This is a genomic window from Streptomyces sp. NBC_00647 (genome assembly GCF_045207245.1).
In the GTDB taxonomy this organism is placed as follows: Bacteria; Actinomycetota; Actinomycetes; order Streptomycetales; family Streptomycetaceae; genus Streptomyces.
The window spans coordinates 4,356,999-4,414,669 of record NZ_CP109040.1 but is presented as its reverse complement, the minus strand read 5'-3'; the positions used below and the strand labels follow the sequence as shown (position 1 = coordinate 4,414,669).

General features: G+C 70.4%; 43 protein-coding genes and 1 other RNA gene (1 of these 44 only partly in view). 25 read left to right on the top strand and 19 right to left on the bottom strand.

The window, feature by feature from the left end:
• Nucleotides 1–323, bottom strand: the 5' portion of a protein-coding gene (locus OG788_RS19275) for a glycosyltransferase 87 family protein (protein WP_406372313.1). 952 nt of this gene lie to the left of the window's left edge; only the first 323 of its 1,275 coding nucleotides appear in the window; its start codon is at nucleotides 321–323; its stop codon lies beyond the left edge, outside the window.
• A 93-nt stretch (nucleotides 324–416) separates the two neighbouring features.
• On the opposite strand from OG788_RS19275, the gene OG788_RS19270 reads away from it, so the two are divergent.
• Nucleotides 417–2,015, top strand: coding sequence for a glycosyltransferase family 39 protein (locus OG788_RS19270; protein WP_406372311.1), 1,599 nt, complete (start codon nucleotides 417–419; stop codon nucleotides 2,013–2,015).
• Here the strand turns inward: OG788_RS19270 and OG788_RS19265 are convergent.
• Entirely contained in the window at nucleotides 1,909–2,406 is a 498-nt protein-coding gene (locus OG788_RS19265) for a MarR family transcriptional regulator (RefSeq protein WP_351549936.1), read from the bottom strand. The genes OG788_RS19270 and OG788_RS19265 overlap by 107 nt on opposite strands.
• 123 nt (nucleotides 2,407–2,529) lie before the next feature.
• Here OG788_RS19265 and OG788_RS19260 point away from each other — a divergent pair, with 123 nt between their 5' ends.
• Nucleotides 2,530–2,943: an organic hydroperoxide resistance protein gene (locus OG788_RS19260; protein ID WP_328451845.1), complete on the top strand. Its 414-nt coding sequence runs from the start codon at nucleotides 2,530–2,532 to the stop codon at nucleotides 2,941–2,943.
• Here OG788_RS19260 and OG788_RS19255 read toward each other — a convergent pair.
• From OG788_RS19255 to OG788_RS19215, 9 genes are all read right to left on the bottom strand, one after another.
• Nucleotides 2,933–4,561 (bottom strand): hypothetical protein, encoded by a 1,629-nt coding sequence (locus OG788_RS19255; protein WP_406372310.1) that lies wholly within the window; start codon nucleotides 4,559–4,561, stop codon nucleotides 2,933–2,935. The genes OG788_RS19260 and OG788_RS19255 overlap by 11 nt on opposite strands.
• Nucleotides 4,562–4,645: 84 nt before the next feature.
• Nucleotides 4,646–5,902 (bottom strand): hypothetical protein, encoded by a 1,257-nt coding sequence (locus tag OG788_RS19250; protein WP_351549972.1) that lies wholly within the window; start codon nucleotides 5,900–5,902, stop codon nucleotides 4,646–4,648.
• A 74-nt stretch (nucleotides 5,903–5,976) separates the two neighbouring features.
• Complete coding sequence (locus OG788_RS19245; protein WP_406372308.1) at nucleotides 5,977–8,193, bottom strand: CDP-glycerol glycerophosphotransferase family protein; 2,217 nt, start codon at nucleotides 8,191–8,193, stop codon at nucleotides 5,977–5,979.
• A 1-nt stretch (nucleotide 8,194) separates the two neighbouring features.
• Nucleotides 8,195–10,354: a CDP-glycerol glycerophosphotransferase family protein gene (locus OG788_RS19240; protein ID WP_406372307.1), complete on the bottom strand. Its 2,160-nt coding sequence runs from the start codon at nucleotides 10,352–10,354 to the stop codon at nucleotides 8,195–8,197.
• 123 nt (nucleotides 10,355–10,477) lie between these two features.
• Nucleotides 10,478–12,784: a CDP-glycerol glycerophosphotransferase family protein gene (locus OG788_RS19235; protein ID WP_406372305.1), complete on the bottom strand. Its 2,307-nt coding sequence runs from the start codon at nucleotides 12,782–12,784 to the stop codon at nucleotides 10,478–10,480.
• Nucleotides 12,785–12,935: 151 nt separating this feature from the next.
• Nucleotides 12,936–13,847, bottom strand: a complete 912-nt coding sequence (locus tag OG788_RS19230; RefSeq protein WP_406372304.1) for a carbohydrate ABC transporter permease — start codon at nucleotides 13,845–13,847, stop codon at nucleotides 12,936–12,938.
• Entirely contained in the window at nucleotides 13,844–15,184 is a 1,341-nt protein-coding gene (locus OG788_RS19225) for a carbohydrate ABC transporter permease (protein ID WP_406372303.1), read from the bottom strand. The genes OG788_RS19230 and OG788_RS19225 overlap by 4 nt, the downstream gene beginning before the upstream one ends.
• A gap of 7 nt (nucleotides 15,185–15,191) precedes the next feature.
• Nucleotides 15,192–16,604 (bottom strand): ABC transporter substrate-binding protein, encoded by a 1,413-nt coding sequence (locus tag OG788_RS19220; protein ID WP_351549907.1) that lies wholly within the window; start codon nucleotides 16,602–16,604, stop codon nucleotides 15,192–15,194.
• A gap of 417 nt (nucleotides 16,605–17,021) precedes the next feature.
• The gene (locus OG788_RS19215; protein ID WP_406372300.1) at nucleotides 17,022–20,909 is read right to left on the bottom strand and encodes an FHA domain-containing protein; all 3,888 of its coding nucleotides are present in this window, start codon (nucleotides 20,907–20,909) and stop codon (nucleotides 17,022–17,024) included.
• A 502-nt stretch (nucleotides 20,910–21,411) separates the two neighbouring features.
• Between OG788_RS19215 and OG788_RS19210 the strand changes: the two genes are divergently transcribed.
• The 4 genes from OG788_RS19210 (at nucleotide 21,412) to OG788_RS19195 (ending at nucleotide 26,616) form a co-directional block, all read left to right on the top strand.
• Nucleotides 21,412–23,103, top strand: coding sequence for a serine/threonine-protein kinase (locus OG788_RS19210; protein ID WP_351549902.1), 1,692 nt, complete (start codon nucleotides 21,412–21,414; stop codon nucleotides 23,101–23,103).
• 105 nt (nucleotides 23,104–23,208) lie between these two features.
• Nucleotides 23,209–24,453: a serine/threonine-protein kinase gene (locus OG788_RS19205; RefSeq protein ID WP_351549899.1), complete on the top strand. Its 1,245-nt coding sequence runs from the start codon at nucleotides 23,209–23,211 to the stop codon at nucleotides 24,451–24,453.
• 114 nt (nucleotides 24,454–24,567) lie between these two features.
• The gene (prfB, locus tag OG788_RS19200; protein ID WP_266759369.1) at nucleotides 24,568–25,674 is read left to right on the top strand and encodes a peptide chain release factor 2; all 1,107 of its coding nucleotides are present in this window, start codon (nucleotides 24,568–24,570) and stop codon (nucleotides 25,672–25,674) included.
• A gap of 336 nt (nucleotides 25,675–26,010) precedes the next feature.
• Entirely contained in the window at nucleotides 26,011–26,616 is a 606-nt protein-coding gene (locus OG788_RS19195) for a hypothetical protein (RefSeq protein WP_406372298.1), read from the top strand.
• A gap of 95 nt (nucleotides 26,617–26,711) precedes the next feature.
• Here the strand turns inward: OG788_RS19195 and OG788_RS19190 are convergent, their stop codons facing one another.
• Nucleotides 26,712–26,903 (bottom strand): hypothetical protein, encoded by a 192-nt coding sequence (locus OG788_RS19190; protein WP_266759365.1) that lies wholly within the window; start codon nucleotides 26,901–26,903, stop codon nucleotides 26,712–26,714.
• Between the two features lie 301 nt (nucleotides 26,904–27,204).
• Between OG788_RS19190 and ftsE the strand changes: the two genes are divergently transcribed.
• The 5 genes from ftsE (at nucleotide 27,205) to ssrA (ending at nucleotide 31,242) form a co-directional block, all read left to right on the top strand.
• Nucleotides 27,205–27,894 (top strand): cell division ATP-binding protein FtsE, encoded by a 690-nt coding sequence (gene ftsE / locus OG788_RS19185; protein WP_266759363.1) that lies wholly within the window; start codon nucleotides 27,205–27,207, stop codon nucleotides 27,892–27,894.
• Nucleotides 27,895–27,927: 33 nt separating this feature from the next.
• Nucleotides 27,928–28,848 carry a permease-like cell division protein FtsX gene (ftsX, locus tag OG788_RS19180; protein ID WP_351549889.1) on the top strand — a complete coding sequence of 307 codons (921 nt, stop codon included), beginning with the start codon at nucleotides 27,928–27,930 and terminating at the stop codon, nucleotides 28,846–28,848.
• Nucleotides 28,849–28,915: 67 nt separating this feature from the next.
• Nucleotides 28,916–30,082, top strand: coding sequence for a S41 family peptidase (locus OG788_RS19175; RefSeq protein ID WP_406372296.1), 1,167 nt, complete (start codon nucleotides 28,916–28,918; stop codon nucleotides 30,080–30,082).
• 81 nt (nucleotides 30,083–30,163) lie between these two features.
• Nucleotides 30,164–30,697, top strand: coding sequence for an SsrA-binding protein SmpB (gene smpB / locus OG788_RS19170; RefSeq protein ID WP_351549969.1), 534 nt, complete (start codon nucleotides 30,164–30,166; stop codon nucleotides 30,695–30,697).
• Between the two features lie 156 nt (nucleotides 30,698–30,853).
• Nucleotides 30,854–31,242, top strand: a transfer-messenger RNA (tmRNA) gene (ssrA, locus tag OG788_RS19165).
• A gap of 87 nt (nucleotides 31,243–31,329) precedes the next feature.
• On the opposite strand, the gene OG788_RS19160 is transcribed toward ssrA, so the two are convergent.
• From OG788_RS19160 to OG788_RS19130, 7 genes are all read right to left on the bottom strand, one after another.
• The gene (locus tag OG788_RS19160) at nucleotides 31,330–34,260 is read right to left on the bottom strand and encodes a glycoside hydrolase family 3 C-terminal domain-containing protein (protein WP_406372294.1); all 2,931 of its coding nucleotides are present in this window, start codon (nucleotides 34,258–34,260) and stop codon (nucleotides 31,330–31,332) included.
• An 11-nt stretch (nucleotides 34,261–34,271) separates the two neighbouring features.
• Nucleotides 34,272–35,285: a LacI family DNA-binding transcriptional regulator gene (locus OG788_RS19155; protein ID WP_351549880.1), complete on the bottom strand. Its 1,014-nt coding sequence runs from the start codon at nucleotides 35,283–35,285 to the stop codon at nucleotides 34,272–34,274.
• Nucleotides 35,285–37,540: an alpha-xylosidase gene (yicI, locus tag OG788_RS19150; protein WP_406372292.1), complete on the bottom strand. Its 2,256-nt coding sequence runs from the start codon at nucleotides 37,538–37,540 to the stop codon at nucleotides 35,285–35,287. The genes OG788_RS19155 and yicI overlap by 1 nt, the downstream gene beginning before the upstream one ends.
• A 12-nt stretch (nucleotides 37,541–37,552) precedes the next feature.
• Nucleotides 37,553–38,374 (bottom strand): carbohydrate ABC transporter permease, encoded by an 822-nt coding sequence (locus OG788_RS19145; RefSeq protein WP_406372291.1) that lies wholly within the window; start codon nucleotides 38,372–38,374, stop codon nucleotides 37,553–37,555.
• Complete coding sequence (locus OG788_RS19140; protein WP_406372289.1) at nucleotides 38,371–39,339, bottom strand: carbohydrate ABC transporter permease; 969 nt, start codon at nucleotides 39,337–39,339, stop codon at nucleotides 38,371–38,373. The genes OG788_RS19145 and OG788_RS19140 overlap by 4 nt, the downstream gene beginning before the upstream one ends.
• Nucleotides 39,336–40,631: an extracellular solute-binding protein gene (locus tag OG788_RS19135; protein ID WP_406372287.1), complete on the bottom strand. Its 1,296-nt coding sequence runs from the start codon at nucleotides 40,629–40,631 to the stop codon at nucleotides 39,336–39,338. Before OG788_RS19135 ends, OG788_RS19140 begins: the two co-directional genes overlap by 4 nt.
• 548 nt (nucleotides 40,632–41,179) lie before the next feature.
• Entirely contained in the window at nucleotides 41,180–42,529 is a 1,350-nt protein-coding gene (locus OG788_RS19130; protein WP_406372285.1) for an MFS transporter, read from the bottom strand.
• 83 nt (nucleotides 42,530–42,612) lie between these two features.
• Between OG788_RS19130 and OG788_RS19125 the strand changes: the two genes are divergently transcribed.
• The 14 genes from OG788_RS19125 to OG788_RS19060 all read left to right on the top strand — a co-directional run bounded on the left by OG788_RS19125 (nucleotide 42,613) and on the right by OG788_RS19060 (nucleotide 57,671).
• Nucleotides 42,613–43,605 (top strand): LysR family transcriptional regulator, encoded by a 993-nt coding sequence (locus OG788_RS19125; protein WP_406372283.1) that lies wholly within the window; start codon nucleotides 42,613–42,615, stop codon nucleotides 43,603–43,605.
• 312 nt (nucleotides 43,606–43,917) lie between these two features.
• Complete coding sequence (locus OG788_RS19120) at nucleotides 43,918–45,033, top strand: hypothetical protein (RefSeq protein WP_406372281.1); 1,116 nt, start codon at nucleotides 43,918–43,920, stop codon at nucleotides 45,031–45,033.
• Nucleotides 45,030–47,264 carry a glycosyltransferase gene (locus OG788_RS19115; RefSeq protein ID WP_406376787.1) on the top strand — a complete coding sequence of 745 codons (2,235 nt, stop codon included), beginning with the start codon at nucleotides 45,030–45,032 and terminating at the stop codon, nucleotides 47,262–47,264. Before OG788_RS19120 ends, OG788_RS19115 begins: the two co-directional genes overlap by 4 nt.
• A complete protein-coding gene (locus OG788_RS19110) occupies nucleotides 47,261–48,622 on the top strand; it encodes an acyltransferase family protein (protein WP_406372279.1) in 1,362 nt (453 codons plus the stop codon). The genes OG788_RS19115 and OG788_RS19110 overlap by 4 nt, the downstream gene beginning before the upstream one ends.
• A 462-nt stretch (nucleotides 48,623–49,084) precedes the next feature.
• Nucleotides 49,085–49,741 carry a hypothetical protein gene (locus OG788_RS19105; RefSeq protein ID WP_406372278.1) on the top strand — a complete coding sequence of 219 codons (657 nt, stop codon included), beginning with the start codon at nucleotides 49,085–49,087 and terminating at the stop codon, nucleotides 49,739–49,741.
• A complete protein-coding gene (locus OG788_RS19100) occupies nucleotides 49,729–50,775 on the top strand; it encodes a hypothetical protein (RefSeq protein WP_406372277.1) in 1,047 nt (348 codons plus the stop codon). Before OG788_RS19105 ends, OG788_RS19100 begins: the two co-directional genes overlap by 13 nt.
• A 42-nt stretch (nucleotides 50,776–50,817) precedes the next feature.
• On the top strand, nucleotides 50,818–51,141 hold the full coding sequence (locus OG788_RS19095) for a hypothetical protein (RefSeq protein ID WP_351541923.1): 324 nt from the start codon (nucleotides 50,818–50,820) through the stop codon (nucleotides 51,139–51,141).
• On the top strand, nucleotides 51,138–52,478 hold the full coding sequence (locus OG788_RS19090) for a hypothetical protein (RefSeq protein ID WP_406372275.1): 1,341 nt from the start codon (nucleotides 51,138–51,140) through the stop codon (nucleotides 52,476–52,478). Before OG788_RS19095 ends, OG788_RS19090 begins: the two co-directional genes overlap by 4 nt.
• A gap of 91 nt (nucleotides 52,479–52,569) precedes the next feature.
• Complete coding sequence (locus OG788_RS19085; protein WP_406372274.1) at nucleotides 52,570–53,193, top strand: hypothetical protein; 624 nt, start codon at nucleotides 52,570–52,572, stop codon at nucleotides 53,191–53,193.
• Between the two features lie 20 nt (nucleotides 53,194–53,213).
• Nucleotides 53,214–53,900 (top strand): hypothetical protein, encoded by a 687-nt coding sequence (locus OG788_RS19080; RefSeq protein WP_406372272.1) that lies wholly within the window; start codon nucleotides 53,214–53,216, stop codon nucleotides 53,898–53,900.
• Between the two features lie 283 nt (nucleotides 53,901–54,183).
• Complete coding sequence (locus OG788_RS19075; protein ID WP_406372271.1) at nucleotides 54,184–54,840, top strand: hypothetical protein; 657 nt, start codon at nucleotides 54,184–54,186, stop codon at nucleotides 54,838–54,840.
• On the top strand, nucleotides 54,828–55,877 hold the full coding sequence (locus OG788_RS19070) for a hypothetical protein (protein ID WP_406372270.1): 1,050 nt from the start codon (nucleotides 54,828–54,830) through the stop codon (nucleotides 55,875–55,877). Before OG788_RS19075 ends, OG788_RS19070 begins: the two co-directional genes overlap by 13 nt.
• Nucleotides 55,878–55,916: 39 nt before the next feature.
• Nucleotides 55,917–56,225: a hypothetical protein gene (locus OG788_RS19065; protein WP_351541918.1), complete on the top strand. Its 309-nt coding sequence runs from the start codon at nucleotides 55,917–55,919 to the stop codon at nucleotides 56,223–56,225.
• Between the two features lie 15 nt (nucleotides 56,226–56,240).
• Nucleotides 56,241–57,671, top strand: a complete 1,431-nt coding sequence (locus OG788_RS19060; RefSeq protein WP_406372268.1) for a hypothetical protein — start codon at nucleotides 56,241–56,243, stop codon at nucleotides 57,669–57,671.

The window sequence follows — 57,671 nt, the reverse complement described above, 5'->3', positions numbered from 1 at the left end:
GTGAGGGCGACGGCGATCACCGCGTCGGCGGCGAGCGTGAGCGTCACGAACGCCGTGACGTACGTCAGCGACGGCAGCAGGGCGGGCGCCAGCAGCACCGGGCCGGCGCCCGGCGGGTACTGCCACAGCCGGTCGCCCACCGGGAAGGTGCCCTGGGAGAGCACGCCGTACCAGCGGAAGTACAGCTGACCCACCTCGCGCGACACCCCGCCCCGGCCGAGCGGAGCCAGATGGTCGTGGGCCAGGAGCCAGAGCATCAGGGCGCGGGTGGCGAGCCAGGCGGCGGCGAGGGCGAGCGGGCAGTGGTTCCTGAGGGTGCTCATCAAGCCCGGATCGTAAGCCGCATGGATGGGTCATAACGTCAGATACGCCGTCAATACCGATCAAAGGTTGTTTAATAGCAAAAAATCACGCTCATGACGCATGCATGGGTGAGACGGTCGGCGGCTCGGCGCGCGGAGGCGGTGGCCGTTCTCCTGCCCGTGCTCGTCATGCTCGTGATCGGGCTCTGGGGGCTCGACCGCGGCGGCATGTGGCGCGACGAGGCGGTGACCTTCCAGGTCGCCCGGCGCTCGGTGCCCCAGATCTGGCACCTGCTGCACTCCGTGGACGTCGTGCACGGCCTGTACTACCTCCTCATGCACGCGGTCCTCGCCCCGCACCCGGGCGAGGTCGCCCTGCGTCTGCCCTCCGTCTGCGGCGCCGCCGCGGCCGCCGGGTTCGTGGCCGCCCTCGGTGCCCGCCTGCGCCGCCCGCGCGTCGGCCTGTGGGCGGGACTGCTGTACGCCGTCACGCCGATGACCGGCCACTTCGCCCAGGAGGGCCGGTCCTACGCGCTCGTCGCGGCCGGAGCGGCGGGCGCGACCCTGCTGCTGGTGCGGGCCGCCCGGTCCACCCGGCCGGGACCCTGGTGCGCGTACGGGGTGACGGTCGCCGTCACCTGCCTGCTGCACGAAATGGCGCTGCTCCTGCTCCTCGCCCACGCCGGGACGCTGGTGCTCGCCCGTGTGCCGGCGCGGGTGTGGCGGGCCTGGATCGCGGCCGCCGTGGCCGTGGCCCTGGTGCTGCTGCCCCTCGTCCTGGTCTCGCGGGGGCAGTCCGCGCAGGTCGCCTGGCTGTCACGGACCGGCCTCGGGAGCGTGAAGCGCCTGCTCGGGCTGTTCACCGGCCCGGCACGGCTCGTGACCGTGCCGTACCTCGCCCTCGCGGTCCTCGCCGTCCTCGCGGTCCGGCCGGCCCGGACCCGGCCCGGCACGTTCTCGCTCCAGGCCGTCGCCCTGCCCCTGGTGACCGTGCCGCCGGCGGTGCTGCTGGCGGTGTCGCGCTGGTGGCCGCTCTACGACGAGCGCTACGTCCTGTACGCCCTCGCCGGGGCCCCGCTGCTCGCGGCGGCCGGGGCCGACCGCCTCGCGGCGAGGCTGCCGCGGCTGCTGCCCCACGCGGCCCTCAGCGGCGTCCTCGCCGTGACTCTCGTCTTCGCCGTCCAGCTCCCGCTCCTGCGCCGGGACCGCGTTCCCGACCGCCGTCCCGACAACCTGGCCGCCGTCTCCGCCGTCGCCCACCGCGCACTGCGTCCCGGCGACCCGGTGCTGTTCCTGCCGTCGATCGCGAGGCGCTCGGCCCTGGCGTACCCGAAGGCCTTCCGCGGGATCCGCGACATCGCGCTGAGTGTCCCGGCGCCCGCCTCCGGCACGCTGTACGGCCGGGAGGCGGACCCCGGTGAACTGCGCCGGAGGCTGGACCGGCTCGACCATGTGTGGCTGGTCGCCGCACCCTTCGCGACGGCCCCGGCCTGGTACCCGGCCAGTGCGATCGAGCGCGCCAAGATCGCCGTGGTCGACGAGCAGTTCGTGCCCCGGGAAGAGGTCGTACGCAGGGGCGTGACGCTGCGCCTCTACGTGCGCAGGCCTACATACACCCCGGTGACTCCGACAGCGCGGCCTCGTCCAGAGCGGCCGTCAGCCGGTCGAGCCGGGCCCGGAGCTCTCGGATCTCCTCCAGGTCCGCGCCGGTAGCGGCCGCGATCCGGCGCGGTACGGACAGCGCGCGCTCCCGGAGCGCGGTCCCCTCCTCGGTGAGCCGCACCTGCACGGACCGCTCGTCCCGCGCGCTGCGCTCCCGCAGGACGAGCCCTGCCGCCTCCAGTCGCTTCAGCAGCGGCGACAGCGTGCCGGAGTCGAGCCGCAGATGCTCGCCGACCTTCTTCACGGGCAGCTCGCCGTGCTCCCACAGCACCAGCATCACCAGGTACTGCGGGTAGGTGAGCCCGAGGTCCTTGAGGAGCACCCGGTAGACACCGCCGAAGGCGCGCGAGGCGGCGTTCAGCGAGAAGCAGATCTGCTCGTCGAGGCGGAGGAAGTCCCCGTCCGTGGGGGCGTGGGGGCTCGGCGCGGGTGTTGCGGTCATGACCCCAGGATAGCTCTTGCGACCAATTAAGTTGTGCGCAATTGAATTGCGTGCTCTAATTCTGGTCGTGGGTCGCCGGACCGGTGGCCCCGCCAGGTTTCCGACTTGAGAGGGATGGTCCCCATGGACGCGATCTACACCGCTGTCGCCACCGCCACCCACGGCCGCGAGGGCCGTGCCGTCAGCTCCGACGGCACGCTCGACCTCCAGCTGGGCATTCCGGTGGAGATGGGCGGCAGCGGCCAGGGGACCAACCCCGAGCAGCTGTTCGCCGCCGGTTACGCCGCCTGTTTCGCGAGCGCCCTCGGCCTGGTCGGCCGCGCCGCGAAGGTCGACGTCACCCAGGCCGCCGTGACCGGCGAGGTCGGCATCGGCAAGCAGGGCGAGGGCTTCGGCCTGGCCGTCACGCTCCGCGTCGAGCTGCCCGACACCGTGGACGAGGCCACCGGCCGCAAGCTGGTCGAGCAGGCCCACCAGGTCTGCCCGTACTCGAACGCCACCCGCGGCAACATCCCCGTCGAGCTCGTCATCGAGTAGTACGGACCACGGCACCGGCCGCCGTGCCGGCGTCCCTGACGGGGCCGGCATCGGCGCCGACCCGGGCCAGCACCTCCCCGGTCTCCCGGCTCCACGCCACCACCGTCGCCTCCTCGGGCACCTGCCGCCAGCGCGTCAGCAGCAGCCAGCGGACGTGGTACCGGCGGGCGACGGCGGTGCGCTCGGCCCGGGTCGAGGACGGGGAGAGGTAGGCACGGACCGCCGCGAGCCGGCGCAGCCGCTCGCCCTCGTCGAGGGCGGGGTCGGGCCAGGCGGGCGCGGCCAGGTCCGGGCCGTACCCCGCGATCAGATGGACGGAGTAGTACCCGTCCGTGATGACCGCCTCGCCGGGCCGGATGTGCCGGGCCGCCCAGTCGTACGTCGGCCAGCGTGGCGGCTGGTCGAAGCCGACCGGCACCACCGCCCCGGCGTGCACCGTCAGGAAGCCGGTCAGGGCGCAGGCGGCCGCGGTCCCGCCCAGCAGCCGCCGCCCCGGTCCCCACGGCCGCGGCGCCGCCAGCTCCACCCCGAGCGCGAACTGCAGCGGCACCAGCGTGAGCCCGAGGATCCTGCCGTACGTGTAGTGCCCGCTCGCCCAGCCGTACGCCACCACCGCGCACTCCAGCGCGAACATCAGCACCAGGGGATCGCGCCACCCGTGCCCCTCGCCCCGCCGGGCGCGCCGGGCCCGCAGCCACAGCGCGGGCACCCCGGTCAGCGCCAGCCAGAAGTGTCCGGGCATTCCGTCGTACAGCCGCTCGTGCATGGCGTCCACGCTGCGGTCCCCGGTCAGCCCGAAGACGTCGAAGTACGGCCAGCAGGCCGCGACGAGGAGTGCCACCGCGCCCGTGAGCAGCCATCGGCCCGCCACGGCCGGACGCCATCCGCGCTGCCCGCCCGCCACGAACGCCACCGCCCCGAGCACCGCCGCGATCGACGTGATCGGGTGCACGAGCAGGATCAGTCCGTACAGGGCGCCGAGGGCCGCGTACCCCCACCAGCTCCTGAGGCCGCTCGGGCCCACGTACCGGACGGGGCCGCCGGTGCCCGCCGCGCGCGCGGCCGTGAACGCCCAGGCCCAGAAGGCCAGTCCGATGGCGAACGTCGAGGGGTAGCCGAGGTTGCCGGTCATCGACATCAGTCCGAGGTAGCCGCTCCACCAGGCCCGCTCGGTGCCCCACAGAAGCACCATCGCGAAGAGGCAGAGGACCGGCGCCCAGGGGCGGGGCGACAGCACCCGCGCGAAGCGGCCGATGCCGGTCAGCAGTACCAGCAGGTTCGCGGGGCCGGACAGCCGCACCACCGCCCAGCCGCCGAGACCGGTCAGCCGGGCGAAGGCGCCCTGCGCCACCGCGTACGGCGAGTAGTACGGGCTGCCTGCGCCCGGCAGATCCGCCATCGGGTGCAGCGGGTGGAGCAGGTTCGCCCGCAGGCGTTCGACGACCGCCGCGTGCTGTCCCGCGTCGCAGCACAGCGGGATCCGCCAGTAGGCGAGCGTCATCACCAGCCAGAACAGGGCGCCGAACAGCTGGTACGGCGTCGGGCGCCAGCTGCCCCCGCCGCGCAGCGCGGTCGCACCGCGGACGGCACCCCGACGGGCGAGGACTTCGGCGCTCATCGGGCGGAGGGGAAGACAGAAGTGGCGGTTTCCGGCATTTGCCGTATATGCCCCCCGGGGTCGATGCCCTAGCCCAAGATCACCTCATCGGGCGACCCCGGCATTCCTCCGCGACGGACCCGGAACCGTGCCGGGAACGGCCCGCGCGCCCGGCCGGACGGCCTCGTCGAGGAGCAGCGGCAGACCCACCACCGGCAGCAGCCACAGCAGCACGATCAGCCGGTCGCCCCAGATGTTGATGTCGGGGTGCCCGGCCTGGTTGAGCACCCCGGTGAAGGCCGCCGCCAGCAGGAACGGGGCGAACGCGCGATGCCGGCGCAGCGCCCCCCATCCGGCCGCCACCAGGGCCGTCAGGAACAGCGGCTCCCAGAACTGGCGTCGCAGCCACTCCACCCAGAAGGCCACCTCCAGATGGAGGAACTCCGACCACGGCCGGGCGCGGTCCGGGCGGGCGAAATGCCCCGTGAGCAGGTCCTGAAGACTCTCCGACTCGGACGGGTAGTGCAGCGCCTTCGCGAGCAGCACGGTGGCCAGCGCCCCGCAGCCCGCCACCACCCCGAGCGTGCGCAACGGCCCGTCCCACCGGCGCCCGCGCGCCAGGAGTACCGCGCAGGCACCGGCCAGGCACAGCCCGAGGAACAGGGACTGCGAGTGCTTCACCGTGAAGAGGACCGCCAGGGAGCCGCCGACCAGCCAGGTCCCGGCCCTCGCACGGCCCTCCAGCACCAGGGCGCAGCCCCACAGCGCGGCCAGGGTCACGGTCAGCAGCATGCCCTCCGTCATCGGGCGCATCGCCGTCGTCCCGCACGGCAGGACGTAGAAGAGCGCCTGCCCGGCCAGGGCCGCGCCGGTGGAGGCGCGCAGGGTGCGCAGGAGGAGGAAGGCGAGGACGCCTCCGGCCACCGTGACGACGACGCTCGACGCCCACAGGCCCCAGGTCACCCCCAGCACCGTGACGAACGGCACCAGCAGGACCGGATACCCCGGCCGCACCTCGAAGATCCGCATGAAACGGGGCGGCATGAACGGCACGGTGTGTCCCGCCGTCTGCCCGGCCGCGAGCCGTGCGGACACCCCGCGCCACTGCTCGCGCCGGCACTCCTCCATGACCCGCCGCGTCGGACTCGCCCGGTGGAAGCGCACCACGTCGACGGCCTGGTTGCGCCGAGCGATCGACGCCTTTCCCGCGCAGGCGTAGTCGATGGTCAGCGCTGCGGCCTCGTGCTTGCTCTCGCCGCCCAGACTCAGCGCGTACGAGAGGTAGTTCTTGGTGTCGGGGGTGTCCCGGCCGGTCAGGTTGGCGAGCTGCAGGACGGCGAAGACGGCGGCGATCAGGACCACCCCGGCGCGGGCGGAACGCGGTCCGCGCAGGGCCCGCGCCCAGGACCGGGGGGAGCGCGCGGTCACGGGGGCGCTCACGAGGACGCGAGGACGTCGTGTCCCGACTGCGCGGGTACCGGGACCACCGGGGCCGGCTCCTCGGCCCGCTCGCCGAGCATCAGCGTCCGCACCACCCGCTCGGCGGCCCGGCCGTCGTCGAACTCGCAGAACCGCGCCCGGAACCCGGCGCGCAGCCGCGCGGACTCACCGTCCCGCCAGCCTCCCGACGCGAACAGCCACGTCAACTCCCGCTGCGAGCCCGCCACATGGCCCGGCGCGTCGGCCGTGATGTCGAAGTAGGCGCCCCGGCTCGCCGCGTACGCTCCCCAGTCGTCGGCGAGGAGCACGATCGGCCGGTCCAGGTTGGCGTAGTCGAACATGAGGGCCGAATAGTCGGTGACCAGGGCGTCGGAGGCGAGCATCAGATCCTCGACGCGCGGCTCGTCGGTCGCGTCGACCAGGACACCGCGCCGGTGCAGTTCGGACAGGCCCATCCCGCGGGCCGGACCGTCGGCGAGCGACGGATGCAGCCGCACGACGAGGGTGTGGTCCCCGCCCAGTTCGTCCGCGAACCGGGCCAGGTCGAGACGGTCGGCATGGCCGCCGCGTACGTAGTCGCGGCGCGTCGGCGCGTACAGCACCACCCGGTTCCCGGCCGGGACGCCGAGGCGGGCACGGACCGCCTCCCCGGCCCCGTCCTCGGGGCGGGCCCGCACGAGGACGTCGTTGCGCGGGCTGCCGCTGCGCAGCGAGGTGAAGTGACAGGGGTAGGCGCGGTCCCAGACCAGCTCCGAGTGGCGGTTGGCGACCAGGCTGTAGTCCCAGCGGTCGGCGCGGCGCAGCATCTGCGGCACGTCGAGGCCGTGCCGGGCGCCCGGCTTGTGCAGCAGGTCCGCGGCCATGAACTTCAGCGGCGTGCCCTGATGGGTGTGGATGTGGACGCTGCCGGGGCGCTTGGCCAGGGAGCCGGGCCAGTTGACGTTGTTCACGAAGTACGTGGCGCGCGCGGTGACCTGGCGGTAGCGCAGCGAGTCGAGCAGGACGTGCTCGGTCTCCGGTGGCAGCAGCGCCGCCTGCTCCTCGTCGCGCACCACCCACACGCCACGGATGTGCGGGGCGAGTTCCCGCGCCGCGGCGTACACCGCCGCGGGATCACCGAGGACGCCCCGGTGCGAGAACGCGGAGTACACCGCCAGGTTCGGGTCCAGCGACCGGTGTTCGTGCACCGCGGACCAGCCGCGCCGGACCCGCGCGGCGGCCGCCCGGCGCGCCTGCAGGCCGCGCCGGCCGAGCTCCCGGCCCGCCCGGCCCGCCTGCCGCCGCAGCCGGTAGCGCGTGAACCCGCCCTCCAATAGCCGCAGTTCGGAGGGCACGGGACCGCTCCTGTGCTTGCGGAACAACGCGGCCGTCAGCCGGAAGAACTCGGCCTTGTCCTCCTCGGGCAACCGGTCCTTCTTGGACAGGATGTCGAGGCAGTGCTCGCCCATCTTGTGGTGCAGATAGGGGCGCCAGCCGGACAGCTCCGGGCGGGAGTCGACGAACGCGAAGACCCGCTCGTACTGGTCGTGGATGTCGAAGTGCTTGCGGCTGGTGGTGGACAGGATGTTGCCCTGGCGGCGCTGGCGGTAGGCCAGACAGATCCGGTCCAGCGTCGCGATCCGCTCCGCGCTGAGCATCACCGGGAACGTCCAGGGCGTGTCCTCGTAGTACCCGGGCGGGAAGGCGAAGCCCTCCCGCTCGACGAACGCCCGGCGGTAGACCTTGTTCCACACCACCATCAACAGGTCGAGGATCTCCGGGTGGTCGGCCGCCGAGAAGGTGTCCGCACCGGCCTCCGTGAGCACCCGCGCCAGGACGTTCCTGCGGGTGCCGCCCCACCAGTAGGTGCGCGCGTAGTCGAAGACCAGCACGTCCGGGTCCGCCGTCTCGTCCAGCCGGTCGGCGACGGCGCGCAGCGCCCCCGGCGTGAGGGTGTCGTCGCTGTCGAGGAAGAAGAGGTAGTCCCCGGTGGCGAGCGGCATTCCGGCGTTGCGGGCGCGTCCGAGCCCCACGTTCTCCGGCAGGTGCAGCACCCGTACCCGCGGGTCGCGGGCCGCGTAGCCGTCGAGGATCGCGCCGCAGCCGTCCGGGGAGCAGTCGTCGACGGCGATGACCTCGACGTCCGTGTACGACTGCTCCAGGACCGAGTCGAGGCACTCGCGCAGAAAGCCCTGCACCTTGAAGACGGGGACGATGATGCTGAAGCGGGGCACGTCAGCTCCTTACGAGGGTGGACGCGGCGGGAGCCGGGACACGTTCGGCGAGCGGCAGGACGGGCGGGATCGCCTCGGGGGGTTCGCCCAGCAGCACCCTGCGGACGACCCGCTCGGCGGCCAGGCCGTCGTCGAACTGGCAGAAACGCTCACGGAACCTGGCCCGCAGGTCCGCCGCGGCCACGTCGGCGTACGAACCGTCCGTGAAGAGGCCGGCCAGCTCGCCCGGGGTGCGCGCCACCCGGCCCGGCGGCTCCTCCATCACGTCGAAGTAGACGCCCCGCGTCTCCCGGTAGACCTCCCAGTCGTCCGCGTACACGACGATCGGGCGGTCGAGGTTGGCGTAGTCGAACATGATCGACGAGTAGTCCGTGACCAGCGCGTCGGCGGCCAGACACACGTCCTCGGAGGACCGGTGCCCGGTCACGTCGATGATCCGGCCGCTGCTCCGCCCGCGGCCCTCGTCGTAGAAGTAGTGGGCGCGCAGCAGGACGACGAACTCCTCGCCGACCTCCTCGCAGAAGGCCTCCAGGTCGAGCCGTGCCTCGAAACCGGTGCTGTAGTCGCGGTGCGTGGGCGCGTACAGCAGCGCCGTCTTGCCCTCGGGCACCCCGAGCCGCTCGCGGACCCGGGCCACGTCCTCGGCGGTCGCCGTGCAGAAGACGTCATTGCGCGGATAGCCGTACTCCAGGGCCTCGTAGCTGCCGGGGAAGGCCCGCTCCCACATCTGGGTGGAGTGCCGGTTGGAAGAGAGGTTGTAGTCCCAGCGGTCCACCCGGGACAGCAGCTTGGTGAAGCTGCCGGACACGGCGGCCACCACCGGATACGTCGACTGGTCGACGCCCATCTTCTTCAGCGGCGTCCCGTGCTGGGTCTGGACGTGCACGCTGCCGGGGCGTTTGACCACCCCGTCCGCGAAGTTGGCGTTGTTGACGAGGTACTTGGCGCGGGCCAGCACCTCCCAGGCGCGCCGGCTGCCGATCACCGCGTGGTCGACGTCCTTCGGCAGCGCGGCCACCGCCTCCGGCTCGACCAGGAACACCGACCGGATGTGCGGGGCGAGTTCGCGGGCCTTGGCGTGGATCGCGGCCGGGTTGCAGGCGTAGCCGCGGCCCCAGTACGCGCAGTACACCGCGAGGTTCTCGTCGAGGGGGCGGCGCAGCTGGGCGGCGTAGAGCGCGCGAGTGCGCAGCATCCTCGGGCGCGGCACCCGCCGGACCACCCCGGCGGCGGCCCGGTTCGCGCCGCGCAGCGCGCGGAACGCGCCGTAGGCGCCGACCGCGAGCAGCCGGTGCTGCACCCCGAGACTGCCCGCCGGCACCCGGAACCCGGCCGGGCGGTGGCGTCGGTAGAGCGTGCCCGCCCGGCGGAAGAAGGCGCGTCGGCGGCGCGCGGGCACCCGGGCGGGGTGGGCCGCCGTCTTCAGGACCAGGGTGAAGAGCTGGCCGAACAACGCCTTCGACCGGGCCGCCGGCACCGTCCGTTCCGACACGTGGGTGAGGACCCGTTCGACCTGGTCGAGGAGTTCGAAGTGGTGCTCGCCCGGCGCGTTGAGCCGGCTGCCCTGGCGGCGCAGGTGGTGCCGTACGCAGACCGTGCGCAGCAGGGCCGACCGCTCGGCCGCCACCGTCACCAGGCCTCCCCAGCCCGCGTCCGTGAAATGCCCCTCGGGGAAGGTGAGCCCGTGCTCGGTGAGGAAGCCGCGGCGGTAGGCGGCGCTCCACGCCGGAACGTGCGCGCCGAGCACCTCCGGGGCCTTGTCCAGCGGAGGCGCGCTCGGCTCGCCCTCCCACCAGTGCACCCGCTGATGCCCGAAGTAGAGGACGTCCACGCCGGCCGGGAGTCCCGCGTCCAGGGCGCCCAGCGCGCCCGGCACCAGGTCGTCGTCGCCGTCGAGGAAGAGCAGATAGTCGCCGGTCGCCGCCGCGATCCCGGTGTTGCGCGCCCCGCTCAGCCCGCCCGAAGGCGGTGAATGGACCGGGGCCACCCGGGGGTCCCGCGCGGCGTACGCGGCGGCGACCGCCGCGGCCGGGGAGTCCGGCGCGTCGCAGACCGGGATCAGCTCGACGTCGCCGAAGGACTGGGTCAGGACCGAGTCCAGCGCGCGGGCCAGGTGCCCGGCGACTCCGAAGGTGGGCACGATGACGCTGAAGCGGGGCATTCTGCTCTTTCTCTCAAGAGGCGCCGGACGGGCGGTTCATCGCCCGGGGCGCCCGGTCGGCCGCCAGGTGGTGGGCCGGGTGGGCGTGGGCCGCGACGGGCTGGAGGGCACGCGGACTCCGGTTCAGAGGGTCTCGGTCAGGGGAACGGCACCACCCGGAGCCGGAACGGTCGTGCAGGGCGCGGCGGCATGCGCCCCTGCCGGCGGGACGGAGCCGGCGGCGCGGGGGAGGGCCGCCGCCGACGGGACCGGGTGGCGCTCGGCGAACGGGATGAACTGCGGCAGACCGGCCGTCTCGCCCAGCACCACACGCCGCACGACGCGCTCGGCGGCGCGCCCGTCGTCGTACGGACAGAACCGCTCACGGAACGCGGCCCGCAGCTGCGAGGAGCGCGAGCCGCGCCAGTGACCGGTCGCGAAGATGTCGATCAGCTCGTCCTCGCTGCGCGCCACCGCGCCCGGCGGAAAGGCGCGCAGGTCGAAGTAGGTGCCGCGGGCCGCCTCGTAGGCCTCCCAGTCGTCCGCGTGGACGACGATCGGCCGGTCCAGGCCCGCGTAGTCGAACATCAGGGACGAGTAGTCGGTGACGAGCGCGTCCGAGGCGAGGCACAGCGACTCGATGCTCGGATGGCCGGACACGTCGATGACCCGGCCGCCCGCGGTGTCCGGGAGCAGCGCCCCGAACGTGGGGTGGGTGCGGGTCAACACCACGAAGCGCGGGCCCAGCCGGCGCAGCACGCGGTCCAGGTCCAGGGTGCCGTGCCGGCTGCTCCGGTAGTCCCGGTAGGTCGGCGCGTACAGCACGACGACGGCGCCCGCCGGGATGCCGAGCGTCTCGCGCAGCCGGGCCACGTCGGCCGAAGTCGCCTTCTGGAACACGTCGTTGCGTGGCATCCCGTACTCCAGCGTCGTGTACGAGGAGGGGAAGGCGCGCTCCCAGACCAGCGTGGAGTGGCGGTTGGCGGACAGGCAGTAGTCCCACTTGTCGGTGCTGCGCAGCAGCTCGGCGAAGTCGGTGGCGCGCGCGGCGGCCGGGCGGTCCTGGAGGTCGAGGCCCATGCGCTTGAGCGGCGTCCCGTGCTGCGTCTGGATCATGATCTGGCCGGGCCGCTTGACCAGCCGCCGGTCGAAGTTCACGTTGTTCACCAGGTACTTGGAACGGGCGAGCGCCGTCCAGTACCCGGCCGTGCCGGGCCGCACCCGGCGCGTCGCGGCCGGGACGGTGTGGTGGTGTTCGAGGTGCGCGATCCACGCCGTGCGGACATGCGGCGCGAACGTGCGGAACGCCGACTCCAGGGCCCCCGGATTGCAGCCGTGGCCCCGGCCCCAGTAGCTGGAGAAGACGGCCCGGTCGGCGCGCAGCGGGAGACGGAGCTGCACGCGGTAGTGGACCTGGAGTGCCGCCCCCCGCGCCCGGCGCAGCAGCCCGGTGGTCAGGCGCACGGCTCTCTTCCGCGTCCGCGACAGGAAGGAGAGCAGGCGGTACGTGCGATGCGCGCCGAACCTCACCAGTGCGTGCCGCAACCGGGCACGACCGCCGGCCGGCACGTCGCCCGGGACGCGGTAACGGCGGTAGTGCGCACGGGCCTTGCGCAGGAACTCGGCGCGCGCGCCGCGCGGCAGCCGGCCCCGTTTCACGAACACCGTGGAGAGGTGGTCGACCATGCGCCGGAACAGCACCGGGCGCCATCGGTCCAGCTCCGGGTGCGCGTCGACATGCGCGAAGACGCGGTCGTACTGCGCGAAGACGTCGAAGTGCTTGCGGCTGCTGGTGCCGAGGATGCTGCCGTGCCGCCGCTGGCGGTAGTGCACGCAGACCCGGTCGAGGGTGGCGATCGTCCCGGCGGACATCAGCGCCGGATAGGTCCAGGGCGTGTCCTCGTAGTACCCGGGCGGGAAGGCGAGGCCCGCGCGCTCGACGAACTCCCGGCGGTACGCCTTGTTCCACACCACCATCAGCAGCCGGAGCAGTCCGGGCCGCTCCTCGAGCCGGAACGGCGCCGGGCCCTCCTCGGTCAGCTGCGCCGAGACCTGGTTGCGTACGACCTCCCCCGACCAGTAGGTACGCGCGTAGTCGTAGACCAGGACGTCCGGTTCATCGGTCTCCTTCAGCCGGTCGGCGATCGCGTGCAGCGCGTCGGGGGTGAGGCTGTCGTCGCTGTCCAGGAAGATCAGGTAGTCCCCGGTGGCGCGTTCGAGGCCGGCGTTGCGGGCGCGGCCGAGTCCCACGTTCTCCGGGAGATGTACGGGCAGCACGCGGGCGTCGCGGGCGGCGAACTCGTCGATGATCGTCCCGCAGGCGTCGGGCGAACAGTCGTCGACCGCGATGAGTTCGAGGTCCGGGTACGACTGCCCGAGCACGGATTCGAGGCACTCGTGCAGGTACGCCTGAACCTTGTACGCGGGGACGATGACACTGAACCTGGGCAAGGGACATCCATGGGTCGGCGCGGGCATACCTGCCCGGGAACGGCCGAAGGGGTGACTTGGTTACGCCAGATGTGGCATACGGGGGATGCCCGGTGAACGGCGAGGGGCGAACCGGTGTCCGGCCCGCCCCTCAAGCACTTCTGTGACGGCCCTATTTGACGGCGCCCGCCATCACCCCGGAGACGAACTGCCTCTGGAACGCGAAGAACACGGCCAGCGGGATCACCATCGAGATGAAGGCACCCGGCGCCAGTACGTCGATGTTGTTGCCGAACTGACGTACCTGCGTCTGCAGCGCGACCGTGATGGGCTGGCTCCCCGAGTCGGAGAACACCAGCGCGACCAGCATGTCGTTCCACACCCACAGGAACTGGAAGATGCCCAGCGAGGCGATCGCGGGCCCGCCGAGCGGCATCACGACCCGTACGAACAGGCGCAGTTCACCCGCGCCGTCCAGTCGGGCCGCCTCCAGGAGCTCCCTCGGGATCTCCGCGAAGAAGTTCCGCAGCAGGAACACCGCGAAGGGCAGGCCGTATCCGACGTGGAAGAGGACCACGCCGGTGATCGACCCGAAGACGCCGATCTTCCCGAAGAGTTCGGCGATCGGGATCAGGGCCACCTGCACCGGCACGACCAACAGCCCCACCACACCGAGGAACCACCAGTCCCGGCCCGGGAACTCCATCCAGGCGAAGGCGTAGCCCGCGAGCGAGCCGATGACGACGACCAGGAGGGTCGCCGGCACGGTGATCAGCACCGTGTTGAGCAGAGAGTCGGTGATGTCGCCGTTCTCCAGGAGCTTCTGGTAGCTGTCCACCGTGAGCTGCGACGGCTCACTGAGGACCTTCCACCAGCCGCTCGCGTTCATGTCCTCCGGCTTGCGCAGCGAGGACAGCAGCAGCCCGATCGTCGGCACCAGCCAGAACAGGCCGACGAGCAGCAGGAAGACGCGGACGACGCCGCTGCCGACACCGCTCGCGAGCCGTGAACCGAGCGAGGGTCTGGCCCGGTTCACCGCCGCGGCGGGTGCCGTCTCCGTCAGACGTCCGGCCTGCGTGGTCATCGCCGCACCTCCCGCCTGAGCCTGCGCACATTGAAGAGCATCACCGGGATCACGAGCAGGAGCAGGAACACGGCGATGGCGCTCGCGACGCCCGGCCGGCCCTCCGAGAAGCCCTTGCGGTACAGCTCCAGGGCCAGCACGTCTGCGTCGTCCTGGGAGGAGCCCGGCGCGATGATGAAGACCAGGTCGAAGACCTTCAGCACGTTGATCATCAGCGTCACGGCGACCACCGCGAGGACCGGCGCGAGCAGCGGCACCGTGACCCTGCGGAACACCTGCCACTCGTTCGCCCCGTCGACCCGGGCCGCCTCGAGGAGTTCGCGCGGCATACCGGCCAGACCCGCCGCGATCAGCACCATCGCGAAGCCGGCCCACATCCAGATGTACGAGCCGATGATCGCGGGGGTGACCAGGGACGGGCCGAGCCAGTCGAGGCCGTTGTACGGCTCCTTGAAGTTGCTCGCCGGGAGCCGCAGCCGGGCTCCGTCCGCCTTGTCCGAGAGTGTGAACGTGCCGTCGTCGCCGACCTTCGCCGAGTCGACGACCTTGCCGTCCCTGACCGCCTCGATCCGCATCCCGGAGTAGCCCAGTTCGCTCGGGTCGACCTGGCCGAGTCTCCCCACGCCCTTGCCGCGGGTGAAGTCCTGCCAGGCCGTGCCGGTGACCTTGCCGGGCTCGGACCCGGCCTGAACGGCCTTCCTGGCGCTGTCCGGCATCTGGTCCGGGGCGACGCCGACGAGCGGCACGGTGACGGACTGCCCGCTGTGCACGGCCTCCCGCGTGATGAACCCGCCCTCCTCGGCCTGCAGGGGTGACTGCCGGCCCAGGTGGGCCTTCGGGAACGCCGACGAGGAGGCGAAGGTGTCGTGCACCCCCACCCAGACCGCGTTCGCGACGCCCTTGTCCGGGTCCTGGTCGTACACCAGCCGGAAGATGATGCCCGCCGCGAGCATCGAGATCGCCATCGGCATGAAGACGACCAGCTTGAACGCCGTTCCCCAGCGCACCCGTTCGGTGAGCACCGCGAAGACCAGCCCCAGCGCGGTCGCGACCGTCGGGGCGAACACCACCCAGATGACGTTGTTCTTCAGCGCGGTGCGGATGCCGTCGTCGGTGAACAGCTCCTTGTAGTTGTCGAGTCCGGCGAACCCGTCGCCCGACTGGTCGTAGAGGCTGCGGACGACCGAATACCCGATCGGGTAGACCACGAGCGCGCCGAGCAGCACCAGGGCGGGCAGCAGGAAGAGCGCCACCACGGTCCTGCGGGTTCCGGTCACGCTCTTGCGCGTACGGGCCGGAGGCACCGGTGCGGTGCCTCCGGCCGTTGCCGACGTCATCGCCGGATCAGCCCTTGTAGGCGGCTGCGGCGTCCGACTCGAGCTTCGCCTGCGTCCCCGCCACGTCCTTCGGGTTCTTCAGGAAGTCCTGGAGGTCCTTCCACTCGCCCTTGCCGGGCGTTCCGCCGAAGGCCTGGGGGGCCTGGTCGGACATGTCGAAGCGGAAGTCGTCGCCGGCCGCGATCAGCGCCTTGGCCATCGACTGCTGAACGGCGTTCGGATAGGCGGAGTCGGACACGCTCTTGTTGGGCGAGAGATAGCCGCCGAGCTTCGCCCAGATCGTCGCCGCGTCGGGCGAGGCGAGGAAGGTCAGCAGCGCCTGGCCCGCCTCGGACTCCTTGAGCAGGACGGCCGCGTCGCCGCCGCTCACGACGGGCGCCTTGTCACCCACGGCCGGGAACGGGAACACCTTCGCGTCCGTTCCGATCTTCGCCTTGGTCTCCGCGATGTTGACGCCCACGAAGTCGCCCTCGAAGACCATGCCCGCCTTCGGCTGGTCGCCGCCGGTGAACGTCTGCGTCACGGACGCCGGGAACTCCGTCTGGAGCGCTCCGTCCGGGCCGCCCGCGATGTAGTTCTTGTTGCCCCACACCTGGGCGAGCGTGGTCAGCGCGTCCTTCACGGACGGGTCCGTCCACTTGATCTTGTGCTGGGCGAGCTGGTCGTACTTCTCCGGTCCCGCCTGAGAGAGATAGATGTTCTCGAACCAGTCGGTGAGCGTCCATCCGTCCGCGCCGCCGACCGAGACGGGGGTGACACCGGAGTCGTAGATCGTCTGCGCGGCGGTCAGGAAGTCCTTCCAGGTCTTGGGCTCCTTCGCCCCCGCGTTCTCGAAGACCTTGGTGTTGTACCAGACCAGCGACTTGTTGGCGGCCTTGAAGTAGACGGCGTACTGCTTGCCGTCGACCTTGCCGAGGTCCTGCCAGCCCTGCGCGTAGTTCTTCGTCAACTGCGCCTGCGCGTCCGCGCCGACGGGCTTGGCCCACTTCTTGTCGACGGCCTGCTTGATCGCGCCGACCTGCGGCAGCAGCGCGACGTCCGGCGGCGCACCGCCCGCGATCTTCGAACCCAGGAAGTTGATGATCGGGTCCTGCGCCGGTACGAAGGTGACCTTCGCGCCCGTGCGCTTCTCGAACTCCGCCAGCACCTTCTTGAAGTTGGCCTGTTCGGCGCCTGTCCACACGGCGGCGACTTCCAGAGTGGCGCCGTCGAGCTTGGGGAGGGTGACGGAGCCGGCGCCGGTGCCGCTGCTCTCCGTGCCCTTGCCGTTGTCGTTTCCCTTGTCCTTGTCACCGTCGCCGCCGCACGCGGTGAGCGTGAGAGCCCCTGCGACGACGGCGGCCGCGGCGGCCTGTGCGGCCCTGCGCGAGCGGTGCGTGGAGTGATTGGGCGACCTGCGTATACGAGGATTGCTGCGCATCACTGCCCCGTTCTTCGTTCTTCGTCGAACGTCCGAGCGGTTGTCCCGTGCGCTCTGGTCTACGCCCGGTCACTCGGGGGCGGCAAGACCGCCGGTACTGTCAAGTGAGCGATCGTGATTGGGTCGTGACGTGAGGTCACCGAAGGTGAAGGGCGTCGACGGGGCGATCCGGAGGGTGGCCGGGCCGCACGACGGCCGACCACGCGCCCGGCTTCGCGGCGCTCGGGCAGCGGTGCCGGCGGCACCGAGCCGGGCCGGGGTGCCGCTGAGCGGCCGCGCAGGTGCTGGCCACCGCGCAGCGGCTGCGCATGGCGCCGGGGCTGGCCACAGCGCAGCGGCTGCACGGCGCCGGGGCCGCGCCTGTGTCGGCCCCGGCGCGGTGACGCCCGGGACCGAACGAGCCTCGCGCCCCGCGGGCTACAGCAGGGACGGCACCTCGGTCGCGGAGACGGAACGCGCGGCACGCTCCAGGGCGCTGGCGAGCAGGGCCAGGTCCGTGGGTCCGTTGCCCAGTTCACGGACCGGGCGGCGGGCCGGCGGGTCGCCCATGCGCTGCCACTCCAGCGGGACGACGGTGGGGCGGAGCGTGGCCGTGCGGGGGATGCGCCCCGTGACCCGGCCACCCTGGAAGGGCGTCTCCCGGCCGTCCGGGCGGAGCAGCCGGCCCCGCCCGGGGGCGGGCTCCTCCGGTCCGGTCGACGGTGTTTCGAGGGTGACGCGCAACGCGGCGGAACGCGCCAGTTCCGATGCCGCCGTACGGCCGCCGGCCCCGGACGACGCCACGAGGTGCACCCCGAGCCGGTCCCCTTCCCGGGCGACGGCCTCCAGCGCCCGTACGACCGAACCGGCCGCCGGACGCCCCGGGGAGCCCAACGACGGTGACAGCAGGGCGTCCAGGTCGTCGACGACCACGACCAGCCGGGCCAGCGGCGGCCCCGGCTCGATCCGCTGCCGCGCGGCGGCCGGCCGCAGCCGCATGGTCGAACTGGGCGGTGAGTCGAGGTCAGAGGCCCCGAGGGACGAGGTGCCGCTCGACGAGGTGCCGGACGAGCGCTGCGACACGATCCGGCCGGACACCGCCCGCCCAGCGTGCCACTCCGCGAAGCCGAGCCGGCCCAGCAGTTCGGACCGCCGCTTCAGCTCGGCGCTCAGGGACTGGGCGAACTCCCGCATCCGCACGGGGTCGTTGGCTGTCAGGTGTGTGGTGACATGCGGCAGGTCCGTGCAGACCTGAAGCCCTTCCCCGCCGTTCCCCGTGCCATGGCCTCCCGTGCCGTCGCGTCCGTCCAGCAGGACGATCCCGAGCCGGTCGGGCCGTTCGGCGGCTGCGAGGGACGCGGCCACCGAGCGCAGCAGTTCCGTACGGCCGCTGCCCGGCGGGCCCTCGATCAGCAGGTGCGGGCCCTCGACGGGCAGGTCGACGGCGACGGGTCCGCGCGGGCCCGCGCCGAGGACGGCCCGAGCCCGTCCGCCGAATGCCTCGGTGTCGTCCGCCGCGTCCGCCCAACGCGCCATCAGGGAGGCGGGGGTGGCCCGCGCCAGCCCCAACTCGTCGAGCAGGCGCGCCATATGAGGCAGGGGTGCGGACACGCGCGCGTGGCGGTCCCCGTGCGCTCCGTCCGTCCGCAGCGGCGCGAGGGCGCGGGCGAACCGTTCGGCCCAGGCGACCGACACGGCGTCCACGGCGGCGACGGTGCCATGCCCCACGGGGCCGCGCGGCAGCTGTCCGGCGGCACCGGAGGCGCGGCCCGAGCGCGGCGCGGCGGCGTGACCGGTTCCGCTTCCTGCTCCGGGACGAGGTATGCCCGTGTGGGTGGATCCCTCGTGCCGGGGACCGGAGTGCGGCGGCCCGGAGCGCGCATGCCCGGCCGGACCCGCTCCGGCGCGGTCGGGGCCACCATGGGACCCGGTGTGCGGCGGCGCCTCCGGGGCGGGCTCGCCGGTCCCGCCCGGTGCGACCCGCATCAACCGCAGCGCCGTGGCCACGTCCCCGCTGAGCAGCGCCACCGCCCCGCACTCACGGAACGCCGGCGAGGCCTGGCACGCGGCTTCGTAGGTGTCCGTCACCGGTGACGCGGGCGACGCCGCCGCGGTCTCGGCGAGGCACACCAGATGGATTCCGGCCCGCGAGCCCTCGTGCGCGAGGCGCACCACGGCCTCCCGTACGTCGGCTCCTCCGGGGTCCCCGTCCACGACGACCACCGTGTACGGACCGTCGTAACCGTCGTCCGTGTCCTCGGTCCGTGCCCAGGAGGGCCGCCGCACCGCGCCCCGCGGACCGTCGTCGCCGGCGCGCTCGCCGTCGTCGTGCGTCCCGGACCGGGCGGCCGGAACAGTCGCTCCGGCGCCTGTGGACCGGGCGCCCCGGCCGCCCGGTGCGCCCTCCGTCTCCGCGAGGTGGTCCTCCAGGCGGCGCAGGAGTTCGTCGGTGCGCGCCGCCGCCTGTTCGCGGTCGTACGCGAGGAGGAGCCGGCAGTCCTGGCCGTGGGCGGGGCGCAGATGGGGGAGCCAGCCGAGCCAGGACCACTCGGAGCTGCGTTCCTCCACCGTGCGGGCTCGGTCCGTGCTGATGAGGACGATTTCCAGGGTGTCGGGGGAGTGCAGCGCGGCGAGCTGGGCGACGACCGCGCGGGCCAGCCCCGCGAGACGCGCGCGCGGTCCGGCCAGGCCCAGTGAGCCGACCTCCCGCAGCCCGGCGGTCACCGGCACCGCCGGGAGGAGGCCCGAGCCGTCCGGTGCGGCCCGGTCGGCCGTGCCCAGACGCACCGTCAACGCCTCGGGGTGTCCGGGGCCCCGCTCCCACAGCCGGGGACCCGGTCCCAGCGCGGTGAGCAGCAGGGTCGCCGGGTCGGGCCAGCTCTCGGGCGACCGTCGCACCGCGGGAAGGGATTCCTCCACCGCGACGGTTCCGTCGTCGTACGCCTCCCGCGCGGTCCCCGCCGGTTCTCCGCGGCCGCCGGCCAGCCGCCGGGCCCACGCGCCGATACCGCCCCGCCTGCGCACCCCCGCCGGGACGTCCGTGCCCCGTGTCGGCGTGCCTTTGCGCTCACCCGGGATGCCCGGTCCGTCGAAGCCGGGCGCGTCGGCGGCCCCGGTGCCGAAGGTCCCCGAGGCCTCCGCCCCGGCCCGTCCGTCGGGAGCTCCCGCGGGTCCGCCCGGGCGGGCCGCCCCGCGCGGGGACGCACCGGGGGCGGAACCGCCGTCCGCCGGCCCGCCGCGCGGCCTGCTCTCGATCCGGGGTGCCCCGCCCTGCTCCGGCACGGCCGGGGGCACCGCGCGTCCGTGTTCCAGTGCCCCGGGGACGCCGCCACCGGAGGCACCCCACTCCGCGGTCCCGTAGGCGTGATGCGTCTCGCCCACGGGAGGGAGGGCGCCCCTCTGCGCGAGGGAGGCGCTCTCCCCGCGCGCGTGGGGCACGGCGCCGTGCGGGTGGGGGGTGCCCGGTGCGGGGGTCCGCGAAGAGAGGGAGGCCCGCGTGTCCGGATCGGGGGCGGATCCGCCCCGCGAGCCGTTCGAAGGGGAGCCGGCCGCCGGCGCGGGGGTGGCGTCCGGCCGCGCGGTGGTGCCAGCGTCCGCCCGGCCGCCGGACCCGGCGACTCCGAACGCGCCGTCCTCGGCCGTTCCGGCCTGCACCCGTACATGGCCCTCGCCGTCCGGTGCCGTCCGTACGGCCCCCGGTCCTCCGGGCGGCGCGAGGCGCAGGGCGGACTCGCCGACGCGCAGCAGCGCGCCCTCGGTGAGGCGGACCGGGCGGCTGCCCACCCGGGAGCCGTCGAGTGTCGTGCCGTTCGTGGAGCCGATGTCGGCGACCGAGACGCGGCCCTCGGGAGTGACGGTGACCGCGCAGTGCAGGCGGGACACGTCGGGGTCGTCCAGGGGCACGTCGGCGTCCGCGGAGCGGCCGATGTGGATCTGGCCGCCGTGCAGGAGGTGGACGCCGCCGGCGTCGGGGCCCGCGACCACGTGCAGCTGGGTGGAGACGTCGTCCAGGTCGGGACCCGGCTCGGCGGGTGCGCCGAGGCACAGCACGGCGCCGTCGGTCAGCGGCGGCTCGCCGAGGGTGCAGCGCTGGGCGTCGAGCCGCTCCGCGCCCGCGTAGAGCACGATCTGGCCTCCGCCGGGCTCACGGCCGCGCTCGCCCTGGGAGGTGCCCCCGCTTCCCCCGACCGCCGCGGCCAGCCCCGACGCGACCGCGGCCAGCGCCGTCCCGGCGGGCGCGGTGACCAGCACATCGCAGGCAGTGGCTCGCCCCCGCGGCTCCGAGGGCGGGCCCAGCGGGTCTACGACGGTCAGCCGGATCTGCATCGCCGTCCGGGGTCCCTTCCGCGCAGGTGTCCGCGACGAGGACGAGGCTGCGCTGCGGTCCCCCACCGCAGATTTCCCCCACCGCGCACGGGCACGTCGGCCAGTACTGGAGGCATCCTCGCACCTGCCACCGACAACACGCCCGCCCCCCACCCGTAAGTGATCTTGATTGGTCGGCTCTGCCCGTAAAAGTGCCTGACCAGTGCCCGCCCGGTGTCCGCTTGAGATCGGTCACGCCCGCCCCGCGGCAACCAAGTGACCGGACTGAGCGTCTTTCCGTCGAGCATGAGCGAGCGTCTTTCGAGCGGCTTCCTGTCGAACATGTACGGGAACGCGTACGTAAGCGCTTATGCGGACCACAGGCGTGCATGGGACCTATGGGGAAGCACACGAACACGACAGCCCGGTGCCGCGTACGGCACCACTACAGTGGGTCGGAACACCTGTACCACGGTGATCACGGTGGTCGGACCAGGCAAGCAAGCAACAGGGAGCGCATGACGTGCGGCCGGTAGGGAGCAAGTACCTCCTTGAGGAGCCGCTGGGGCGCGGCGCCACAGGCACGGTCTGGCGAGCCCGCCAGCGGGAGACCGCGGGCGCCGAGGCGGCCGTCGCCGGGCAGCCCGGCGAGACCGTGGCGATCAAGGTCCTGAAGGAAGAGCTCGCAAGCGACGCGGACATCGTGATGCGGTTCCTGCGGGAGCGGTCGGTGCTGCTGCGCCTGACCCACCCGAACATCGTGCGCGTACGCGACCTCGTCGTCGAAGGCGATCTCCTCGCCCTGGTCATGGACCTGATCGACGGGCCCGACCTGCACCGCTATCTGCGCGAGAACGGGCCGTTCTCGCCCGTCGCCGCCTCCCTCCTGACCGCCCAGGTCGCCGACGCGCTCGCCGCCAGCCACGCCGACGGCGTCGTGCACCGCGACCTGAAGCCCGCGAACGTCCTGCTCAAGCAGGACGCCGGCGGCATGCACCCGATGCTGACCGACTTCGGCATCGCCCGGCTCGCCGACTCCCCGGGCCTGACCCGCACCCACGAATTCGTCGGCACGCCCGCGTACGTCGCGCCGGAGTCCGCCGAGGGGCGCCCGCAGACGTCCGCCGTCGACATCTACGGCGCCGGCATCCTGATGTACGAGCTGGTCACCGGACGCCCGCCGTTCGCCGGCGGGTCCGCCCTCGAGGTGCTGCACCAGCACCTGAGCGCCGAACCGCGCCGCCCCTCGACCGTGCCGGACCCGCTGTGGACCGTCATAGAGCGCTGCCTGCGCAAGAACCCGGACGAGCGGCCCAGCGCCGAGAACCTCGCCCGCGCGCTGCGCGCCGTCGCCGCGGGCGTCGGGGTGCACGCGAACGCCGCGCAGATCGCCGCGGCCGAGGGTGTGGGCGCCCTGCTCGCCCCCGACCCGGCCCCGGCACCCGTCCCGGACACACCCGGCGCGGCCGACCTGACGCAGGTGCTGCCCCACAACGCGGGCTCCTACGACCCGTACGGCGCGACCAGCGTGCTGCCGCACACCTCAGGCGCGGCCGACGCCACCTCCGTGCTGCCGAACCGCGGTGCGGCCGACCCGACCGCCGTGATGCCGCCGGTGCCCCCGCACCAGCCGGGCGGACAGCCCGGCCAGGGCGAGGACCCGCACCCCTGGCAGAACCAGCTCCGCGCGGCCCGCGACCGCAACGAACAGACGCAGGTCCAGTACCTCGACCCGAACGAGGACCCGCTGCGCCGCCGCCCTCAGCGGCAGGTGGCCAGGCCGCAGCAGCAGCCCCAGCGGCAGCGTCCGCAGCAGGGCCAGCAGCCGCCGCCCGGATACGGATATCCGCAGCAGCAACAGCCGCAGCAGTACGCCCCGCAGCACCAGCAGCCGCAGCGCTACGCCCCGGCGCCCCAGCAACAGCCTCAGCCGCAGCGGTACGCGCCGGAGCCGCAACGGCCCCAGCAGCCCGCGCCGCGCGAGCCCCGCCAGCGCAGCTCCAGCCCCATGAAGATTCCCGGGCTCGGCTGCCTCAAGGGGTGCCTGTTCACGATCGTCATCCTGTTCGTCGCCGGCTGGCTGATCTGGGAATTCAGTCCTCTTCAGGACTGGATCGGCACCACCCGGTCCTTCTGGGGCCAGGTCACCCACATGTACAACGACGTCAGCGACTGGATCGGGGAACTCGGCGGAAACAACCCCTCGGGCAACTGACTCTGGGGATTTGTCGATATCTGACGGGTGATTTCGGTCTCGGGAGTGAAGGTTGGCTCCTCGGGCGCGTACTTTAAGCGGCAACACGCGTCTGTAGGAGCAGTCTTGGCACGCAAGATCGGCAGCCGGTACACCGCGAACCAGATCCTGGGGCGGGGGAGCGCCGGCACGGTGTGGCTGGGCGAGGGACCCGAGGGGCCCGTCGCCATCAAGCTGCTGCGCGAGGACCTCGCGTCCGACCAGGAGCTCGTGGGGCGCTTCGTTCAGGAGCGCACCGCACTGCTCGGGCTCGACCATCCCCACGTGGTGGCGGTGCGCGACCTGGTGGTGGACGGCAACGACCTCGCCCTCGTCATGGACCTCGTCCGGGGCACCGACCTGCGCACCCGGCTCGACCGGGAGCGGCGGCTCGCCCCCGAGGCCGCGGTCGCGATCGTCGCCGACGTCGCGGACGGACTCGCGGCCGCGCACGCCGCCGGGGTCGTCCACCGTGACGTGAAGCCCGAGAACGTCCTGCTCGACATGCAGGGCCCGCTCGGCCCCGGCGGTTCCCACCCGGCCCTCCTGACCGACTTCGGTGTGGCCAAGCTCATCGACTCGCCGCGCCGGACCCGGGCCACGAAGATCATCGGCACGCCTGACTACCTGGCGCCCGAGATCATCGAGGGCCTGCCGCCGCGCGCCGCCGTCGACATCTACGCGCTGGCGACCGTGCTCTACGAGCTGCTCGCCGGGTTCACGCCCTTCGGGGGCGGACACCCCGGCGCGGTCCTGCGCCGCCACGTCACGGAGACCGTGGTCCCGCTCCCCGGCATCCCGGACGAGCTGTGGCAGCTGATCGTGCAGTGCCTGGCCAAGGCGCCCGCGTCGCGGCTCCGGGCGTCCGAACTGGGCGCACGGCTGCGGGAGCAGTTGCCGCTGCTGGCCGGTATGCCCCCGCTGGACGTGGACTCGCCGGACTCGGAGTCCGAGGACGAGGACGACGAGTACGAGGAGACCGCGGAGCCGGCCGAGCCCGCCGCCGCCCGGGTACGGCGCGGCGCGGTACCCCTCGTGCCGGGGGCCGCACCCGACTCCAACCGGGACACGCACACCTCGATGCGGGTGCCCGCGCCCGACGAACTGGCAGGCGGGGCCCGCGGCACCGCCCGGGCGCCCCGCGCCGCCGGCGCGCCCCGTCCGGGATCCGCCCGGCACCGCGCCTCCGCCCGCCGACGGCGGATCACCCTGGGTACCGCGGCGGTCGCCCTCGTCGCCGCGGTGGGCGTCGGCACCTGGCTCGCCACCTCCGGTGACGACGCCGACGCGACCCCCCAGGACACGAAGAACTCGGCTCCGGCCTCTCCGTGACCCGCCTCGGGCGACGGAGGTCCCCGGTGGGCGGAGGCACGGCAGCGGGGGAGGGCGGAGGCCCCTCGGGGGCGAGGGGCGGGCCCCGGTTGCCGTAGCCGTTACGCTGGAGGCGTGGCAGTCGTCGATGTTTCCGAAGAGCTCAAGTCCCTCTCCTCGACCATGGAGTCGATCGAGGCCGTCCTGGACCTCGACAAGCTGAGGGCAGATGTCGCCGTGCTCGAGGAGCAGGCGGCCGCGCCGTCCCTGTGGGACGACCCGGACGAGGCGCAGAAGATCACCAGCAAGCTGAGCCACCTCCAGGCGGAGGTCAGGAAGGCCGAGGCGCTCCGCGGGCGTATCGACGATCTGAGCGTGCTCTTCGAGATGGCCGAGGAGGAGGACGACCCGGACACCCGTGCCGAGGCCGACGCCGAGCTCGTCGCCGTCAAGAAGGCGCTGGACGAGATGGAGGTCCGCACGCTCCTGTCCGGCGAGTACGACTCCCGCGAGGCCGTCGTCACCATCCGCGCCGAGGCCGGAGGCGTCGACGCCTCCGACTTCGCCGAGAAGCTCCAGCGCATGTACCTCCGCTGGGCGGAGCGCCACGGCTACAAGACGGAGCTCTACGAGACGTCGTACGCGGAAGAGGCGGGCATCAAGTCCACCACCTTCGCCGTCCACGTCCCGTACGCCTACGGCACGCTCTCCGTGGAGCAGGGCACGCACCGGCTGGTGCGCATCTCGCCCTTCGACAACCAGGGGCGCCGCCAGACCTCCTTCGCCGGTGTCGAGATCCTGCCCGTCGTCGAGCAGACCGACCACATCGAGATCGACGAGTCGGAGCTCCGGATCGATGTGTACCGGTCCTCCGGTCCCGGCGGCCAGGGCGTCAACACCACGGACTCCGCGGTGCGTCTGACCCACCTCCCCACCGGCATCGTCGTCTCCTGCCAGAACGAGCGGTCGCAGATCCAGAACAAGGCCTCGGCCATGAACGTTCTGCAGGCCAAGCTTCTCGAGCGGCGCCGGCAGGAGGAGCAGGCCAGGATGGACGCCCTGAAGGGCGACGGCGGCAACTCCTGGGGAAACCAGATGCGTTCGTACGTCCTGCACCCGTACCAGATGGTCAAGGACCTGCGCACCGAGTTCGAAGTCGGCAACCCCGAGGCCGTGTTCGGCGGCGAGATCGACGGCTTCCTCGAGGCCGGAATTCGCTGGCGCAAGCAGCAGGAGAAGTAGACGCGCGAGAGGCGCGGTGCGGGCGGGTGGTTTCCGCCCCTCTGAAAACCTCTTTGTCGACAAGGCAACTGCCGTCCATCGGACGGCAGTTGCCTTTGTTGTGGGGGTTGTCTGGGTTTTATGTCACAGTCACAGGCCCGCACGGCAGGCAAACGATGTTGTTCCGGACATCGCGTACGCAACGACCTTGACGATGCTTTGAAAACTGGGAAGGGTGACGCGTGGCATGCGTATTACCGGGGCGCATGTGAACCGGGGGGCCGAGCGAAGCCGCCTGTGACGCCGTGGCCCCGGGCGCTGCTCCATTGACGATCAGCTACTGGGGGTAGCAGGCAGATGACCAAGAAGACGCGGATCCGCGTGGCGCGGATAGCCGCCGGTGCGGTGATTGCCGCCGGTGCTTCGCTGACCGCGGCGGGTGCCGCCTCGGCGCTCGACCTCAACGTCGGCATCAGCGTGAACGGCGCCGACGACCCGACCCCGACGCCCACCGACACGGGCATCCCGACCGAGCCCACGGGGGAGCCGACCGAGCCCACCGAGGAGCCCACGGAGCCCACGGAGGAGCCGACCGAGCCCACCGAGGAGCCCACCGAGCCCACGGAGGAGCCGACTCAGCCCACCGAGGACCCGGACCCCTCCGAGACGACCGAGGAGCCCAGCTCCGGCACCAGCTCCGCGCCCGCCGAGGGCGGCACGGGTGGCAGCGGCAACAACAACGACCCCGACGGTGGCTCCTCCACCCAGGAGGAGGGCTCCTCGGCCCTCACCGACACGGGCTCGGACACCACGGCCCAGGGCAGCAACGACGGTGAGCTCGCCGAGACGGGCGCGGGTCAGACCACGTTCCTGATCATCGGTGCCGCCACGATGATCGCCGGCGGTGTCGGCTTCCGCCTGCTGCCGCGCCTCGCGGGCGGCCGCGGCGGTGCCGCCGCCTGACGCACGCGCGCACGACGAAGGGCCCGGAGCAGCTCGCTCCGGGCCCTTCCCGTGTCAGGGGCGGTTCCGGCGCCGCCGCGCCGTCCGCGTGGCTCTCACACCGTCTGGTGGGCCACCAGCGCCAGGGCCGCGATCAGTACCGCGAGCAGGGCGATCAGTGCCATGGGGTTCATTCCCGCGAAGGGGCTCTCCTGCTGGAGCCGCTCCCGGTTCGCGCGGCACACGCGGCAGCGGCCCTCGCTGACGGGCGACGCGCAGTTAGCGCATACCAATCGGTCGTACGTCATGCGCTGGCCCTCCTTGCGCTGTCTCCGCGTACGCACCGTTCTCGCGTACGCGTCGCTCTCTTAACGCTGCGGGGAACGCAACCGTTCCCCTACCACTGTGCCAGGTTCCGCGGATTTCGGCGCGGCTCGCCTTATCCTGCCCCGCCCGGACCCCCGCCAGCCGCTCGGATCCGAGGTGAAACGCACCTCAGATCCGTGACAAAACGTGCAAGCCTCGCGCAACCCCGTACGCCGACTGCGCTTGCGCACCCGGTTCGCGTATGGTCACGCACACCTACCCCCGGCGACCCGTGGTGCATCCGTGATCCGATTCGACAACGTCTCCAAGGTCTACCCCAAGCAGACCCGCCCCGCTCTCAGGGATGTCTCCCTGGAGGTCGAGCGCGGAGAGTTCGTGTTCCTCGTGGGGTCCTCCGGCTCCGGAAAGTCCACCTTCCTGCGGCTGATCCTCCGCGAGGAGCGGACCAGTCACGGTCAGGTGCACGTCCTGGGCAAGGACCTCGCGCGCCTCTCCAACTGGAAGGTGCCGCAGATGCGCCGCCAGCTGGGGACCGTGTTCCAGGACTTCCGTCTCCTGCCCAACAAGACGGTCGCCGAGAACGTGGCCTTCGCCCAGGAGGTCATCGGCAAGTCCCGCGGCGAGATCCGCAAGTCCGTGCCCCAGGTGCTCGACCTCGTCGGCCTCGGCGGCAAGGAGGACCGGATGCCCGGCGAGCTGTCCGGTGGTGAGCAGCAGCGTGTGGCCATCGCGAGAGCCTTCGTGAACCGGCCCAAGCTCCTCATCGCCGACGAGCCGACCGGAAACCTCGACCCGCAGACCTCCGTCGGCATCATGAAACTGCTCGACCGGATCAACCGGACGGGCACGACGGTCCTGATGGCGACGCACGACCAGAACATCGTGGACCAGATGCGCAAGCGCGTCATCGAGCTGGAGCAGGGCCGTCTCGTCCGCGACCAGGCACGCGGCGTCTACGGCTACCAGCACTGATCATCGTCCACGGAAAGGTCTGAGGAAGACGCCATGCGCGCGCAGTTCGTTCTGTCGGAGATCGGTGTAGGTCTCCGCCGCAACCTGACCATGACCTTCGCGGTCGTCGTCTCGGTCGCCCTCTCGCTCGCCCTGTTCGGCGGCTCGCTCCTGATGAGCGACCAGGTGAACACCATGAAGGGCTACTGGTACGACAAGGTCAACGTCTCGATCTTCCTCTGCAACAAGAGCGACGCCGAGTCCGACCCCAACTGCGCCAAGGGCGCGGTGACCAGCGACCAGAAGAAGCAGATCCGTGCCGACCTGAGCAAGATGTCCACGGTCGTCCAGAATGTCACGTACGAGTCCTCGGACCAGGCGTACAAGCACTACAAGGAGCAGTTCGGCGACTCCCCGCTGGCCAGCTCCCTCACGCCGGACCAGATGCAGGAGTCGTACCGGATCAAGCTGAAGGACCCGGAGAAGTACCAGGTCATCGCGACCGCCTTCGACGGCCGTGCCGGCGTGCAGTCCGTGCAGGACCAGAAGGGCATCCTGGACAACCTCTTCGGGCTCCTCAACGGCATGAACTGGGCCGCCCGCGCGGTGATGGCGATGATGCTCGTCGTCGCGCTGATGCTGATCGTCAACACGGTGCGCGTCTCGGCGTTCAGCCGGCGGCGTGAGACCGGCATCATGCGCCTCGTCGGCGCCTCCGGCTTCTACATCCAGGCGCCGTTCATCGCCGAGGCCGCGGTCGCCGGGCTCATCGGCGGCGGTGTCGCCTGCGGTTTCCTGCTGATCGCCCGGTACTTCATCATCGACCACGGGCTGGCCCTGTCCGAGAAGCTGAACCTGATCAACTTCATCGGCTGGGACGCCGTGTTGACCAAGCTCCCGCTCATCCTCGCGACAAGTCTGCTGATGCCCGCGCTGGCTGCTTTCTTCGCATTGCGCAAGTACCTGAAGGTGTGACGCATGCCAAGAGGGCCGTACCGTCAAGCGGCGGTGCGGCCCTTCGCGTTGTCCTAGACTCACCGGCATGTCAGGCCGTGACCTGTTCTGCGAGCCCCGCCGCATCCGCCGCGGGGCGGCCCTGACATTGGTGTTCGCGAGTGTCCTCGTCGCCGGAGCGACGACCGGATCCTTCTCCGACTCCGACCGGAAGACCGAGGCGGGCACGCCCCGTTCGGCGTCGGCACGCCACCACGACGAGGTCACCGACGCCGCCGCCCGGGCGATGGCCGACGGAAAGTCCCCCATGGAGGCCGCCGCGCGCGCCGTCAGCCGCAGTGGCGACCGCTGGGGCGCCGTCTACTCCCAGGGCGACTACGAGGAGTTCGAGGAAGCCCTCGACGGCCAGTACACCGGCGTCGGCCTGTGGGCCCGCCGCGAGCGCGACGGACGGATCGAGGTCACCCGCGTCCGGACCGGCTCGCCCGCCGCCGCGGCGGGCATCCGCGAGGGCGACCGGCTGCGCACCGTCGACGGCGCGAAGGTGGACGGCCGGCCGGTCACCGAGGTCGTCTCCTTACTGCGCGGCGACGCCGACGACGCGGCCGCGGGTACGAAGGTCTCCCTCGGCCTGGAGCGCGGCACGCGGACGTGGAGCAGGACCCTGCGCCGCGCCAGGCTCTCGACGGACTCCGTGACCGTCAGCAGGCTCACCGGCGATGTCACCATGATCAAGGTCGACGCCTTCACCAAGGGCGTGGGCGACGCGGTACGGTCCGCCGTCGGCCGGGCACCGGGCCGCGCCGGGATCGTCCTCGACCTGCGCGGCAACTCGGGCGGCCTGGTCACCGAGGCCGTCACCGCCGCCTCCGCCTTCCTCGACGGCGGCCTCGTCGCCACGTACGACGTGAACGGCGCCCAGCGCGCCCTGCACGCCGACTCCGGCGGCGACACCGCCAGGCCCCTGGTCGCGCTGGTCGACGGCGGCACGATGAGCGCGGCCGAGCTGCTCACCGGAGCCCTCCAGGACCGCGGGCGCGCGGTCGTCGTGGGCTCCAGGACCTTCGGCAAGGGCTCGGTACAGATGCCGAGCCGGCTGCCCGACGGCTCCGTGGCCGAGCTGACCGTCGGCCACTACCGCACCCCCGCGGGGCGCTCCGTCGACGGCCGGGGCATCACCCCCGACCTGGAGGCGGACAAGGAGTCGCTGAAGCGGGCCGAGACCGTGCTGACCGGCCTCGGGGACCCCTCGTGACCCGCGGAGACCGGGCCCGTTAATCGGCTTTCCCCCGAGCCCCCCTGTAGTGCGAAAATGGCCAGCACTATGAGCAAGGGAATGTACGTACCGAAGGAGTCCCAGCCCAAGCAGGGCGGCCAGGGTTCCGGCAAGGCCAAGGACGGCAAGCGCAAGATCGTCGCGCAGAACAAGAAGGCGCGGCACGACTACGCGATCATCGACACCTTCGAGGCCGGGCTCGTCCTGACCGGCACCGAGGTGAAGTCGCTGCGCCAGGGCCGCGCCTCCCTGACCGACGGCTTCGTCCAGATCGACGGGAACGAGGCGTGGCTGCACAACGCCCACATCCCGGAGTACAGCCAGGGCACCTGGACGAACCACACCGTGCGCCGCAAGCGCAAGCTCCTCCTGCACCGTGAGGAGATCGACAAGCTGGAGGCGAAGACCCAGGAGACGGGTCACACGATCGTCCCGCTCGCCCTGTACTTCAAGGACGGCCGGGCGAAGGCGGAGATCGCGCTCGCCCGGGGCAAGAAGGAGTACGACAAGCGGCAGACCCTGCGCGAGAAGCAGGACCGGCGCGAGTCGGACCGCGCGATCGCGGCGGCCAAGCGGAAGCAGCGCGGCGAGTAGAGCGGCGGGCGGAGCCGGGCCGCCGGAGGGCGGGCACGGCCGCGGCCCGCGGGAATAGGCTGGCACCGTCGTGCGTTGGTCACGTACGATGGCAACGCACCTCACAGCGGGTGCGGGGTTCCTCCTCGGAGGGGCCGAGCTTTGAAAAATAAACATGGGGATGATCGGTTTCGACAGCGGCTGTTGAAGCAGGGGAAGCGTGTCGAGGAAGCGGCAATGATCTCGTAAACCATATGTCGCAAAAAATAATCGCCAATACCAAGAGCGATTCCCAGTCCTTCGCCCTCGCTGCCTAATAAGCAGTGAGTGAGGGACCCTTAATGGGTGTCAGCCCGGGAGTGTTCCCGGCCCGGATCCTGGCATAATCTAGGGGACTAAACCACCGAGCCCGGTCACGGGGTTCGGTGGGAAATCAAACAGTGACTGAGCCCGTCGGCGACTTGTTCGCGTGATCGCCGGGGCTGAGAAAATCGCAGCGAACTGCACACGGAGAAGCCCTGATTTTGCACCGTTGGACGCGGGTTCGATTCCCGCCATCTCCACTCATCCCATGTTCCAATTGAATATCGTGACGAAGGCCCCGCTGCTCCGGCAGCGGGGCCTTCGTCGTTCGTCCGTGCCACGCGGGACCGTCAGCGCAGGGAGAACGTCGACAGACGCAGGCCGCCGCTCAGCACCAGGTACACATCCTCGTGGCCCTTCGGCGCTTTCGACAGCGCCGCGGTCACCGTCTCGTAGGTGTACGGCGACGAGGTGCCGTCCGGGTGTGCCGTGCCGAGGAGCGTCCCGGTGGGGGAACCGAGGCGTATCTCGACGGTTCCGGAGGCGCCGGCCACGCGGGCACGGAACTCCGTTGTCCCGCCGCCCGGTTCGGTGTCCGCGAACTTCAGCCACGCGCCGTCGGCCGTCGAAGCCACGGCCGTGCCGCGTGCCTTCGACTCGTCCACGAGGCGCGTCCCTGTGTAGTCGTCGAAGTTCTCGGCACGGGTGGTGCGGCCGAGGTCCCGGGGCGGGATCGTCTCGCCGCGCACCCGAAGGGTCGCGCGGGAGCGGATGTCGGCCGCCGACGCTCCGGCCAGCACGTCGTACGTCCCGCTCTCCACCACCCACCGCGAGCGCGTGACATCCCAGTGGGCCAGATCCTTCGTGCGCAGCGCCAGCCGCACGGTCCTCGTCTCGCCCGGCTTCAGTGTCACCCGCGTATACGCCTTCAGCTGCTTCAGCGGCTGTCTGTCGCGCGACACCCTCTGGTGCGTGTAGAGCTGGACGACCTCGGCGCCGGCGCGCTCGCCGGTGTTGGTCACGGCGACCTCGTACCCGCCGTCGACGCGCTTCGGCGCGCCGTAGCGGAACGAGGTGTACGACAGGCCGTAGCCGAAGGGGTACAGCGGCCGGCCCCCGAAGTACTGGTAGGTGCGGGCCGACTTGATGATGTCGTAGTCGAGGATCGACGGAAGGTCCGACTCCGAGCGGTACCAGGTCTGGGTGAGGCGGCCGGCCGGGTTCGCGTCGCCGTAGAGCAGGTCCGCGAGGGCGTTGCCGGTCTCCTGGCCCGCGTGGGTGGTCCACAGGAGGGCGGGGACCTCGTCCTGGAGGGCGCCGAGGGTGGTCGGATAGCTGTTCTCGACGACCACGACCGTCTTCGGATTGGCCGCGTGCACCGCCCTGACCAGGGCCTCCTGGGAGGGGGCCAGGCCCATGTCGGTGCGGTCGTGGTCCTCACGGCCGTTGATCGAGGGCATCGAGCCGACCACGACCACCGCCGTGTCCTTGCCCTTCACCGCCGCCACCGCCTCGTCGGCCCCACTGCGGACGACGTCCTTGGAGTAGTGCGCCGCCTGTCCCTCGGCGACCAGGCCCAGAGTGCCGTCGTCGCCGGTCGGACCCAGATAGACGGGGTTCGACCACCAGGACTCGGCGGTCTCGTACCCGGCGTACCGGAGCAGATAGGTGCCGTCCTCCTGCCGCTCCAGCCTGAACTGCTGCTGAACGTACCAGCCGTTGGGCTGCACCTGGTCGTTCACGAAGCCCGACCAGTTGTAGCCGACGTACTTCCCGTTGGCCGCCGAGCGCAGCGTCACGATGCCGGAGCCCCAGTCGAAAAGGTCGAACTGTGCGGCCGGCCCGCTGTCCGCGCTCTCCTTCAGCGCCGCTCCCGCCTCGGAGGCCCCCGCCGTGACGTACTTCCCCGTCGCCGTGTCCTTGAGGGCGATGCGGTCGGCGCCCTCGCTGCTCGCCACCGGGGTGCCCAGCTTGGCCTCGATGCCCGCCTTGGGTGTGACCGCGTAGGGGAGGGTGCCCGAGTACCAGTCGGTGTAGAGGGTGTCGGCGAGAGGACCGACGACCGCGACGCTCCCGCCCGAAGCCGCCTTCAGGGGAAGCGTGTTGTCGTTCTTCAGCAGGACCGCCGCTTCGGTGGCCGCCTCGCGGGCCAGCTTCCGGTGGGCCGGGCCGTCGATGACGGAAGCGTCGATCGCTCCGTACTTCCCGCCGTTCGGGTCGAATTCACCGAGCCGGACGCGGACGGCGAGGATGTGGGAGACGGCGCTGTCCACGTCCGACTCCTTCAACAGGCCTGTCGAAAGAGCCGACTTGACGGCCGTGGTGGTCGGCTCCGGGTCAGTGCCGTTGTCCGTGAAGCTGTCGATGCCCGCCTTCAGCGCGGCCGCGTCGCCCTCGGCGAGCGTGGGGTGGTAGTTCTGGGTGGCGGGCAGCAGGTTGCCGGGGGCGAAGGCGTCGGTGACGTTCAGCAGATCCCGGTCCGTCCAGCCGCGCACGACGTCGTCCAGATCCGGACTGACCGTGTTGGGGCGGCCGTTGACCAGGTTGTACGAGGACATGACGCCGGTCGCCGCGTCCGCCCGGATCGCCGGTGCGAAGGCCGCCTCGTCGTACTCGTGCAGCACCCGCGGGCGCAGGTCGGAGGAGGTCGTCGCCCGGTGCGCCTCGTTGTTGTTGGCGAGGTAGTGCTTGAGCGTGGGCGCCGTCTTCAGATGGTCGGGGTCGCCGCCCGTCAGGCCCTCGCCGTAAGCCGTGGAGATCGAGCCGGTGAGATACGGGTCCTCGGAGTAGCCCTCCTCGTTGCGGCCCCAGCGGGGGTCACGCAGCAGGTTCACCACCGGCGCCCACAGGTTGAGACCCCAGCCGTCCGGGCGCTCCCGCTGGAAGCCGCGTGCCTCGTCGCCGACCGCCGAACCGACCCGCTCGATCAGCGCCGGGTCCCAGGTCGAGGCGAGTCCGACCGCCTGCGGGAACACGGTCGCCTTCCCCAGCCAGGCGACCCCGTGCAGGGCCTCGGTCCCGGTGCGGAACGCCTGGATGCCGAGGCGGGGGATCGCGGGCTCGTACTGGTGGAGCAGGGAGATCTTCTCGTCGAGGGTGAGCCTGCCCAGCAGGTCGTCCACGCGGTCGGCGACGGGTAGTCCCGGATCACGGAAGGGGTGGGAGTACGGGGACGCGGTGGCGGTGCCCGCGATGGTGGCCGGGCCCGCGATCAGCGCGAGGGCCACGGTCACCAGGGCCGCCGCCCCCGGTCTTCTTCTCTTCTTGTTGCCTTTCCGCATGACACGTCTCCTCAGGAAGTCAGCGTGCGGGGTGCGGTGCTGGCGCGCTCGGTCATCCGGGGGGTGAGCAGGGTCGCCTCCGCGGCGGGCGTGCCGTTCAGCTTGCTCATCAGCAACTCGACGGCCCGTGCGCCCACTTCGGCGGACGGGATGGCGATGGAGGTGACCGGGACGCGCAGGCCCTCGGCGAGCTCGTCCGGGCAGATGGCGGTGACGGACAGATCGGCCGGAACCCGCAGGCCGAGCTGCTCGAAGGCATCGATCAGCGGCTCCAGGACCGGCTCGTTGTGGACGACGACGCCGGTCAACGCGGGCTGTTCGCGCAGAAGTCGTTCGGCGATCCGGCGCGCGGCGGCGGGCGAGGCCTCGCAGGGGTGGACGGAGGAGGCGAGCCCGCCCCGGTCGGCGGCGGCCGTGAACCCCTGCACCACGCGCTGCGCGAACGCCGTCCCCCGCACATACACCTCCGGCGGCGACCCGACCAGCGCGACGACCCGGTGCCCGAGCCCCGCGAGCCGTTCCACGCACAGCTCACCGGCCGCCTTGAAGTCCAGGTCGATGCAGGTGAGCCCGTCAGTGGCGGCCGGGAACCCGATGAGCACCGACGGCCGGTCCAGCGCGCGCAGCAACGGCAGCCGGGGATCGTGGAGCTGGACGTCCATCACGATCAGCGCGTCCACCAGCGCGGTGTCCGCGACCCGGCGCAGCCCGTCCTCGCCCTCCTCCTGCGTGAGCAGCAGGACGTCGTGGTCGTGCCGGCGGGCCGCCGTCACCACCGACACCGCGAACTGCATCACCACCGGCACATGGATGCCCGCCCGCAGCGGGATCACCAGCGCGAGGACGTTCGACCGGCTGCTGGCGAGCGCTCTGGCCCCCGCGTGCGGGCGGTAGCCCAGCCTGCGGATGCTCTCCTCGACCCGCTGCCGGGTCGCCTCGGAGATCGGCCGCTTGCCGCTGAGGGCGTAGGAGACGGTGCTCGGGGAGACCCCGGCGTGCCGCGCCACATCGGTGATCTTGACCATCACTCGGACCCCGGTTCCAGGGAGAGGAAGCCCGTCCCGGCCCGGGCCCGCACCTCGCGCCCGCCCGCGGCCAGCCCCCAGGGCGCCGAGGGATCGGTGCAGGAGGCGCGCAGGGTGTCCCCCTCGCGCACGACGGTGAAGGTCACCCCGCCGACCGTGACCGTCACCCGGGCGCCCCGCTCCAGGCCGTACGCGCGCAGGGTGACGCCGTCGGCGTGGTCGTAGTCGGGGCGGTCGTCCACCGCGCCCACCGGGATCACCGCGCCCGGCCGTACGAGCAGCGGCACGCTCAGGAAACCGTGCCGCTCGCGCACCCAGCGCGGTCCGGTGACCGGCGGCCCGCCGAGGTAGGGGGTCCAGGTGCCCTCGGGCACGTAGTACGAGACGTCCCCGTCGTCGCTGAAGACGGGCGCGACCAGCAGATCCGGGCCGAGCATGTACTGCCGTTCCAGATGCGCGCACCCGGGATCGTCCGGGAACTCCAGGACCATCGCCCGCATCATCGGCACGCCCTCCGTGTGGGCACAGCGGGCGGCCTCGTACAGATACGGCATGAGGCCGAGCTTCAGCCGGGTGAACAGCCGCAGGACGTCCACGGCCTCCTCGTCGAACAGCCAGGGCACGCGGTACGAGGAGGAGCCGTGCAGCCTGCTGTGCGAGGACAGCAGTCCGAAGGCGATCCACCGCTTGAACAGCGCGGGCGTCGGGGTCCCCTCGAAGCCGCCGATGTCGTGGCTCCAGAACCCGAATCCCGACATGCCGAGGCTGAGACCGCCGCGCAGCGACTCGGCCATCGACGAGTACGTCGCCTCGCAGTCGCCGCCCCAGTGCACCGGGAACTGCTGGCTCCCCGCGGTCGCCGAGCGGGCGAAGACGACGGCCTCGTGCTCCCCCCGGTGTTTGCGCAGCACATCGAACACGGTCTGGTTGTAGAGGTACGTGTAGTAGTTGTGCATCCGCTCCGGATCGGCTCCGTCGGCGTACGCCACATCCACCGGGACGCGCTCGCCGAAGTCCGTCTTGAAGCAGTCGACGCCCTGCGCGAGCAGCGCCTCCAGCTTCGACGCGTACCACTCGCGGGCGGCCGGGCTGGTGAAGTCGACCAGCGCCATGCCCGGCTGCCACAGGTCCCACTGCCAGACGCTTCCGTCGGGCCGCCTGAGCAGATGCCCGAGGGCCCGCCCCTCGGCGAACAGCGGTGATCGCTGCGCGATGTACGGGTTGATCCAGACACAGATCCGCAGTCCCTTGTCCTTCAGCCGCGCCAGCATCCCTTCCGGATCGGGGAACACGCGCGGATCCCACCGGAAGTCGCACCAGTTGAACTCGCGCATCCAGAAGCAGTCGAAGTGGAAGACGGACAGCGGGAGTTCACGCTCCCGCATGCCGTCGATGAAGGAGGTGACGGTGTCCTCGTCGTAGGAGGTGGTGAAGGACGTCGACAACCACAGCCCGAAGGACCACGCGGGCGGCAGGGCCGGACGCCCGGTGAGTGCCGTGTACGTGCGCAGGATGTCCTTCGGGGTCGGGCCGTGGATGACGTAGTACGTCAACTGCTGGGTCTCGGCGCTGAACTGGACCCGGGAGACCGCCTCGGAGCCGACCTCGAAGGAGACCCGGCCCGGGTGGTCGACGAAGACGCCGTAGCCCGCGTCGGTCAGATAGAACGGCACGTTCTTGTAGGCCTGTTCGGTGGCCGTGCCGCCGTCCGCGTTCCACATGTCCACGACCTGGCCGTTCTTGACGAGCGGTCCGAAGCGCTCGCCGAGGCCGAAGACCTGCGTGCCGACACCGAGGTTCAGCTGCTCGCGCAGATAGTGGGCCCCGGTCGTGTCCCGCATGATGCCCATGCCCTTGGGGCCGCTGCTGGTGAGGGTGCGGCCGTGCGCGAGGAAGTCGATGTGCCAGGGGCTGGTGCGGGTGACGCGGACGGACAGGGCCCCGGAGGTCAGGGTCGCGTGGCTGTCGTCGTACTCCATGAGCGGCGTGAACTCGCCCCCGCGCAGCTCGAACCGGGGCCCGCGCGGCTCCTCGCCCTGGAAGTGGGTGAACGTCACGCCGATGACGTCGGGCATCGGCGCATGGGCGCTGATCGTCACGACCGGTCCCTTCAGCAGGTCGCCGCGGTGCCGGATGGGCTGCGTCGGCGCGTGGATCTCCAGGCCGCAGGGACCCGAGGTCACGTCGAGGACCTCGACCGGGTGGGCCGCGGTCACGCCCTCGCGCAGCAGCCAGTAGCCGTCCGTGAACTTCACTGTCGTCCCCCTCTACTTGACTGCGCCGACGGCGATACCGCGGGTCAGGGTCCGCTGGAAGAGCAGGAAGAAGACGATGGCGGGGAGCACACCCAGCAGGGCGGCCGCGTTCGTCATCGTGGCGTCCATCAGACGCTGGCCCTGGAGGACACCGAGGGCCACCGACACCGTCTGGTTGTCGTTGGAGATCAGCATGACCAGAGGCAGCAGGAACTCGTTCCACGTCCAGATGAAGAAGAAGACGAGGAGCACACCGATCGTGGGGCGGCTCACCGGGACGACGATCCGCCACAGCACCTGCCACTGGTTCGCCCCGTCGATCCGCGCGGCCTCGATGATCTCGCGCGGGAACCGCCCGAGGACGGAGGAGAGGAGATAGGTGCCGAAGGCCGCCTGGATCACCGTGAACACGATGATCACGCTGAGCCTGGTGTCGTAGAGGCCGGCCTGCTTGCTCAGGTAGTAGACCGGGTAGACCAGCGCCTCCTGCGGCAGCGTGTTGGCGAGGACGAAGAAGGCGAGCACCCAGGTGCGGCCCCTGATCCGGCCGATGCCGATGGCGTACGCGTTGAGGACCGACAGGACGACGGCCCCGACCGCCACCGACCCTGAGATCAGGACCGAGTTGAGAAGCTTCTGCCCGAAGTCGACGCGCTGCCAGAAGTCCCTGAGACCGTCGAGGTAGAGGCCGCGCGGAAGGCTCAGGGGGCCGTGCGCGGAGTACTCGGCGGGCGACTTGACCGCGTTGACCGCGACGACGGCGAAGGGCAGCACCATGAACAGGGCGCCGATGACGAGGGCCACGAGAACCGGGTAGCGACGGAGGGCTGTCATACGCGGACCCCTTCCTCGGCGTCCTCGGCGCGGGTCTGGAACCTCAGCCCGATCAGCGCCAGGGCCAGGATGATCACGGTCAGGACGGTGGAGATCGCGGCGCCGTAGCCGACCTGGGTCTTCTCGAAGAAGGTCGTGAAGGAGAAGTAGGACGGCACGTCGGTGGCGCCGCCCGGACCGCCCTTCGTCAGGACGTACACGGCCCCGAACACCTTCAGGGCGGCGATCGTGCACCACAGGAGGACCACCGAGATCTCCGGGCGGATCTGCGGCAGCGTGATGTGCCGGAACCGCCGCCACCAGCCCGCGCCGTCCAGCTCGGCGGCCTCGTACAGCTGCGGGTCCACCCGTTGCAGTCCCGCCATGAAGACGACGAGCGGGAAGCCGATCTGCACCCACACCATCACGCCCATGACGCTGTAGAGCGCGAGGTCGGGGTCGCCCAGCCAGTCCTGCTGCCAGGAACCGAGGCCGACGGCCTTGAGCAGTTCGTTCAGCGATCCGTTGTCGGGCGCGAGGATCCAGCTCCACACGATTCCGGCGACGGCGATGGGCAGGACCTGGGGGAGGTAGAAGCAGGCGCGGAGCACGGCCGCGGTCCGCGTCCCGAAGTGCTTGGCGACGAAGTCGAACAGGGCGGCGGCGAGGACGAGTCCGAGGGCGGTCGGTACGACGGCCATCGCGACGACCATGAACAGGCTGTGCCGGAAGGACGCCCAGAACTCGGAATCGTCCATCAACTCGCGGTAGTTGGCCAGACCCGACCAGTGGGGACTCCCGACCCCCTGCCAGTCGGTGAAGCTCACACCGGTGTTCATCAGGAAGGGGACGACGACGACCACGAGGAAGGCGACGAACCCGGGGAGCAGGAAGAGGGCGTAGGAGGTGCGGGGACGGCGAGGGCGGGTCGCGTCGCTGTGCTGCCCGCGCACGACCCGGCCGCCCCGCTCGACGGTGACCGTCATGTCTTCGGTACGCCCTTGTCGTACGCCTTCTGCAACGCGGACAGGTAGTCGTCCGGGGACTCGCTCCCGGTGATCAGTTTCTGTGTCTCCGAGACGAGGACGTCGTAGAAGCCGGCGACGGGCCAGTCGGGGTAGAAGGCCAGACCGTCCTTCCCGGAGAGGGCGTTGAAGTCGGCGATCAATGTCTTGGCCTGGGGATCGGTGACGGCCGCGGGATCGGCGGCCACCGGGACGCCGCCCTGGTTGCCCAGCAGGTTCTGGATCTTCTTCGACAGGGTGATGTCGATGAAGTCGTAGGCGAGGTCCTTGTTCTTCGCGCCCTTGGGGACGACCCAGAGATTGCCGCCGGAGCCGAGGGTCAGGCCGCTCTCGGGCCACAGGAAGGTGCCCCAGTCGAACGTGTTCTCCGTCTTGAAGCGGCCGTACCACCAGCTGCCGGAGAACAGGATCGGGCTCTTGCCCTGGATGAAGGAGACGCCGGCGTCCTCGGCCTTGAGCCCGCTGGACTTCTTGGCGATGTACCCCTTCTTCACCCAGTCGGCGAACGTGGTCGCGGCGTACGTCCAGGCCGCGTCGTGGAAGTCGGTCCTGCCCTTGTAGAGCTCGTAGCTGTCTACCCAGGACCGGTCGGCCTTGGACAGGGCCAGCTGGTAGAGGTACTGCTGGGCCACGTACTCGGCGCCCGCGTTGGCGAGCGGGGTGATGCCCTTCGCGACGAACGTGTCCATGGCGGCCGTGAGTTCGCCCAGCGTGCCGGGTTCGGTGATGCCGTACTTCTTGAAGAGGTCCTTGTTGTAGAAGACCATCGTGTACTCGGCGTAGTCCGGCACGCCGTACCACTTGCCGGAGCCCATGACCCCGTTGGTGTCGTACCGGCTGATGGTCCGCACCCCGCCGCTGATCTTCTTGTCCCAGCCGCGCTCGGTGACCTCGGGGGTCAGGTCGGTGAGGAGCCCCTGCTTGGACAGGAGTCCCGCGGTCGCGTTGCCCTTGTTGTACTCCATGAGATCGGGGGCGTCGTTCGAGTTGAGGACCATGGGCGCCGTCTTCTGGATCTGCTCGAAGCCCTTCTCCTCGAACTTCACCTGCACGCCCGGGTGTTGCGCTTCGAATTCCTTGATGGCCGCCTTCCAGGCCACCCCCATCGCGCTGTTCGGGGCTTCGTAGTGCCACAGTTTCAGCGTTTTGCCGTCCGACGAGCCGCCGTCGGAGCCGCCGCAGGACGTCGCCAGCAGGGCGCCCGTCAAGGCCACCGCCACCGTCGCCGCCACACGCCTTCGTGTCGTCAACATCCACTGCCTCCAGAGGAGTTGGATGGGTATCGGGACCGCCACGCAGCGTTCGTCGAATCGTTTCGATGCGTGACGTCGAAGCGCTTCGACGGGGGAAGGTATGTGGGGCCTGTGGGTGCGTCAATGGGGAGCGCCGGAATTGGGGCAGGGGTTCGACAGGCCGGACGGCGGGTGTCCGAAAGGCAGGACAGGTCGGACAGCGGTGGGTCCGAAGTCAGGACAGCGGTGGGTCCAAGTCAGGACGACGGGGTGTCCGGCGGGCCGGACGGCGGGGTGTCCCACGGGGTCGGGCGGCGGGGTGGCGCGGTGTCCCGCGGGGCTGGGCGGCGGGACGGCGGGCAGGACGGCGGGGTGTCCGCCGGGCGGGGTGGCGCGGTGTCCCGCGGGGCTGGGCAGCAGGGTGTCCGGCGGGGTGTCCGACGTGGTTGGACGGCTGGGCAACAGGGTGTCCGGCGGGTCGGACGGCGGGTCGGACGGCGGGGTGTTCGACGGGTGGATGTCGCGGTGTCTGCCCGGCTGGGGCGGCGGCCGGGCTTCCGGTTCCGGGGTCACGTGCCGCTCCTCGTCCCCTGCGCGGCGGGGGTGGGGACAGCGGCCTCACCGGCCCGTTCCGCGCTCATGTCCGGCAGGGCAGGGGCCCGGCGTCGCTCCGCGCGCACCACACGGGTCCCCGTGCGCGCCCCCGCACGCGCCCTCCCACCCGTCCTCGCGCCCAGTGCGGCGATCACGAACGCGACCGCCGCCGCCGTGACCGGCACCGTGTATCCCGCGGCCGGTGAGACGTGCTCGACCATCCACCCGCCGGCCGCCGAACCCCCGGCTATCCCGCCCAGCAGCCCGGTCACCGCGAGGGTCATGCCCTCGTTCAGCCGGCCCTCGGGCGTGCGCCGCTGGACCAGCGTCATCCCGGTGACCATCGTCGGGGCGGTCGCCATACCCGCCACGAGCAGCGCCCCCGCGAGAACCACGAGCGAGCCCGTGAGCCGGACGGCGAGCAGCGGCAGTGTCAGCAGGACCGCCATCACCCCGACGCAGAACACATACCGCCGCACGGGGTGCGAGGAGCCGGAGGAGGAGCCGCTCCCCGCGAGGGCTCCGTAGAGAAGGCCCGCCGCGCACGACCCCGCCGCCTGGAGGGCGAGGACCGCGCCCGCGGCGGCCCTGTGCCCCCGCTCGTCCGCGAACGCGATGGTCGCCACCTCCATCGCGCCGAACACCGCGCCGGTGGCGAGGAAGGAGAGGAGCAGCGGGGGCATCCCGGGCGCGAGCACGGGCGAGGCGGACGTCGTACGCGGCTGGGGCGGCGGCTCCGTCGAACGCTGCGCGGTGAAGAGCAGGACGCCCGTCATCAGCAGGGCGGACCCCACCAGCATGCCCGCCTCCGGGGAGAGGGTCCCGCACAGCAGGGCCGCGAGCACCGGGCCCAGCATGAAGCACAGCTCGTCCGCGGCCTGCTCGAAGGAGTTCGCGGTGTGCAGCGCCGCCGCGTCGCCCTTGAGGAGGTGGGCCCAGCGCGCGCGGGACATCCCGCCCGTGTTGGGGGTCGTGGCGGTGGCGGCGTACGCGGCGAAGAGAGTCCAGTCGGGCGCGCCGAGACGCACGCACACCACCAGTCCGATCCCGCCCAGCAGCGCGAAGGCCGTGGCGGGCACGGCCACTCGGGCCTGCCCGTGCCGGTCGACGAGACGCGCGGTCCAGGGAGCGACCACCGCCGTCGCCGCCAGACCGGTCGCCGTGACGGCGCCGGCGAGGGCGTACGAGCCCCGTGAACTCGCGATCATGATGACCGCGCTCACGCTGAACATGCCCATGGGCAGCCGTGCGACGAGATTGCCGAGGGTGAAGGCACGGGTGCCGGGCAGCGCGAAGAGGCGGCGGTACGGGGTGAGCGGCGACATGGGTGAACCGTCGCCCGGCACCGCGGGAGCGGTCCAACACTTACTCCGTCGCGATTGACGCACCTGGGTTGTAGGTTCACGTGATGCCTGGTCAACGCCCCCTCCCCGGTCATGTGGACCCCCGTCTCCTGCGCGCGTTCCTCGCCGTCGCCGAGGAGCTGCACTTCACGCGCGCCGCCGCCCGGCTGTACGTCGCCCAGCAGTCCCTGAGCCGCGACATCCGCCGGCTGGAGCGTGAGCTCGGGGCGGACCTGTTCGTGCGGACGACCCGGCAGGTGACGCCGACGGTGGACGCCGAGCGGCTGCTGCCGTACGCGCGCCGTGTGCTGGAGGCGCACGACGCGCTGCTCGACGCCTTCGCGGGGCGGGGCGGCGAGGAGCGGCCGCTGCTCGTCGATGTCAATACGCCCGGCCTGGTCTCCAGCCGCGTCCTCGACCGGGCCCGCGAGCTCGCCCCCGGCAGTGAACTGATGGCCCGCTACGAGACGGGGCTCACCGGCGCGGCGGCGGAGCTGCTCGCCGGACGCCTGGACGCGTCGTTCGGCCGGTTCGCGGGACTCGACCCGGCCGTACGGGCCCGGCTGGAGCAGCGGATCGTGCGCTACGAGCCGATGGCCGTCGTCCTGCCCGAGGACCACCACCTCGCCACCCTGGACGTGGTGCCGCTGGCCGCGCTCGCGGGCGAGACGGTGTACGCCGGAGCGGGAAACCCCCGGACGCTGGAGTGGACCGACCTGGCGCGTCACCTGTTCGAGGGAAGAGGGATCACGCTCGCTTCACCCGCGCCGGTGGCTCTCGGAGCCGAGGAATTCCAGCGGATCATGGCGAAGAAGCGGACGCCCGTCCTCGCCGTGGTGGAGTTTCCGGCCATGCCCGGATCGGTGACGAAGCCGCTCGTCGACCCCGTTCCCCTGTCACCCGTGTCACTGGTGTGGCGAAAGGGACTTGTGCACCCGGGGATCGATGCGCTCGGGCGAGCAGCCGTCGAACTCGCAACCGAGGAAGAGTGGCTTCTCAGCCCGGAGGAAGGGTGGATTCCGGCCACCGATGCACTCGTTTTGATGAGCTGTACATGAGACGTAACCACACGAGTCCCACACGTGCGCTACATTCTTCGTCCGGGCACAGTGTGATATTGGGGGCGCTCGGGTCGAGTGGGGGCTCGATCCGGACGGCATGGTGAGTATTTGCCCGGAGTCGTCGCGCACCCTGAACTGTCCCGTGGGGGGAAGCACGTGCGCGTTGAAAACTGGCGGAAAGACGCCCAACCGGCTCGACAAGATGTCGCTCCGCCGGACGGGCGGCTGATCGATCCGTCACCTGGGCTGGAAGCCGGGGAGTCGATCGCCTGGCCGAAGGCCGGCGGTGAAACGGCTTCGTGGCCGAATATGGGAGTTGGCATCAGTCCTGACCGTGGGGAACGCGCCGAGCGAGCAACCGGCGGACGTTCCGAGCGAACCCCGGAGCCGGAGACCGAGCTGCTCGCCGGTCTCGTGACGGAGGACGACGCGTTCTCCGGCCGCGCATCCGAGGCAGGATCGCCCTCCGGCCACGCGCCCGCGGCGTGGTTCACCTCCACCGGCCCGACGGACGCCGGGCCCGCCCTCGCCGCCCGTACGGCGGAGACGCGGCCCTTCTTCGACGACGGCCCGGAGACCGAGCTGCTCTCCGGACCCGTGCCGGACCTCGACGGCCCCCTGCCTTCCTGGGAGCGCCCCGAGGACCCGGAGCACACCCACGACCCGCACGAGGTCACGGTCCAGCTCGACGGCGCGGGCCGCCGGCTCGACGACTGGCTGGTCCAGCAGGCCAAGGGCGCCCCGACGACCCAGGAGGCCTCGGACGGCCCCGTCTTCGTCGACGAGTCAGGCCGCCGCAGCCGCCGCTTCCGCCGGCTCGGCATGCTCGTCGCCGTGGCCTGCGCGGTCTACGCCGTCGTGATCGTCGCCACGCTCCTGTCCGGCAACTCCAACGCGCCCTGGCTCCCGGTCCCGGGCCAGGAGAAGGACCAGCCCGCCGGCCAGGTCGACACCTCGCCGCTGCCCTCTCAGTCGGTGGACCCGTCCGGCACCGGCAACGCCACCGCGCCCGGCGCCGTGGCGACGGCCAGTGACGGCACGACGCCCTCGCCCGGGTCGACCCCCGCACCCGGCGCCTCGGACAAGGCCGCCTCGCCGGGCGCGTCCAGCGACCCCAAGCCGACCACGTCGACGACGAAGAAGCCGAAGCCCGGCGCCACCACCAAGGACCCGGACCCCGGTCCGAGCAACCCGGTGGTCGACCCGCCCACGGACACCGCCACCGCCACCACCCCCGGCGCCACGGCCGACCCCACGGAGACCGCGGGCACCGGCGATTCCGCCGGAACCGGGGCGGGCACCGAAGCGGTGGCCTTCTCCGTCGTGGTGGCACCCGTCGCCCAGGTCCCCGGGGAGTCCGCGCAGTCAGGCGCCCTCGGCTCCACGTACTCCCTCTCCCTCCCGTCCCCGGAGAACCTCCTCTGATGTCCCGCACCAGTCGTCACGGTCCTGCGCCCAGCGCACCGGGCCGCGACTCCCGCACCACCCCGAAGCAGGACCGCAACGCCCGGCGCCGACGTCTGCCCATGCGCTTCCTGCTGCCCACGCTCATCCTGGTCGCGCTGATGGCGATGCTGATGCTGCGCGGCTACGTGCACAGCGAGATCCTCGCCGACCACCGCATCCAGCCCGAGGCGGCCACCGACAAGGTGCCGGAGAAGATCCTCGACGGCGGCCCGGTCATCGACACCCGCAGCGGCCGTACGACCAGCCTGAGCGTCCCGGACCACCGTCTCGTCCTCACCTTCGACGACGGCCCGGACCCCACCTGGACCCCGAAGGTCCTGGACGTCCTCAAGGCGCACCACGCCCACGCGGTCTTCTTCGTCACCGGCACCATGGCCTCGCGCTACCCGGAACTCGTCGAGCGCATGGTGAAGGAGGGCCACGAGGTCGGCCTGCACACCTTCAACCACCCCGACCTGTCGTACCAGTCCAAGAAGCGCATCGACTGGGAGCTCTCGCAGAACCAGCTGGCGCTGGAGGGCGCGGCGGGCATCCGTACGTCCCTCTTCCGCCCCCCGTACTCCTCCTTCGCCGACGCCATGGACGACAAGTCCTGGCCGGTGACGCAGTACATCGGCACCCGCGGCTACATCACCGTCGTCAACAACACCGACAGTGAGGACTGGCAGAAGCCGGGCGTCGACGAGATCATCCGCCGGGCCACGCCCAAGGGCGGCAAGGGCGCCATCGTCCTGATGCACGACTCGGGCGGCGACCGCCACCAGACCGTGCAGGCGATCGACAAGTTCGTGCCCGAACTCCAGAAGCAGGGCTACGACTTCGAGAACCTCACCGAGGCGCTGAACGCGCCGAGCGCGCACACCCCGGTGACCGGCCTCGACCTCTGGAAGGGCAAGGCCTGGATCTTCCTGGTCCAGGCCTCGGAGAAGACCACCGACGTCCTGGTCGTCGGCATCGCGATCATCGGCGTGCTGGTCTTCACCCGCTTCGGCCTGATGCTGCTGCTGTCCGCCCTGCACGCCCGCCGGGTTCGCCGCAAGGACTTCCGCTGGGGCCCGAAACCGATCACCGAACCGGTGTCGGTGCTGGTCCCGGCGTACAACGAGGCCAAGTGCATCGAGAACACGGTGCACTCCCTCATGTCCAGCGAGCATCCCATCGAGATCATCGTCATCGACGACGGATCGAGCGACGGCACGGCCCGCATCGTCGAGGACCTGCGCCTGCCGAACGTACGCGTCGTGCGCCAGCACAACGCCGGCAAGCCCGCGGCCCTCAACCGGGGTCTGGCGAACGCCAGCCACGAGATCATCGTGATGATGGACGGCGACACCGTCTTCGAACCGGAGACCGTCCGCGAACTCGTCCAGCCCTTCGCCGACCCGCAGGTCGGCGCGGTCGCGGGCAACGCCAAGGTCGGCAACCGCGACTCGCTCATCGGCGCCTGGCAGCACATCGAGTACGTGATGGGCTTCAACCTGGACCGTCGCATGTACGACATCCTGCGCTGCATGCCGACGATCCCGGGCGCGGTGGGAGCCTTCCGCCGCTCCGCCCTGGAGCGTGTCGGCGGCATGAGCGACGACACGCTCGCCGAGGACACCGACATCACGATGGCCCTCCACCGTGACGGCTGGCGCGTCGTCTACACCGAGAAGGCGCGGGCCTGGACGGAGGCACCGGAGTCCGTCCAGCAACTCTGGTCCCAGCGCTACCGCTGGTCGTACGGCACCATGCAGGCGATCTGGAAGCACCGCCGAGCCCTGGTCGAACGGGGTCCGTCGGGCCGCTTCGGCCGGGTCGGCCTGCCGCTGGTCTCCCTGTTCATGGTCCTGGCCCCGCTGCTCGCGCCCCTGATCGACGTCTTCCTCCTGTACGGCCTCGTCTTCGGCCCGACCCAGAAGACGGTCATCGCCTGGCTCGGCGTCCTCGCCGTGCAGGCGGTCTGCGCGGCGTACGCCTTCCGCCTGGACAAAGAACGCATGACCCACCTGATCTCCCTCCCCCTGCAGCAGATCCTCTACCGGCAGTTGATGTACGTCGTCCTGCTCCAGTCCTGGATCACCGCCCTCACCGGCGGCCGGCTGCGCTGGCAGAAGCTGCGCCGCACCGGCGTGGTGGAGGCGCCGGGATCGGTCCCGCGGCAGCGGGCGTCACAGAGCGGGAACGAACGGAGGCCGGTCGGATGACCACGCACGAGTACCCGGTGGGGGCGACTCCGCCGCTGGGCACCCCGAGGGCCGCGGTCCCGCATCCGTATCCGGGAGCAGAGTCGCAGCCGTGGCTGCCCTCGCAGCCGGAGCCGGGCCGGAGGCCGGAGCCGGAACCGGAGTCGGGCCACGTGCCGGAGCCGGAACAGAAGCCGGCTCCGCGCCGACCCGGCCGTGACCGCTATCTGGACCTGCTCCGCTCCATAGCCCTGGTCCGCGTGGTCGTGTACCACCTGTTCGGCTGGGCTTGGCTGACGGTCCTCTTCCCCTCCATGGGCGTGATGTTCGCGCTTGCGGGCTCGCTGATGGCCCGCTCGCTGAAGCGTCCGGCGTGGGGTGTGATCAGGGGCCGCGTGCGACGTCTGCTGCCCCCGCTCTGGGCCTTCAGCGCGGTGGCGCTGGCCCTGATGTTCGCGGGCGGCTGGAACCCCGTGAACGACCCCGACCACGGCGGTACTTGGGGCCTGGTCGACCTGCTCAACTACATCGTCCCGGTCGGCGCCCCGCCGTTCCCCTGGAAGATCGGCTCCGAGTCGGGCCTGCTGGAGGACACCTGGGCGGTCCAGAGCGCGGGCGTGCTCTGGTACCTGCGCGCCTACCTGTGGTTCGTCGTCGCGTCCCCGCTCCTGCTGTGGGCGTTCCGCCGCGTGCCGTGGGCGACGCTGCTGGCTCCGCTGGCCCTCACGGCGGTGGTCGGCACCGGGATCGTCACCATCCCCGGCGAACTGGGCAACGCCATCACCGACTTCGCCGTCTTCGGTGGCTGCTGGGTCCTGGGCTTCGCGCACCACGAGGGGATGCTGACGAAGATCCCGCGCTACATCGCCATCTCGTGCTCGGCCCTGATGATGGCCTTCGCCCTGTGGTGGGCCTCGGGTCATCTGGGCCCCGACGGCTGGGACCTGAACGACATCCCGCTCGCCGACGCCATGTGGTCCTTCGGGTTCGTGGTGATCCTGCTCGTGTACAGCCCGTCCTGGCAGCAACTGCCGGGCCGCCTGGCCAAGTGGGACAAGCTGGTGACGCTGTCCAACAACCGCGCGGTGACGATCTATCTGTGGCACAACATGCTCATCATGGCCACGGTCCCGATCCTCGACCAGCTCTACAACCTCCCCTTCATGCAGGACGACCGCGCGGTGGCGGCCCTCGACACGACGTACATGCTGTGGATGTTCGTCCTGGTGTGGCCGTTGATCGGCCTGACCATCCTGGCCCTCGGCTGGATCGAGGACATCGCGGCGAAGCGAAGCCCACGGCTCTGGCCGAACGGCTCCCGCGGCCGCAAGCCCGAGGGACGCCCGACGCGGGGGCGTCGGGCTGGGCGACGGGGCTGAGCAACGTGCTCAGCGGGGCTGAGCAACGGGGCTGAGCAACGAGCTTCCGCCGGGGGCTGTCGAGCAGGTGACCGCCCCCGGCCGGTCACCTACCTGCTCGACGGTTTCTGTCGGGGCGGGGTGAGCACGTGACGGCCCTCGGCCGGGCCCTCTCGGCCGGGCCCCCTCGGCGGGGCCCTGGCGACGGTGACGTCTTCCCGTCAGGATGCGTGGTTCCGTCAGGACGCGCAGTTCCCCGGTTCCGTCCAACCCGACCGCGGGGCTTTGCGGTGGCCAACTCGGTGACGCGTCCCACCCGTAGGATCACTCAATCGAAGGTTCTGGCCGACCAGTTGGTCGCCCTATGAACCGCTATGTCCAACTCCTGTTCCCCGCTCGGCGCCGTTCGCACTGGTGTCGTCCCACGGGCCCCCGATAGCGTGTCGCTGCCCTCCCGCACCCCACGCCGCACAGGAGTCCGCCGTGAACCGCCGCCCCCGCCTGCTCGTCACAGCCGCCGTCGGAGCGACAGCGGCGCTGCTTTTGACCGCGTGCGGCGGCGGTGACGAGAAGCCGAAGGGCAACGACAAGATCGCCGGGGCGGACACCGGGGGTGAGACGTCGGCTTCGCCCGAGGCGAGTGCGACGGCTTCCGCGGGACGACCGAAGATCGAGCTGCCGTCGGATCTCCACTACAACTTCGAGTGGCGTAAGACGGGCGACAAGGATAAGGACGCTGTCCTCGCCGATGGTCAGCTGTTCATCAAGGCCACGGATCAAGCGATCGCCAACCAGGACGCGCTGGACCCCGCGTACCGCTTCTACTCCGAAGGGGAGCTTGCGGCCGCGACGCAGAAGTATGTGCAGCGATTTGTGGACCACAAGGCTCGTACCACTGGGACTTATCGCTTCTACAGCGAGTCCGTGAGTCTTCGCGGTGATGGTTCAGCAGCGCTCACCTACTGCGAGGACCAAGGCAAGGCGTACAACAAGTACGTCAAGACCGGAAAGGTCGACAAGACCCCGGTCACCAAGAACAGTTACGTCTTCTACAACACGGTGTTGAAGAGAAACTCGGACGGCGTCTGGGTGACGCAGGACATGCTCTCAGAGAGGGCGAGCAGCAAATGTCAGCCGTGAAGCGGCGCGGCGTCGTGGTCGGCTCCGCACTTGCGATGTTGCTCTTGGTCAACTCCAACCCTGCTGTCGCCGACGATGACTTCGGCGAGGGCAGCCAGAAGCCGGGCGACCCACCTGTCTCCGGCAACAGCGACGCCACAGGCAAGCTCTCGGCGACGGCGGGTGCTGTCGTGTTCGATCGTTCGAAGAACGGGTCGGGTGGTTCTGCCGGGCCGGTGACGTCTTCGTCGGGTTCGTGGACTCCGCCTGCGTGTTACTACGCTCCGAAGTACACGCCGGATCAGCTGCAGAAATATCTGGAGCCGATCTGGAATGCGGAGTCGACGGGGCCCGAGTGGGATTTGGAGCAGCGCGACAAGTACGTCAATGGTGGCGAGGCGAAGGATTTCAACAAGGCCAAGGCCGGTAAGGGCTATTGGGGGGACTCGTACGTCACCGAGGGGCGTGAGGGTGATCCGGGTGCGCTGAAATGCGACAAGGGCATCTTCTGGGTGGACACGGGCGCTGCCCCGCCGGCGAGAATTCCGCAGGCGATCACCCCGGAGATGCTGGCGCAGCTGGCGTACGCGGAGATTCGGGTGCCGTCGACGAAGGTGGACCTTGCTCCGGCGGGTACGACGAAGGTGAATCTGCCGACGTGGGCGTGGCTGGACACGGCGAAGTTCAAGCCGGTGTCGGTGACGGCGTCGGTCCCGTTGCTGAACGTGACGGCGACGACGACCGCGGAGCCGGTCTCCCTGAAGATCGACCCGGGGACGCGCGGCGCCACGACGTATCCCGCCTCGGGAGTCTGCGCGATATCGGGCGATCACATCGGTGAGGCGTACGCGAAGGGCAAGGCGAAGGAGACGCCCCCCTGCGGGGTGAAGTACCTCCGCTCCTCCGGCGACGGCTCGTACCAGCTGAGGGCGACCATCACCTGGAAGATCCACTGGACGGGCACCGGTATACCCGACGAGCGAGGCCTGCCGGACGGCACGTTCGGAGCCGAGCAGGACGTCGTCGTGCAAGAGATCCAATCCGTCAACCGTTGAGTCCGGCCTTCCGGACTCACTGAGATCCGGAAGGCAGAGGGCGTGGCGGAGCGGTTGGCCGTTGACGGCGATGAGCTGTCGCACTTCATGAAGATGCTCAGGTCGTCGACCGATTCGTTGAAGGGCCTGCGCAAGGCGTTGGAGGACGCCACGGTCAGCGGTCTGGGCACGGACGATCTCGACTGTGCCTGCGAGGACTTCCAGGACAACTGGAAGTACGGAGCCGATCAGATCGGGGAGCAGACCGAGGACCTGGCCAAGATCATCGGGAAGAGCAGGGACAGCTACCGTGAGGTGGACAAGGCCCTGGAGCAAGCCCTGAGGAAGGCCGGCGCAGGCAGCGGCAGGGGCGGCGGTACGAGGTGACGTACCCGCCCGGGGACACAGGAGCGGCGCTCGATCCGCAGTCCCGCGCCGACCGCGCGAAGCCACAGGGCCTCAAGTCGGCCCCGCACCTCCCCAACCCCGACTACCCGCACCTCGGGTTCAATCCGGTGCCGGGCAGTACGGAGACGGTGAGCGGACTGCGCAAGAAGCTCACGGGATGCGCGAAGGTCCTCGAAGAGACGCATGACCTCGTCACCAAACTGATGGACGGCAGCTACTGGAAGGGCGACGCGGCCGTCGCCTTCCGCGAGCAGCTGGACGGCGGACCGCTCCCCCTGAACCTGAGGAACGCCGCACGCTCCATCCGCAAGGCGGCCGGACAACTCGACCGCTGGGAAGGCGAACTCGACGACTTCCAGCTGCGCGCCCAGCGGCTCGAAGAGGACGCGAGGGAAGCGCAGGCCGCCGTGGACCGGGCGAAGGGCCACGCGACCGAAGCGGGTGACAGCCCCGACCTGGACAAGAAGGGTGCGGGGCACGACGAGGCACAGAAGGCCCTGACCAAGGCGAACTCGGCGGTGGAGGACGCCGAGGACGCCCTCCGGAAGATCCGCGGCAAGGCGCGGAAACTCGCGGACGAACACGAGCACCAGGCCCAGCACCGCGCGGGCAAGATCCGTGACGCCACAAAGAAGCTGGCCCCGCATGAGCCGGGCTGGTTCGACTCAGCACTCGACTGGCTCAGTGAGAATCTGCCGGACATTTTGAGCACGGTGGGTGCCGTGATCGGGCTGGTCGCTTTGTTCGTTGTGTCGGGTGGTACGGCAGCGGCGGTGCTGTTGCTTGCTGCGGGGGCGTTGAGCGGGACGGCGTTGTCTCTCCGCATCGCTGAACACCCCACGGTGTGGGCGTCGCTGAGAGACGGCTTCGCCAAGGGTGAGCTCGATACTGACTTCTGGAGCAATCTCGTGACCGTAGGGGGCGACGCCCTCGGCATGGTTCCCGGCATCGGCGCGGTGGGCAAAGGTGCCGCTGCCGGTCTTCGGGCCACTGGTGAGGCGGGCGAAGCGGTCTCGCTCGGCCAACGAGTCATCCGATTCGGAAGCAGCACCATGGAACATGCGAAATCCATTTCGGACCTGGACAATGCGCTGCTCGGTTTTACGATTCGCGGCGCCAGGGCGGCACAGATCACGAAAGCGGTTGAGGTCACCTCCGCCTCGATGGGTGTGGGCACTGCGGGCTTCGGCCTGGTCATGACCGCTGTGGACACCGATGACGATGGGATCAAGGACGGCTCCGTGGCGAGTATCGACGGCGCAAGGCTTGGCCTCGACGTCGGAGGGCTCGCCGATATCGCCCGTCATGTTTTCTGAGACCCGAACAGAGAGAGTCAATTGCATGGACCCGACCGGCTGCCCCACTGCATGGGACCACCCGCCGACCAGGAGGGCCTGGACTCAGCACATGGTTTTGATCGTCCTGCGCCTGGTGGGATGGATCGCTGTCTGGATCGGGTCGTTGGCTGTGCTGGTGGTATTCCTGTCTCCGGGATTCACCCCGCTCTTCATCCCGTTGCTGGGCTATGCAACCTTCCGAGCTATCCTCCAACTCGCCCACATCCGCCCCTCCATCCAAATCCAGCGCGTCCTCTGGGAGTACCCCTGGCAATTCCTCAGCGGCGTCCCTCGGGGCCGGAACAAGCATCCATTGGCTCAAGAGGACGAGATGTGGCTGGAGTTGCCCAATCCGGAGGAGCCGGGGGAGCAGATCCCGCTGCTCTTCCTTTCCGGCATGCGTACCTTCTGGTGGATGCGACGCTTCGGTACGGCTCGTACGAAGCCGGAACTGAAGGCGCAGATCGAGCCGCTCTGGTTCGCCGGTGACCCCCGCTTCGTCGCCGTCATCGCTGCCACCAGCCGCAACGGCGAGGCACCCAAGAGGCTTCATCTGCTCTATCAGCGCACCGCAACGGGCCGCCGGGGCGTCGAGCCGTCCGACTGGAACGCAAGCCCGGCCGCCCTCGAACGTGCCCGCCGCTCCGGCGCTCATGTTCCCGACGTGGTGCGCCCGCAACCGCGTTCATACTGACTCGTACCTGGCAGGACTCGATGACCACGGTCCCCCACTTCACCGTCGCGGACTCGGCCGAAGACCCCGAGGCCGATGTCTGGTTCGCGGAACCCGCCGGCTTCACCGCTGTGCCTCTCGATGCGCTGCTCCCCTTACCGGACTCCGTAGCTGCCGGTGATCTGCGCACCGCCCTCGCCCCGTTTCTGGACTCGGCTCCCGACGAGGTGGCCCGGCAGCAGTTCATCGCCCAGTTCGCACAGGGGCAGCAACTGCTCGGGGCTCTGCGGGAAGCCGGAACCGTCCATTGCTCGGTCGGGTTGCACCGCGACGACGTCGATGAGGGGGTTACGAGCAGCGGCCGGCCGCTGTTGTCGTTCTTCACCGTGTCCTGGCGGGCAACGGCGGTGTCGCCTCGAGCTGTGACGGCCGCTCGGGCGGTGAGCGGCCTCGATGCGCAGGCGCGCGTCGCATACGCCGAACTTCCTTGTGGCCCGGCCACGTTCAGCGAAAGCATGCGCACGCCCAGGGCCGACAGCGGCCTCCCTCAGCTGCCGCTGGTCCAGTTCCACGCCCACCTGCCGCACCCGGACTGCAGAAGACTGGCGGTATTCACGCTGAGCACGACGGCTGTCGGGCACCGTGAGCAGTACCGCGCGATCCTCCGCCACATCACCGCCCTGGCCACCTTCGACAATCCCCTGGGCTCGGCAACTGAGGTGTCGTGATCGCGTGTGGAAGGTCATGGCGGTCCGTCAAGAACCGCGAAGACCAGGCTCGTTCCGTCGATCGGGCCATTGATTCGAGGGCTTTGCGGACGCCAACTCGGTGATGTGTCTCACGGTGCACCGTCACTCGATCGAAGGTTCTGGGCAGCCGGTTGGCCACGCTATGAGGCTCTATGCCCGGCTCCTGCGCTCCGCGTCGGCGCCATTCGCACTGGTGTCGTCGCATGAGCCCCCGATAGCGTGTTGTTGCCCTTCCGCACCCCACGTCGCACAGGAGTCTGCCGTGAACCGCCGTCCCCGCCTGCTTGTCACAGCCGTCGTCGGAGCGACAGCGGCGCTGCTTTTGACCGCGTGCGGCGGCGGTGACGAGAAGCCGAAGGGCAACGACAAGATCGCCGGGGCGGACACCGGGGGTGAGACGTCGGCTTCGCCCGAGGCGAGTGCGACGGCTTCCGCGGGACGACCGAAGATCGAGCTGCCGTCCGACCTGAAGCTGACCTTCGAGGGGTCGAAGACGGGCGACTCCGTCAAGGACGCGATCCTCAAGGACAACGCCGACCTCATCCGCGCGCTCAACGCAGCCATCGATGCCCAGAATCCGCGCCTTCCTGCGCTTGAGTTCTACACGGAGGGCGAGGGCGCAGTGGCAGCTCAACAATGGGTTCAGTCGTTCAAGTCCGCCGGATGGACGGTCACCGGAACGGTGCGCTATTTCGACCGGCAGGTGACCGTCAAGTCCCAGGACAGTGCTTCGCTCAGCTACTGCGCGGACGAAAGCAAGGGTTTCAGCAAGGTCATCAAGACCAGCGAGGTCAAGAAGACGAAGACCACCAAGAACAGCTATGTCGCCTATGGGGTTCAGGTGGAGAAGAACAAGCAGGGGGTCTGGGAACTCGTGAAAATCGTGTCTACTCGGGGTGCCGACAGGTGCCAGCCGTGAGCCGGCTCCTTCGTCTCGTACCGGTTCTGCTCGTCGCGGCGTCGGCTTGCTTGGTGTCAGCCCCACCCGCCCTCGCGGACCAGGACCCTCCAGGTGGAGGAACGTTCGGTGGCGGGCCCGGATCGGACAGCAATACTTCGGGCGCTGTTGACGGCGACACCGTCTCTGCGACTGCCGGCGGTATCGTCTTCGACCGTTCGAAGAACGGTCGAGGCAGCTCCGTAGGCGCTGTCGCGACGGCTTCGTCCTGGACGCCGCCTGCCTGTTGGTACGCCCCGAAGTACACGCCGGAGCAGCTCAAGGCCTATCTCGAGCCGATCTGGGCTGCCGGTTCCACCGGTGATGCCTGGGACGCAGAACAGCGCAAGCACTACGTCGACGGCGACTACAAGGACTTCAACAAAGCCAAGACGGGCAAGGGCTATTGGTGGGACTCGTACGTCAACAAGGAGTTTCCCCCTGGGTGGGACTCCTGTAAGGAGCCCATCTTCTGGGTGGACAGTGGCGATCCCCCGCCGGCGCGCATCAAGAACGCTGTGACCCCTGAGGTCCTGGCCGAACTCGCGTACGCCGAGATCCGGGTCCCCGGCACCAAGGTAAGTCTGGCCCCCGAGGGTACGACCAAGGTCAATCTGCCCACCTGGTCCTGGCTCGACGGCGCCGAGTTCAAGCCCGTGTCCGTCACGGCGTCTGTTCCGGTGCTGGGTATCGAAGCCACGACGACCGCGGAGCCGGTCTCACTCAAGATTGATCCCGGTACGGCAGACGCGGAGACGTATCCCGCTTCCGGCGTGTGTGAGATCACCGGCGATCACATCGGTGAGGCGTACGCGAAGGGCAAGGCGACGGAGACGCCCCCCTGTGGGGTGAAGTACCTGCGCTCTTCGGGCGATGGCTCGTACCAGCTCAGGGCGACCATCACGTGGAAGATCCACTGGACGGGCACCGGCGTCCCCGAAGAGCGAGGCCTGCCGGACGGCACGTTCGGAGCCGAGCAGGACGTCGTCGTGCAAGAGATCCAGTCCGTCAACCGCTGAGTCCGATCGCGGCGAATCGACCTGGAGAACGGGGGAATTATGGGTGACGGAACCCGGATCGATGATCTGAATGTTATCAAAAGCGTTTCGACGGGACTTTCCAAAATTGTCGGCGAGCTGGAGCGGCTCGACGAAAAGGGAAAGTATGGATGGAGCCAAGAGGTCATAGGGCACGAGGAATTGACCGATCGACTGAATGACTTCGCGTCGAATTGGGATTACAAGCGTTCCAAACTCGAAGAAGAGTTGAAGAAGCTCTCCGGCATCACGAAGGCTGCGGCGGAAGCGTACGAGAAGATCGATACTGAACTGGCTGATGCGGTGCGCAAGAACGAGAAGAAGTCGTAGGGGCTGGGGCGAATCATGACTCGTCCCAAGGATTGGTCACCTGTCGAACTCGAATCCGACCCGGTGTCCGGGGATCCGGCGGCAGTGGCGAAGCTGGGCAGGCGGTTCCGGGCCGTGGCCGACGCCATCAGAAAGCAGTCGGGAAACATCAATGCTCTCTGCGGGGTCGAAGGGTGGCAGAGCGACGCGGCGGATGAGTTCCGAAAGGCCGCCGATGGAACGGCCGGCCGTTTGAAGAAGGTCATGGATCGTTATGACACGGCCGCCGATGTGCTGGGCGAGCAGTCTGAACAGCCAGATCAAAAATATGCCAGCGTTCTGGCTTCGTCCCAGCAATCCGCCGACAAGGCCCGAAGTGACGCCGAGGTCGACTGCGATGAGAAGGACAGGCTGAACAGGCTCATCGATGCCCTCGATGAGGCGGCAGATGGCTATGAGGAAAAGAAGCGCGAGCTGGTCAGGAAGCGCGATGATGTAGCCGATCGCATTCAGGATTCCATCAAGCGCGTCCACGCGGCGAAGGACGCTCGCAATAAGGCTGCAGAGAAGGCGGCTCGCGCGCTTGAGGATCTGATGGATCACGACAAGCTGAAGGATTCCACCTGGGAGAACATCAAGGGTGCTCTCAAGAATGTCGCGGATATCGCGGGGTGGGTGGCTACCATCTGCGCTCTGACGTCGCTTCTCGTCGGCTGGATTCCGATCATCGGATGGGCGCTCGCCGGCGTGTTGGACGCGATCGCGTTGCTGGCGACTCTGGTCTCCCTTGCTTGTCATCTGGTCCTGGTCTTCTCCGGGGATGCAAGTATTGCGGATCTTGTCCTGGACGGCATTGCCCTGCTGACGCTGGGATTGGGGCGGGCGGCGCTGAGCGCGGGGCGCACCGCTGCTGCCGGTGTACGAGGGGTGCAGACGGCCAGCCGCACGGCTCGTACCGACTTTCTGGCGGCGAATACCCTGGCCGGTAGATCGTCAAAGGCCGTGAACACGCTCCAGGGCAAGGCGACAAAGGTTGCCAACAAGGCGGCGGAAGAAGCCGCGCAACGCCTTTCGGGAAACCTTCCCGGATTCTTCGGCAAGATGAACGAGTTCTCGCATGTATTGAATCCGAAGGTTATCTATAGAGATTCCATCGATGCGGTGAAGGGCCTCAGGGATTTCAAGGAAATCGGCAACCTGTTCAGTCGTGACGCGTGGGCGGGTGCTCGACCGTTCGGGAATCCGGAATGGGTCGAATCTGGAAAGATTCTTCAGGAGATTCCGATTCTGGGCAAGTTCGAATCAATGGGTGGTATGAAATTCGCCGACTATGTGCGAGGAGCTGGAAACAGGTGGCTCGGGCACACTGTGGCTGCTACGACGGTGGATGGGAACGATAAGCTTCACGGCCTTACCGAGTGGGACAATCCTTACAACAAGTGGAAAGAAGCTTGGACGGTAGGCTAG

What these genes read in the sequence shown, in the direction of transcription:
- OG788_RS19140 (WP_406372289.1), bottom strand. Translation starts at nt 39,339, where the DNA reads ATGACGGTCACCGTCGAGCGGGGCGGCCGGGTCGTGCGCGGGCAGCAC.
- OG788_RS19120 (WP_406372281.1), top strand. Translation starts at nt 43,918, where the DNA reads ATGGGAGTTGGCATCAGTCCTGACCGTGGGGAACGCGCCGAGCGAGCA.
- OG788_RS19160 (WP_406372294.1), bottom strand. Translation starts at nt 34,260, where the DNA reads ATGCGGAAAGGCAACAAGAAGAGAAGAAGACCGGGGGCGGCGGCCCTG.
- OG788_RS19230 (WP_406372304.1), bottom strand. Translation starts at nt 13,847, where the DNA reads ATGACCACGCAGGCCGGACGTCTGACGGAGACGGCACCCGCCGCGGCG.
- OG788_RS19065 (WP_351541918.1), top strand. Translation starts at nt 55,917, where the DNA reads ATGGGTGACGGAACCCGGATCGATGATCTGAATGTTATCAAAAGCGTT.
- OG788_RS19255 (WP_406372310.1), bottom strand. Translation starts at nt 4,561, where the DNA reads ATGAGCGCCGAAGTCCTCGCCCGTCGGGGTGCCGTCCGCGGTGCGACC.
- OG788_RS19085 (WP_406372274.1), top strand. Translation starts at nt 52,570, where the DNA reads ATGGTTTTGATCGTCCTGCGCCTGGTGGGATGGATCGCTGTCTGGATC.
- OG788_RS19145 (WP_406372291.1), bottom strand. Translation starts at nt 38,374, where the DNA reads ATGACAGCCCTCCGTCGCTACCCGGTTCTCGTGGCCCTCGTCATCGGC.
- OG788_RS19240 (WP_406372307.1), bottom strand. Translation starts at nt 10,354, where the DNA reads ATGCCCCGCTTCAGCGTCATCGTGCCCACCTTCGGAGTCGCCGGGCAC.
- OG788_RS19100 (WP_406372277.1), top strand. Translation starts at nt 49,729, where the DNA reads ATGTCAGCCGTGAAGCGGCGCGGCGTCGTGGTCGGCTCCGCACTTGCG.
- OG788_RS19215 (WP_406372300.1), bottom strand. Translation starts at nt 20,909, where the DNA reads ATGCAGATCCGGCTGACCGTCGTAGACCCGCTGGGCCCGCCCTCGGAG.
- ftsX (WP_351549889.1), top strand. Translation starts at nt 27,928, where the DNA reads ATGCGCGCGCAGTTCGTTCTGTCGGAGATCGGTGTAGGTCTCCGCCGC.
- OG788_RS19110 (WP_406372279.1), top strand. Translation starts at nt 47,261, where the DNA reads ATGACCACGCACGAGTACCCGGTGGGGGCGACTCCGCCGCTGGGCACC.
- OG788_RS19175 (WP_406372296.1), top strand. Translation starts at nt 28,916, where the DNA reads ATGTCAGGCCGTGACCTGTTCTGCGAGCCCCGCCGCATCCGCCGCGGG.
- OG788_RS19130 (WP_406372285.1), bottom strand. Translation starts at nt 42,529, where the DNA reads ATGTCGCCGCTCACCCCGTACCGCCGCCTCTTCGCGCTGCCCGGCACC.
- OG788_RS19270 (WP_406372311.1), top strand. Translation starts at nt 417, where the DNA reads ATGACGCATGCATGGGTGAGACGGTCGGCGGCTCGGCGCGCGGAGGCG.
- OG788_RS19155 (WP_351549880.1), bottom strand. Translation starts at nt 35,285, where the DNA reads ATGGTCAAGATCACCGATGTGGCGCGGCACGCCGGGGTCTCCCCGAGC.
- OG788_RS19080 (WP_406372272.1), top strand. Translation starts at nt 53,214, where the DNA reads ATGACCACGGTCCCCCACTTCACCGTCGCGGACTCGGCCGAAGACCCC.
- OG788_RS19260 (WP_328451845.1), top strand. Translation starts at nt 2,530, where the DNA reads ATGGACGCGATCTACACCGCTGTCGCCACCGCCACCCACGGCCGCGAG.
- OG788_RS19135 (WP_406372287.1), bottom strand. Translation starts at nt 40,631, where the DNA reads ATGTTGACGACACGAAGGCGTGTGGCGGCGACGGTGGCGGTGGCCTTG.
- OG788_RS19190 (WP_266759365.1), bottom strand. Translation starts at nt 26,903, where the DNA reads ATGACGTACGACCGATTGGTATGCGCTAACTGCGCGTCGCCCGTCAGC.
- smpB (WP_351549969.1), top strand. Translation starts at nt 30,164, where the DNA reads ATGTACGTACCGAAGGAGTCCCAGCCCAAGCAGGGCGGCCAGGGTTCC.
- OG788_RS19225 (WP_406372303.1), bottom strand. Translation starts at nt 15,184, where the DNA reads ATGACGTCGGCAACGGCCGGAGGCACCGCACCGGTGCCTCCGGCCCGT.
- OG788_RS19125 (WP_406372283.1), top strand. Translation starts at nt 42,613, where the DNA reads ATGCCTGGTCAACGCCCCCTCCCCGGTCATGTGGACCCCCGTCTCCTG.
- OG788_RS19220 (WP_351549907.1), bottom strand. Translation starts at nt 16,604, where the DNA reads ATGCGCAGCAATCCTCGTATACGCAGGTCGCCCAATCACTCCACGCAC.
- OG788_RS19265 (WP_351549936.1), bottom strand. Translation starts at nt 2,406, where the DNA reads ATGACCGCAACACCCGCGCCGAGCCCCCACGCCCCCACGGACGGGGAC.
- OG788_RS19195 (WP_406372298.1), top strand. Translation starts at nt 26,011, where the DNA reads ATGACCAAGAAGACGCGGATCCGCGTGGCGCGGATAGCCGCCGGTGCG.
- OG788_RS19060 (WP_406372268.1), top strand. Translation starts at nt 56,241, where the DNA reads ATGACTCGTCCCAAGGATTGGTCACCTGTCGAACTCGAATCCGACCCG.